Genomic DNA, 55,345 nt, shown 5'->3' on the forward strand with positions numbered 1-55,345 from the left:
GTGTCGGACACCGCTGACGCGGTGTCCTTGTCCTCTTCGACTCGACAGCAGCAGCTCAGCAGTATCAACAATCTCCTACAGAAGAGCGTATTTATAAAACGTCGGCGAGCGCGTCCATCGTCTCGTCGACGCGCTCGACCCGCGCGTTGTGGCCCATGTGACCGATCCGGAGGACGTCGCCCGCGTCTTCGCCCAGTCCCGTCGCGAGGATCACGTCGTGCTCCTCGCGCAGCCGCTCCTGAAGCGCCTCGGCCCGACCGGGGACCTCGAAGGCGGTCACCGTCGGCGAACTGCGCTCCGGGTCGGGAACCGGCTCCAGTCCCAGCTCCGCGCCGCGCTCGCGGCACCGGGCCGCGGCCGTCTCGTGTCGCTCCCGTACCGCGTCGAGGCCCTCGTCCAGCAGCAGCCCGAGCGCCGCGTCGAGCGCGACGACCTCGGTCGTCAGGTGCGTGTACGGGAACCCGTCGCTCACGTCGCGGAACGGGAGGAAGTTCGCGTACAGCGAGTGCGGGTCGCGCGCCTCCATCGCGGCCCACGCGCGGTCGCTCACCGCGGCCGTCGCGAGCCCCGGCGGCGCGCTGAAACACTTCTGGGAGGCGCCGAGGCAGACGTCGATCCGGTCGGTCGGGACCTCCACGCCGCCGAGCGAGGAGACGGCGTCGACGACCGTCAGGAGCTCCCGGTCCGCATCCTCGATCCGGTCGAGCGCGCTCCCAACGTCGTTGAGCGTCCCCGTGGGCGTCTCGCAGTGGACCATCGTGACGAGGTCGAAGTCAGCGTCGGCGGCCGCCAACCTCGCTTCGAGGGCGTCGAGCGGCAGCGGCTCGTCGTGCTCGGCCGCGACGAGCGTCGCCTCGCCGCCGTACGACTCCACGAAGTCGGCGAACCCCTCGCCGTAGAGCCCGTTCGACAGACAGAGCACCTCGGTGCCCGGCTCGACCAGCGAGGCGACCGCCGCCTCCAGCCCCAGGATCCCTTCGCCGCCGAGGGCGACGACGTCGCGGTCGGCGTCTCCGCCCGAGTCGACCCCGTAGACCGTCGCCAGTCGCTCCGTGAGCCGGTCGTAGGTCTCCCGGAACCGCGGGTCCACGTCGGGGTTGATCAGCTCGCGGGACATCGCGTCGCGCACCGATTCGGGGACCGCGGTCGGTCCCGGCGTCATGAGCATACGCCTCGGTTCGGCCGGCGGTATATAAACGAACCGCGAAAGCGGCCGTCGAGGCGCCACAGGAGGTCGCTGCGCCGGGGTCGACCGCGGTCGCGGCGCCGACACGCTCATATATTTCTGTCGCCTGCGTTCCGGTACGATGATGCTTCCGACCCACGTGCTGGCGGGGATGCTGCTCGCGGCCCCGCTGGTGCGGGCAGCGCCGGAGCTGGCGCCCGTCGGGTTCGCCGCCGGCTTCCTCGGCGGGCTCTTCCCCGACCTCGACATGTACACCGGCCACCGGCGGACGCTCCACTACCCCGTCTACTACTCCGTCCTCGCCGTCCCCGCGCTCCTCGCGGCCGTGGACGCGCCGTCGACGCTCACCGTCGGCGTCGCCTTCTTCCTCCTCGGCGCGGCGCTCCACAGCGTCGCCGACATGTACGGGGGCGGGCTGGAGCTCCGCCCGTGGGAGGGCAACTCCGACCGCGCGGTGTACGACCACCACCGCGAGAAGTGGATCGCGCCGCGGCGCGGCGTCCGGTACGACGGCGCGGTCGAGGACCTCGCGCTCTCGGTCGGGCTGGGTGTCCCCCTGCTCCTCCTGGTCGACAGCCCCCTCCGACAGATCGTGATCGGGACGCTGGCCGTCGCGGTCGCGTACACCGTTCTCCGCCGGCGACTCGCGGAGATCGCGGCGGCCGTGATCCCGCTGCTCCCCTCATCTCTCGACCCGTACCTTCCCGACCGGTACCGATGAGGCCGCGGCCGACGAGTTGCCCTCGACCGTCGGACCGACGCGCTTACTTTTCCCGCCTCGTTTGACCAGATAACAGTCCGCGCCGGCGACCGATCCCGGCGCGCGCACCCCACCATGCAACAGTACCTCGACCTCGTCGACGAGGCGCTCTCGACCGGCACCTACAAGCCGAACCGAACCGGCGTCGACACCATCGCGACGTTCAGCGGGCAGTACACCGTCGACCTCGCGGAGGGGTTCCCACTCCTGACCACGAAGAAGATGGACGGCTACCGGTGGAACTCGCTCATCCACGAGGTGCTCTGGTACCTCTCCGGCGAGGAGCACATCCGGAACCTCCGCGAGGAGACGAAGATATGGGACGCCTGGGCCGACGAGGAGGGGAAGCTCGACACCGCCTACGGTCGGTTCTGGCGCCGCTACCCGGTCCCGGAGACCGACGCCGCGCTCCCCGGCGAGACGTGGCCCGACGACGCCCACCGCTGGGTCACCGTCGAGGAGGACGCCGACGGGACGACGCGGCGCACGTTCGACCAGATTCAGTACGTCCTCGACACCCTCGAAGAGAACCCCCACTCCCGGCGGATGGTCGTGAACGCGTGGCATCCGGCGAACGCCGCCGTCTCGACGCTGCCGCCCTGCCACTACACCTTCGTGGTGAACGTCCAGGACGGCCGCCTCAACCTCCACCTCACGCAGCGCTCGGGCGACATCGCCCTCGGCGTCCCGTTCAACATCGCGGCGTACGCGCTGCTCGCGAACGCGCTCGCCCAGCGGACCGGCTTCGAGGTCGGGGAGTTCGGCCACACCGTCGTCGACGCGCACGTCTACTGCGGCCGCGGCGACCGCGGGAAGTGGTACGCCAACAACCTCCGCTACGTTCAGGAGCGCCTCGGCAACGTCGAGACCAAGGACGACTACCTCGACGTGAAGAGCTGGGTCGAGCGCACCGCCCCTGACGAGCCGAACGGCCAGGAGGGGTACGACCACGTGCCCGGCCTGCTCGAACAGCTTTCGCGGACGCCCCGCGACCGCCCCCGCATTGAGGTCGCGGACAAGCCGCTCGACGAGCTGACGTACGACGACGTCGAGGTCGTCGACTACGACTCCGCGGACGGCATCTCGTTCGCGGTCGCGGAGTGATGGCTGGCGCGGATTCCGGCGGTTCAGGGGTCGGAGACGCCGACCCGGAGATCGTCCTCGTCGCCGCCGTCGCGGAGAACGGCGTGATCGGGAACGACGACGGGATGCCGTGGCACTACCCCGCGGACTTGGCGCACTTCAAGCGACTGACGACCGGCCACCCTGTGATCGTCGGCCGGAAGACGTACGAGCGCATCGCCGACCGGATCGGCGGCCCGCTCCCCGACCGGACGAGCGTCGTGTTGACGACCCGCCCCATCGACGACGCTGACCTTCCCGAGGGCGCGGTCGTCGCGCACGACGTGGAGTCGGCGCTCTCCCGTGCGAAGGCGGACGCCGCCGCCCGCGGCGTCGACGCCGTCTACGTCATCGGGGGCGCGACGGTGTACGAGGCGTACCTGGAGCGCGCGGACCGGATGGTTCTCACCGAGATCCCGGAGCGCCCCGACGGCGACACGCGGTTCCCGGAGTGGGACTCCGAGGCGTGGGCCGAACGCGACCGCGAGGCCGACGGCGACCTCGCGTTCCTCACGTACGAGCGGCGCGACGGGGACTGAACGCGGCCGGAGCGGGACCGGACGCCGGGGCGCGCCCCTCCGCTCACACCGAGCCTGCGACTCACTCTATGAACCGCGACTCCACGTCCCCCGAGGGCATCATACACCGGTCCTTCTTCCCGAACCAGCGGTACCGGTTGTCGGCGACGAAGTCGTACACGCGGTCGCGGACCGCCTCGGGCACGTAGCGGAACGGCGAGAGCAGCCGGTAGCGGCCGCCGAGCCCCGTCGCGATCCGGATGATCGCCGACGACTTCACGTAGCTCTCGCCGCCCTCGATCAGGACGATCGAATCCAGCTCCTCGGTCGCGAGGTCGTGTTCGGCCAAGAGGGCCTGTCCCACGTCGGACTGGAGCGAGGCGAACCGGTACTTGCCCTCCGGGTCGCGGGGGAAGATGTACTGTACGAACCCGTTACAGAGGTTACAGACGCCGTCGAAGAGCACGATCGCGGCGTCCTCCGGGATGTCCTCGTCCATCACCTGTCGGACGTACGCGGCCGTCGCAGTTCAGGATTCCGGTGGAGCCGACGCTCGTCCCGCGGACGCCCGAGACCGGGGCGGCCCCGTCGCACGGAAAACTTATACCGGTCCCTCGGCGTCTCCAACAAGTTGGATCAAAAGAGCATGGCTGGAAACCCCTCCGCCTCGACCGTCCGGTCGCGGCTCACCGCCGCCGTTCGACGGCTTGCGGCCGCGGTCGCCGCGCGAGTCTCGGTCGACCTGCGGGCGCTCGCCGCGTTCCGGATCGGGCTCGGAACCCTGGTGATCGTCGACCTGCTCCTGCGCTCGCGATCGCTGACCGCCTTCTACACCGACTACGGGGTGCTGCCGCTCCGGGCGTTCCTCTCGGATTACTCGACGAGCCACTCGCTACACGCGCTCTCCGGCGAGCCGTGGGCCGTGGCCCTGTCGTTCGCGGTCGCCGGCGCCTTCGCGCTCGCGCTGGTCGTCGGGTACCGAACGCGACTCGTGACGCTCGTCTCGTGGGTGCTGCTGGTGTCGCTCCACGCCCGGAACCCGATGGTGTTGAACTCGGGCGACACCCTGCTTCGCATGCTGCTCTTCTGGAGCGTCTTCCTCCCGCTCGGCGCCCGCTGGTCGGTCGACGCGGTCAGGCGAGCGGACCGGGGAGCCGGCGCTGAGTCCGCCGCGACCGCCTCCGTGGCGAGCGTCGCCACGATGGCGGTCCTGCTGCAGATACTGGTGATGTACCTGACGAACTCCGTCCACAAGTACGCGAGCGAGGTCTGGATGAGCGGGGAGGCGGTCGCGTACGTCATGCAGGCCGACCAGTTCACCTACCTCCTCGGTAACTACCTGGCCGAGTTCACCGGACTCCTGCGGGTGTTCACGCTCCTGTGGGTCGCCCTGCTGTTCGCGTCGCCGCTGTTGCTCCTGCTCACGGGGATTCCGCGCGCCGCCCTCGCCTCGCTGTTCGTCGGCATGCACCTCGGGATGGCGGTCACGATACGGGTCGGCCTCTTCCCGATAGTCGTCGTTGTCGGGTACATCCCGTTCCTCCAGACGCCCGTCTGGGACGCCATAGAGCGCGCCGCAGACCGACTGAACTGGTCGACGGCGCTCGCGCGCTGGCGGGCCCGCTTCGAATCCCTGGCGAGGACGGCCCTCTCGGCCGGCGCGTCGCTTCCCCGACCGGCCCCGTCGGAGCGTCTCGGTGACCTCCGCGGTAGTGACCTCGCCGCGGGTCTCGCCCGCGGACGCGTCCTCTTCTCGACGGTCCTTCCCTACGTCTTCCTCGTCTTGATCCTCCTGTCGAGCGCGGCGTCGGTCGGCTACGCCGAGGTTCCGGAGCCCGCCGACGACGCCCTGGACGCCGCCGAGATGGACCAGTCGTGGCAGATGTTCGCGCCCGACCCGATCCGCACGACGCGGTGGTACGTCGCGGTCGGGACGCTCGAAGACGGGACCCAACGGGACGTGCTGCGGGACGCGGCGGTTACCTTCGACAGGCCGGCGCGCGCGGAGACCACCTATCCGACCTCGCGCTGGCGGAAGTACCTCAAGAACGTCTACGGCGCCGACAACGAGAACCACCGCTCGTACCTCGCGAACTACCTCTGCGGGAACTGGAACCGCACCCACGAGACGGCCGTCGCAAACGTGACCGTCTACCAGGCGTACGAGCGGACCAACCCCTACAACGGGAGCGTTCAGGCCGCGAACGAGTTCGAGCTGATCGAGTACGACTGCTCGGGCGCGTTCGTTCAGAACGAGTGAGCCGGGGGACGAGCGCGCGGTCCCCCTCGTCGGCCGTCACGGTCGGTCACCCCCGGTTCCGATGCCGCCGTCGGCGCCGTCGGTCTCGATGCCCCCCATCTCGCTGGTCTCTCGCTCGCCGCGGGCCGACTGAAGCTTCCCGATCGCGACCGCACAGACGTAGATCCCCACGGCGATGAGCACGATGACCCCGCCGGCGGTGACGCCGCCGTAGTAGGCGACGCCGATGCCGAGGAGGACCGCGAGCTCGGCGAGGACCACCGAGACGACGAGCGACTCGGTGAAGCTGCGAGAGACCTGCGTCGCGCCCGCCACGGGGACGACGAGCATCGCCGCGACGAGGATGACGCCCATGATCTGCATCGCGCCGACGACGACCATCGCCGTCAACATCACCATCACGCGGTTGTACCAGTTGACGGGGATCCCGGAGACGGCGGCCGCGGTCTCGTCGAAGGTCACGTACAGGAGCTGATTCCGGGTCACCGCCACGGTTCCGACGATGACGACGAACAGCACCAGCAGGATCCCGGCGCTCTGCGGCGACACCGTCGAGAGGTTGCCGAAGAGATACTGGTTCACCCCGACGGCGAGCCCGCCGGCGTTGAGGCTAATCAGCGTCGTCCCCAGCGCGAACCCCGTCGAGAGGACGATCGCCATCGAGACGTCGTTGTACGCGTCCGTCGTCTCGGAGATGAGCTCGATGAACAGCGCGGCGATCATCGCCACGACGACCGCGGTGAGGTACGGTGACACCCCCAGGTCGATGACGGCGTTGAGGAAGAGCCCGACCGCGACCCCGGCGAAGGCGGTGTGCGCCAGCGCGTCCCCGATGAGCGCGAGCTGTCGGTGGACGAGGAAGGTCCCGATGAGCGGCGCCATCACGCCGACGCAGAGACCGACGAGTAACGCCCGGTGCATGTACCGATAGCGGGGGTCCAGCATCTCCAGCCCGGTGGAGTAGTACGCCCAGTCCATCAGCCAGTACCACTGGTCTAACGCCCACAGCAGGACGCCGAAGACGACCTCTCCGACGCCGCCGAGGCCGCCCTGTAACGCGAGCGCCGGCGACTGGTCGACCGCGGCGAGGGTCAGGGACTGGTCGACCGCGGCGAGGAGCCACGCGAGGACCGCGGCGGTCAGCGGGTCGCTCATTCGCCACCCCGCGTCAGGAAGCGCGCCTCGGTTCCGAACGCTCGCGCCAAGGCGTCGCTCTCGACGAACTCGTCGGTCGGGCCGTCGAAGTACACCTCGCGGTTGAGACAGACGACGCGGTCGGCGTGCTCGGCGACCGCGCCGAGGTCGTGTTCGATGAGGACCACGGTGATGCCCGCCTCGTTGAGCGCGCCGAGCAGGTCGTAGAACGCGTCGACGGACTCGGCGTCGACGCCGACGGTCGGCTCGTCTAAGACCAGCAGGTCGGCCTCGCCGGCCAGCGCCCGGGCGATGAACACCCGCTGGCGCTGGCCGCCGGAGAGCCGCCCGATGCGCCGGTCGGCGAACGCGCTCATCCCGACGGTCGCGAGGGCGTCGTCGACGATCTCCCAGTCGTCGGCGGTGAGCCGCCCCGTGACGACGTTGGCGGTCCGCCGCGCCGTGTTGACGGGGTCGGCGGCGAACTCGTCTGCGAGCGCGCCGTCGGTCAGCCGGTCGACGCCGAGATACGGGAACCGGCCCATCTTCACCACCTCGCGGACGGTGATGGGCATGTCCTCGGCGGCGGTGGCCCGCTGGGCGACGTAGCCGACGCGCTCGCCGTCGTTGAACCCAGCGGCGTCCTCGCCGAACAGCCGGGCTGTCCCGGTGTCGGGACCGAGCAGCCCGAGCATGAGCCGCATCAGCGTCGACTTCCCGGAGCCGTTCGGGCCCACGACGGCGACGTACTCGCCGGACTCGACCGCCAGCGACACGTCCTCGACGACCGGCGTCGCCGTGTAACCAAAGGTGACGCCGGAGAGGTCGACGATCGGGCCCTCTGCCTCCGAGACGGCGGTCGCGGTCTCGCGTTCGGTGCTTCCCGTGACGGTCGCGCGGTCCGCGTCGTTCGCGCTCATACCGGTTCGAAGTTCCGCCACTCGTCGACCCAGCCGTCGGTCGGCGCCGCGGCCTCCGGCGTCTCGTTTCCGAGGACGATCTCGAAGGTCGGCATGTTGATGTTGTACGCGATCTCCTCGTAGCCCCAGTCCTCCGCGACCCACTCGTCGCGGACCCCGGCGTACGGCGTGGCGGGGAAGTAGGCCTCGACGGCGGTCTCCCGGACGAGTTGCTTGGCCGGCCGCTGCGACTCGAAGACGCCGTTGGCGATGTATCGGATGTCGTTCTCGCGGATGACTCGCGTCGCCTCCCGGATGTCCGCGGGCTTGACGTCCCCGCTCGCCGCGAGGCTGGTCACCAGCGGCCGCATCCGGACGCCGTACCGCACCCCGATGTACTGGAAGGCGTTGTGCGCGGCCAGCTGGACCACGTCGCGGTCCGAGCGGTCGAAGATCGCTTGGTAGTCCGCGTCGATGCGGTCGAGCACCTCGCTTTTGTACCGTCCCGCGTTCTCGCGGAACCGGTCCGCGTGGTCCGGAGCCACCGCCGCGAACCCCTCGGCGATGTTGTCGACAGACCGCTTCGCGCGCCGCGGGTCCAGCCAGAAGTGCGGGTCCTTCCCGCGCTCGGCGCCGACGCCCTCCTCGTCGCGGTCGAGCGACGCGGCGAGGTCCACGAGGTCGACCCCTTCCCGGGCGTTTATCAGCGCGGTGTCCGCGCCGTCGGCCTCGAGCGTCTGAATGGCGCGATCGGCCCACGGCTGGAAGTCCTCGCCGACGTGGACGAACGCGTCCGCCTCGATGATCCGCCGGGTGATGCTCGCGTTCGGCTCCCAGCCGTGGCCGTGGAGCCCCGTCGGAACGAGGTTCTCGACGGTCAGCGGGGTCTCCTCCGCGATCTGGCGGCCGAAGTCGTAGAAGCTGAAGAAGGAGGCCACGGCGACCGGTCCCCCGTCGTCGCCTTCGGCCCGGCCGGACCCCACCGGCGCGCCCGGGAGCGACGTACAGCCGGCGACGGAGGCCAGCGCCGTCGCCGCCCCGGCGCGCACCGCGTCGCGTCGCGTCACCGCTCGGTCGTCGTTGCGTTCAGTAGGCATATCAGAAGTCACATCCAATTTTTTGACTCGTCTAATCTTATGTTTTCCCGCATCATATATGGCTTCCGCCCGGCGCCGCCGCTGATCGGTACTCGGTCGCTCGCGGGCGTCTACCGCCCGGCGCCGTCGCTGGTCGCTACTCGGGTCGTCGGCTCGGCGGCCGCCCGGCGCCGCTCAGTCCGCGAGGAACGTCGCGCCGCGGCCGATCCGGGTCTGATACGCCCGGGCTTCGATACCGGCGCCGGCGAAGGCGTCGAGCATCCCGGCGGCGACGTCGCGGCGGTCGCGCTCGCGGCAGGCGGCGATCACCGCGGGGCCGGCGCCGCTGACGGTGACGCCGGTCGCGCCCGCGTCGAAGGCGCGCCCGCGGACCTCGTCGTAGCCGGTGATGAGGCGGGCGCGCTCCGGCGTGACCACGGGGTCGCTCATCCCGAGGCCGACGAGGTCGGGGTCCGAGCGGCACATCCCGATCGCGAGCGTCGCCGCGTTGCCGACCGTCTCGACCAGTTCCTCCATCGAAGCGCTCTCGGGGACGACCCGGCGCGCGTCGCGGGTCGAGACCGCCACGTCCGGAAGACAGACGACCAGCGGGATCGCGGCGTCGACCGACCGCGTTCCGTCCGCGGTCGTCACGGTGAACCCGCCGAGGATCGAGGGGGCGACGTTGTCGGCGTGCGCGACCCCGGAGACGACGGCCTCGCCCTCAGCGGCGATCGGGACCAGCTCCTCCCGGGAGCGCCCGCGGTCGTAGAGCCGGTTGAGCGCGACCGCGGCGCCCGCGGCGCTCGCGGCCGAGGAGCCGAGCCCGGAGGCCGGGCGCACGCCCTTGTCGATGTGGATCCGCGCGGGCGCGTCGAGCGCCTCGACGACGGCGCCGACGGTGTTCTTCTCGGGGTCCTCCGGGATGTACTGCGCCCCGACCCCCGTGACCTCGATCGTCGTCTCGGCCGCCTTCTCGACGGTGACGACGTCCGCCGGCCGCGAGAGCGCCGCCCCGAACACGTCGAAGCCGCTCCCGAGGTTCGCGCTCGTCGCGGGGGCCCGTACCGTTACCATGGCGGGGAGTGTCTCTCGGGGGGCAAAAAGGAGCGGGATCGAACAGATAGCGAGAGGGCGACGGAAGCCCTCGCGGTCGGCCGAAGAGAGATGGGTTCCGACGCGTCGAGGGTGGTTCGGTCGGGCGCTCCGTTCGGCGTCGATCGGCAGCCTCAGCGGGCCATCGTCCACAGCAGCGTCCCGACCAGGACGAGCGGGATGCCGAGGAGGATGAACGTCGGCGGCATCGTCGTGTACGGCGCCATCAGGAAGATGACCCCGAAGACGGCCAGAATCGACGCGATGACCTTCTGGGACTTCAGCGGCGCTGCCCCCAGAAGCGACACGAGGAGCCCGAACAGGAGGATGTGCCCGAGGTGGTAGTTGAGCAGGAACGTGTCGATGACCAGCGGCGAGAGCATTCTTGGCTGGAGGTGCGAGCGATTCGCGCATTAAAGTTCCGTTTCTCGTGGCCGCGGAGTCGCGCCCGGGGCCGCGGCGCGTGCCGATCTTATAAGAGCCGTCGGTGCGACCGGGGACCGTGCGACTCGTTCAGGTCATGATTCCGGCTGGTAAGCGGGCGGCGGTCGTCCGTGCGCTCGACGACGAGGGGGTCGACTACGTCGTCACCGACGAGACGAGCGGCCGGGAGTACACCGCGGTCGCGACGTTCCCGCTCCCGACCGCCGCCGTCGAGCCGGTGCTCGACCGGCTGCGAGAGGCGGGGATCGACGAGAGCACCTACACCGTCATCGTCGCGGCCGAGACTGTCATCTCGCGGCGGTTCGAGGCGCTCGAAGAGGAGTACGAGGAGGAGTCCGAGCGCGGTGGCGACCGCATCTCGCGCGAGGAGCTCCAGGCGAAGGCCGACGGCCTCGCCTCCGGGCTCGGGACGTACGTGCTGATGACGGTCATCTCCGCGGTGATCGCCACGGCGGGGCTCCTGCTCGACTCGCCCGCGACCGTGGTCGGATCGATGGTGATCGCGCCGCTCATCGGCCCGGCGATGTCGGCCGCGATCGGGACCGTCGTCGACGACGAGGCGCTGTTCCGGCGCGGGGTGCGGATGCAGATCTTGGGCGTCGCGGTCGCGATCCTCGCTGCGACGCTGTTCGCGTTCGCGCTGCGCTCGCTCGCCTTGGTCCCGCCCGGGCTCGACCCGCTCGAACTCGCGGAGGTGTCGGAGCGGCTCGCGCCGAACGTCCTCGTCTTGGTCGTCGCGGTCGGCGCCGGGATCGCGGGCATCGTCTCGCTGATGACGGGCGTCTCGGCGACGCTGGTCGGCGTGATGATCGCGGTGGCGCTCATTCCGCCCGCGGCCGCGGTCGGCATCGGGATCGCCTTCCGGATCCCCCAGCTCGTGATCGGCGCGGGCGTCATCGTCGCGGTGAACGTCCTCTCGATCAACCTCTCGGCGCTGGTCGTGCTGTGGTACGAGGGGTACCGGCCCCAGCGGTGGTTCCGCGAGGACGAGGCGCGCGCCGCGTTCCTCAAGCGCGTCGCCGTGCTGGCGGTCGCCATCGCGCTGCTCTCGGTGTTCCTCGGCGGCGTCACCTACGAATCGTACGTCGCCTCGACCACCGAGACGGACATCCGCGCCGCCGCGACCGACGAACTGACCGCGATCGACTCGGAGTTCGAACTGCTCGAACTGACCGTCGAACGGACCGGGACCGTCCCGCCGCTCGAAACGGACCGGGTGGTGATAACCGTGGGCGTACCGCCCGGCAGCACCGTCGAGGGGACAGCGCCCGCGCTCGACGACCGGATCGAGACGGTCGTCGACCGCGAGGTCGCCGTTGAGGTCCGCACGGTGACCGTCGAACGGGCCTGAGCGCCCCGCTGGCGGGTTCCGCCGATCGCCAGCCGTTCGGTCAGTTTTCCCCGCGTGACCCGAAGAGCAAGTGATTTTTATCGGGCCGTCGTGGGCTCCGCCAGTGACCGACTCAGAGCAACCCGACGACGATTCGATGCGGGAGGTCGTCGAGCGGTCCCGGAGCGGCGCGCCCGCGGTCGGCGAGGCCGTCCGGGACCGATTCTCCTCGGACGAGGTGTTCCAGCGGATCATCGCGGCCGCGGACGAGGAGGTGACCTCGGGGAGCCGAGAGCTCTTCTTCAGCGGGCTCGCCGCCGGGCTGGCGATCACGATCACGTTCATGCTGTACGCCTCGCTGACGGCGTCGACCGACTCCCACCCCATCCTGAGCGTGCTGCTGTACCCCCTCGGGTTCATCTACATAATCATCGGCGGCTACCAGCTGTACACCGAGAACACGCTGCCGCCGGTGGCGCTGACGCTCGAACGGCTCGCGAGCCTCCCCACGCTCCTCCGCCACTGGACGATCGTGCTCGCGGGCAACTTCGTCGGCGGCGGGATCGGCGCGCTCGTGCTGTCGTACGGCGGCGTCTTCACGGGCGACACCGTCGACGCGGCGCTGTACATCTCCGAGGGGGGGTTCAGCGTCGGCGCCGTGCCGCTGTTCTTTAAGGCCGCGATGGCGGGGCTGATCGTCGCCGGCGTCGTCTGGGTCGGCTTCGCCTCCACCGACTCCGTGAGCCGGATGCTTGTCGTCTACCTCGCGTTCCTCGCGATCCCGCTCGGCGACCTGTTCCACGTGGTCGTCTCCTTCACCGAGGTGCTCTACCTGTTCTTCGAGTATAACATCCCGCTGTACGGCGCCGAGATCAGCCTCTACTCCGGGATCGTCGGCTTCGTGATCCCGGTGTTACTCGGGAACACCATCGGGGGGGTCGTGCTGGTCACGCTCGTCAACTACTTCCAGACCAGCGAGGAGCGGCTCGAGGAGGCGCGCTTCGAGGGCGTCAGCCGTCGCCTGACGGTCCCCGAGTGGGTGTTCGGCCGCGCGGCCGGTCGCTCGTACGTCCCGATCTTAGACGCCACCGAGGCGACGCTGTTCGCGGGCGAGGGGTACCGGATCATGGTGCCGATCACGAACCCCCGGACTGACGGCCCGATCGTCGAGCTGGCTGCGCGGCTCGCGAGCAGCCACGAGGACGGCGTCGTCCACATCGTTCACGTTGTCCAGGCGCCCGAGCGCATGTCGCTCTCCTCGGGGGACGCGGGCCAGCGGATCGCGAACGTCTCCGCCCAGGGAATGGACGACCTCCGGTCGACCGCAGCGGAGTACGACGTCGAGGTGTCGACCTCGACGGTCGTCTCGCACCGCTCGTTCGAGGAGGTGTTCAACATGGCCCGCCGGACCCGTCCGGACGCGGTGCTGATGGGCTGGGGCGACGACCAGCTGTGGAGCGCCGCCCGCGCCGAGCGCCCCATCGACGAGCTCACCAACCAGCTCCCCTGCGACTTCCTCATCCTCAACGAGCACGAGCTGGACACCTCGCGGATCCTCATCCCGACCTCCGGCGGTCCGGACTCGGACCTGAGCGCGGAGGTCGCGAAGGTGCTCGCCGACACCACCGACGCCGACGTGACGCTGCTCCACGTGGTCGACGGCCCCGAGAAGCGGGGACAGGGCGAGCTGTTCCTCGCGAACTGGGCCGAGGAACACGGCCTCGAAGACGCCGAGTTCGTGGTCGACGACGGCGGCGACGTGGAGGCGGGCATCTGCGACGCGTCCGTCGACAAGACCCTCGTCATCATCGGCGCCACCGAGAAGGGGCTGCTCTCGCGGCTCGTCTCGAACTCGCTGCACCTCGACGTGATCCACGACGTCGACGCCGCCGTGCTGCTCACCGAGCGCCCCAGCAGCCGGTCCCTTCGCGAGCGGCTGTTCGGCTCCGGCCGCCGGGCGACCGACATGTCGGGCGGCGTCGAGCGCGACCCGGAGCAGTCGGAGGGCACCGACGTGCGGGCCGCCGGGACCCACGGCTCCGACCGCGGCGACGGCGCTGGCGCGAACGGGGGATCCGGCGCCGCGGACGCGATCGGTGTCGAAGGTTCGGCGGACGCCGCGGACGCGGCCGTCGACGCCGTTTTCGACGACGCGGACGAGGGTGGCGACGACGAAGCGGCGGAGAGCGACGCGGACGAGGGCCCCGCCGACGAGCAGCCGCACCTCGACGACGCGTTCATCGCGGACCACGACGAGGCGGACGAGGAGGCGGACGAGGAGGCGGCAGACGAGGCGGACGATGAGGACGCGGCCGACGGCGACGGCGCGCGATAGCGAAAGCGGCTCTTTGTGCTATCGGCGTTTTATAGGTGTCCGCGATCCATCGGACGGGTATGAACAGGCGACTGACGGCACTCATCGGCATCGCGGCGCTCGTCGCGCTGGCCGGCTGTACGGGGTTCGCGGGGACGGCGACCCCCACGGACGGCGGCGACGACGCGCAACTGGAACGGAGCATCGAAGTGACGGCCAGCGGCGAGGCGACGTCCGCGCCGGACCGCGCCACGCTCCGCGTCGCGGTCACCGCGACCGGCGACGACGCCGCGGCCGTGCGCGACGAGCTGGCCGCCGGCGAAGGGGAGCTCCGAACGGCGCTGACCGACTGGGGGCTCGACGAGGACGCCATCCGGACGGAGCGGTACGACGTCCGCGAGAGCTACGAGACCCGCGACGACCCGAACCGAACGCGGTATGAAGGGATCCACCAGTACGCGATCGAACTTGACGACGTCGACGCCGTCGGCGAGGTCATCGACGTCGCGATCGACGCGGGCGCGGACGAGGTCCAGCGGATCGAGTTCGGACTGAGCCAGGAGACCGAGCGGGAGGTCCGCGAGGAGGCGATCGCGCAGGCGATGTCGAACGCGGACGACGACGCGGCCGCGCTCGCGAACGCCAGCGGGCTCGAGGTGTCCGGCGTCTACGAGGTGTCGACGGCGCAGTCGGGGTCGCAGCCGTACGTCAGGGAGAGCTACGACGCGGCGGCCGGCGGCGACGCGGGCGCCTCCACCGCCGTCGAGACCGGCGACGTCAGCGTACGCGTCTCGGTGAACGTCGTGTACGAGGCGGTTCTGGCCTGACGACCGTACAGGGACGTATCGACCTCTGGAGGCCGTTGGAATTCCATTTTAGACAGGCTCTCGCCTGAAAAATCCGATCGACGGGGCCGCTTTTTGATCGAGTGCGGGAGTGGGTATCACAGACTCGTGGCGACGAAACGCTATTTAAATAGCCGTGAGCGACAGCGACGAGTGGTTATAAATAGAGAGTGCGGTGGCGCGCCTGCGAGCGGCCGCCACCGGCGGCCGCGAGCCAGTCCGCGAGGGAGTCGCTGGCCCCGGAGCGAAGCGGAGGGTGCCAGCGACGAGGCTGGGGAGGTGAGAGGTGCTGTGCGGGGCGGTGCGGGGCGGGATTCAAAAGGGCAGTCACCGGCGGCGAAGCCGCCGGTTGCCCGTGGCGCTACGCGCCACGCTGTCGCGAGGGCGATACGCCGCAGAAGCACCGCATCGAGGGAGCGATAGCGACCGAGCGAGGAGCACAGGAAGGCGCGCGAGCCGTCGCGGCTGAGGCTTTGAAGCCGTTCACCGTGGCAGCGTCGGTCACGTATAAATAGCCGACAGCAACACTGCTGTTCTACTTATAAACAACGACGCCATCGCACTGAGCGACCTACCACACGTACTCCCGTGACTATTCCCCGTCGCGGGTGGGGAGGTCGGGCTCGTAGCCGACCGCGTCGACAGCCATGTCGAGGACGGCCTCGACGTTCTCCTCCTCCGTGACGCTCATCGTCGCGTCGACGGACTCCGCCTTCACGGCCTCGAAGCGGTCGTGTTTGTTCGCCACGGTGAGCAGCGGCACGTCCGCGCCGAACAGCTCGCGGACCTCCTCGCGGAGCTCCAGCTGGACGTCGAGCGGGTAGCCGCAGTCGCCGGAGGGGTCGATGACGAAGACGACGGCGTCCGCGAGGTGTTCGAGGGCGCTCACCGCCTGCCGCTCGATGTCGTTTCGCTCGTCTTCCGGGCGGTCGAGCAGTCCGGGCGTGTCGACGATCTGGTACCGGACGTGGTTCCGGTCGAAGTGGCCGATCTGGACGCCCTTCGTCGTGAACGGGTACTCCGCGATCTGGTTCGACGCGCGGGTGACGCGGTTGACGAACGAGGACTTCCCGACGTTCGGGTAGCCGGCGACGACGATGGCGGGCTCGTCGGGGTTGATCTCCGGCAGCACCTTCAGCTGGTCCCGCGAGTCGCCGATGTAGCGCAGGTCGTCTTCGATCTGGTCCATCACGTCCGCCATGCGGGCGAACGCCTGCTTGCGGTGTTTCCGCGCGGTGTCGACGTCCGAGTTCCGAATCTTCGTCGTGTACTCGTCGCGGAGGTCCTCGATCTGACGGCTCGCCCACATCACCTGCGAGAGCGCCTGCCGGAGGCGGTCGACGTCGACGATGGCGTCGGCGAGCTCGTAGTAGAACGGGTCGACGTCGAAGCCGAAGTCGGGCCACGAGGTGACGACGTTCTCCAGGTTGTCCGAGAGCACGTTGCCGGCGGTCCGGAGCATCGACTCCTGCGCCTCGTGGCCGCGCTTCGCGCGCCCGGCCCGCGCAGCCCGCGAGAACGCCTTGTCGACGAGCTCCTCGGAGCGCGGAGTCGTCGGGAGGCCCTCAAATATCATTGTTACCCGAGTTTTCGCCGCCGACGCGTATAAGAGCGTCCGTTCGCGGACCGCCGCGACACGGCGGCACACGGTCGGACGCGGCGGGTGCCGCGGGGCCCGCCGGAGCCGCTCACCGTAAGCGGCAAGATCTATCTCTATCTATCACACGCATATTTCGAGCCATACTTATGCTTCAAAGGAATACAATCGGACATGGCACGCTCGTTCACCCCGACGGCGTACGACGACCTGGATCCCGACCGCCGCCCGAGTCTCGCGGCGGCGCTGATCCCGGTCCTCGCCGTCGTCGCGTTCCTCGGTATCGGCTCGGCCGTCCTCGGCTTGGACCCGCACCCGCCGCTGCTCTGGAGTATCGCCTTCGTCGGCGCCTTCGGGCTGTGGCTCGGCTACGACTGGGACGACCTGTTCGACGGGATCGCCAACGGCCTCGTGATGGGGCTCCAAGCGATCCTCATCATCTTCACCATCTACGGGCTGATCGCCACGTGGGTCAGCGCCGGCACCATCCCCAGCCTGATGTACTACGGGCTTGAGGTGCTCTCGCCGACGACGTTCCTCCCGGCGGCCGCGGTCCTCACCGCGGTCGTCGCGTTCGCGATCGGCTCCTCGTGGACCACGGTCGGGACGCTCGGCGTCGCGTTCGTCGGCATCGGCGCGGGGCTGGGCGTCCCCGCGCCGATGACGGTCGGGGCCGTCCTCTCGGGCGCGTACGCCGGCGACAAGCAGTCGCCGCTCTCCGACACCACCAACCTCGCGGCCGGCGTCACCAACACCGACCTGTACGCGCACATCCGACGGATGCGGACCGGCACCGCGATCGCCTTCGGGCTGGCGGTCCTCGGCTTCGCCGCGCTCGGCCTGCGTACGAGCGGGACCATTCCGGCGGGCCGCATCGCCGAGATCCAGGGCGGGCTCACGGAGACGTACGCGATCACGGTCGTCGCCTTCGTCCCGCTCGTCGTCACCTTCGGGCTGGCGCTGCGCGGCTACGCCGCGCTCCCGACGCTCGTCGCCGGCGTGTTCGCCGGCGCGTTCACGACGATCCTCCTCCAGGGGACCGGCTTCGTCGCCGCGTGGGAGATCTTCATGTACGGGACCGCGCCGGAGTCGGCCTCTGAGACCGTAAACGACCTCCTCGCAACCGGCGGCCTCACCGGCTCCGCGTGGACGATCACGGTCGTCGTCGCCGCGCTCTCGCTCGGCGGGATCTTGGAGCGCACGGGCGTCCTCGCGGTGATCGCCCACGCGTTCACGTCGGCCGTTCGGAGTCCGGGCGCGCTCGTCGCGGGGACTGGCGTCTCCGCGATCTTCATCAACGCGCTCACCTCCCAGCAGTACATGAGCATCGTCCTCCCGGGCGTCACGCTCCGGAACACCTACGACGAGTTCGGCCTGGACACCGACCAGCTCTCCCGCGCGGTCGAGGCCGCCGGGACCCCGACCGGCGCGCTGTTCCCGTGGCACGCGGGCGCCGTCTACATGGCTGGCGTTACCGGCGTGCCCACGCTGGAGTACGCGCCCTACTACCTGTTCGCGTTCCTCTCGCCGCTCGTGTTGTTCGCCATGGCCGCGACCGGCTACACGATCGACGCGAACCCGGTCTCGGCCGACGCGGGCGCCGAAGTGGGCGAGCCCGCGACCCCGACGCCCGGCGGCGACGACTGATTCTCGACGGGCGCGAGCGACCCCGCGTTCGACACGTTTACGCGCCCGCCGCGCCGTCCGTCTCACATGAGTTTGGAGGTCGCCGTCGCCGCCCCGTTCAAGACCCGGGCCCAGGACCGGCTCGGCGAGGGGGAGTTCGTCGTCGCGCTGTCGCTGGAGCGGGAGTGGTTCTCGCCCGACCAGGCGAAGCGCCTCGTCGACGTCGCCGTCGGTCGCGGGCTGTTGGCGTCCGAGGACGGCGACCTGGTCCCGCAGTTCGACCCGGCCGAGGTCACCGTCCCGGAGGGGTTCGCCCCGGACGAGTCGGTGCTCCGCGAGCAGTCCACCTTCGAGAGCGCGCTCGACGCCATCGTCGCCGCGGGCGTCGAGAAGCAGCGCGCGGTCGCCGCGATCAACGAGCGCCAGCGCGCGCTGGCAATCACCATCGAGGCCGCCGCGGTCCTGTACGCCCGCGAGCAGGGCGCCGCGGTCGGCCGGCTGGCGGCCGACGTTCGCGAGGAGCTCGCCGCCGAGGCGGGAGAGCGCGGTGGCGACACGGCCGAATCATGCGACGTCGACGACTCGGGGGCGGCCTGAGATGGTCACGGACCGCCTCGCCGACGGCGTCCGGATCGCCGAGCTGCTCGCCTCCGAGGTGACCGGCAACGAGAGCGACCTCCGCGGGCTGACGGTCGTCGACGCCGACCGCGACGTCGAGCCGACGGCCGACGGCGCGCTGGCGTACCGGATCGCCCGCGAGCGGGCTGAAACGGACGACGGCGCGACCGAAGCGCTTGCCGAGGTGTCCGTCCAGCCGGACCGCGCGCTGATCGAGGCGGTCGTCGCCCCGGACGCGGCCGCGGACGCGGCGAGGGAGGTCGACCTCCGCGTGCGACCGAAGGCGGTTCACCCGCCGCGCACGCTGGTGTTCGTCGAGGACGGCGCGCAGGTGAAGCGGGCGCTCGCGGTCCTCGAAGCGCTCCGAGACGCATCTCGCGGCGAGTAGCCGACGGCCGGCGTCGACCCGCCGAAAAGAGCTCCGTCGAGCGGTCGCCGACTACTCGGGCTGTCCGCCGTCGCCGACGGCGACGTTCGGCCCGGCACCGGCGGCCGGGTCCACGTCGTCGCCGGTGACGTCGAAGTCGCGGACGAGCGCGCCGAGCCGTTCCGCCTGCTCCGCGAGCGACCCGGCCTCCGTCGTCGCCTCGCTCATCGCGGTCAGCTGCTCGTCGGCGGCCTCGGCGACCGTGTCGGCCTCGTCGGCGGTCGACTGACTGATGTCCGCGACCTCCTCGGCCATCGAGACGGTCTCCTCCGTGCTGGCCGCCTGGTCGTCGGTGGCGCGGCTGATCTCGCGGATCCCCTCGCCGGCCTCCGCGGCGTTGTCCGACACCCGCGCGAACGCGTCCGCGGCGTCATCGACGGCGTCGGCGCCGACGGCGATGTTCTCCTCGGCGCTCCGGACCGCCTCGACGGTCCCCTCGGTCTGCGACTGCGTGGCGCCGATCAGCTCCTCGATCTCCGTGGCGGCGTCTTGGGTCTCCTCGGCGAGCTGTTTCACCTCGTCGGCGACGACCGCGAAGCCGTCGCTCCCGCCGCCGCTCCCGCCCGCGCGGGCCGCCTCGATATTCGCGTTCAGGGCGAGCAGGTTCGTCTGCTCGGCGATGTCGCCGATGAGGTCGACGATCTCCCCGATGTCCTCCATCCGCTCGTCGAGCTCCTGGACGGTCCCCGCCGCGGAGTCGAGCGCCTCGCGGGACTCCTCGACGCGCTCGATAGCGGCCTCGGCCGTCTCCTCGCCGTCGTCGGCGATGTCGGCGGTCTGCTCCGCGACCTCGACGACCGTCTGGGTCGAGGAGGCGACCTCCTCGATCGTCGCCGAGAGGTCGTTCATCTCGTCGGACACCTGCCGGAGCATCTCGCGCTGCTCGTCCGCCCCCTCGGCGATCTCCGTGACAGACTGGCTGACGGCCTCGCTCCGGTCGGCCGCGGTCTCGACGCCGTCGACCGTGTTCGCGCTCGCGGTCGACACCTCCTGGGCGAACGACCTGACCTCGCCCATCGCCTCGTCGAAGTCGTCCATCATGCCGTTGAACGCCTCACCGATCTGGGCCATCGCCTCGCTCTCGCTTGCCGCGTCGAGTCGGACGGTCAGGTCGCCGTCGGCCGCTCTGTCCATCGCAGCGCTGTAGTCGTCCGCCTTCGTCTCCAGGTGGCTGTTCAGCCGCTCGACCTCCTCGCGGCGCTGTTCGACCTCGGCCTTCGCCGCCTCGACGTCCTGTATCTCCGACTGCTTCTGCTCCGCCAGTTCGAGCTGCTCGCGCGCCGCCTCGCGCGACTTCTCGATCGAGTACCAGTTGACCATCAGCGCGCCGGCGAGCGCGAGGACGAAGATCGCGTGAATGCCGCCCCAGACGATCGGGTTCTCGATCGCCGCGGTGTGGTTGTAGACGAGGCTCGAATCGATGAGGCTGAACGCGCCGTGGCCGATCGCCACGTACGCGACGCCGACGGCGAACGGGAGCCAGTCCTCGTACAGCGCGAGCACCCCGATGAACACGAAGAAGCTGAAGTGCGCCTCGATGTACCCGCCCGACAGCTTCACCAGCGCCATCGAGACGGTCATGAGGCTGAACGCCGTGAGCACCGTCCGCTGGCGGCGTCCGAGCCCCGACCAGCTCGCCAACGCGGCCGTCGCGAGGATGACGGCGACGAACCCGCCGAGCATCCACAGCGGCGTCGCCGGAATCTGCGCGCCGGTGACCGACTCCGTTCCGCTGTAGAGCCCGAGCCCGATCAACAGCGGAAGCTGGATCACGGTGGCGATCAGGATGTTCCGGTGGCGCGGCGCCCACATCTCTTCCGGCATCGAGGTGCCGTCAGGGATGTACCGGATCACCTCTCGTAGGCCCCCCGTCAGCCCGTCCGACCCCCCTGAATCTACTCCGGTCGCAGTCTCTGCCATACCCGTGGGTTGTCGTATGTTTTAAAAACACATCGCCTCCAACTATTATCCCTGATACCGTCGTTTACCACGCGCAGCGCCGCTAATAAACTGCTACCGTTCGCTCACGATCCCCCGATATCGGCCCGTTTTGCTGGTATATCGGCGTAGTCCGAACCGGTTCGGTCGGTCGGCGGTCCCGGTCGGCCCCCCCGATTCAGCTCGCCGGATCGAGTCGTCGCCGGGCCGCGACGGTGCCGTCGACCGCGCGGCCGACGACTTTTATATCCGTCCGGACCGCCGTACGGTCGTGACGCTCGATCCGATCCACGTCGAGAACATCGCCCGGCTCGCGTACGGCATCGGCGGCGACGTGGACGCGACGGACCACGACGACCTCGCCGAGCGCGTGTGGCGCGAGTGGCTCCCCGAACTGCGCCGGGACGGCCGGGTCGTGATCGAGGCGCTCGGCGACCACGAGCGCCGCCGGGCCGCCATCGACGACGTGGCGCTCGCCGAGCGCCCGTTCGGGACGGTCCACGGCCTCGACTCGGGGACGATCAACCCGACGACGTTTAAAAACGGGCTCGTCGTCGACGTTGCGCACGCGGCGATGGCGAGCTCGCCGACGGACCTCGACCTCCACCGCGACCGCACGATCGTCGCCACCGTCCACGCCGGCGACTCGACCGCCGGCTTCGACAGCGAGTGGACCCGCCGCGACGAGGGCCACACCAAACAGCGCGTCCTCCACGTCCCGCGGGTGAACCGCTACGCGGAGCGGGTCGTCCACGCGCTCGCCTTATACCTCGCCGAGGGGACCCACGCGCTCGACCGCGCCGACGCGGTCGACGAGCTGCTCGTCCTCGACGGCCCGATCTATCCGAAGGAACTCTTCACCTGGGCCGACCGCGACCCCGAGCTCGGCGCGCTCGCCCGCGAGGCGAAGCCCCGCGCGGTGATCGACAAGTACGTCCGCCTCGTCGAGCGGTTCGTCGAGCGCGACGTGCCGCTGGCCGGCTTCGTCAAAAACCCCGCGAGCGGGGCCGCGGTCCGAGCCCTCTCGCGCGCCGGCGTCGAGTCGCCGTGGCCCGACGACACGGCGCTTTTCACTCGGCTGCTGGAGCGTCGGGAACAGGGTGACGGCCCCGAACCCGTCGGAACGGACGGTGACGACCTCGGCGCCGACCGCGGCGCCCGCCTCGACGACGACCTCACGTTCACCACCTGGTTCCGCAGCCGCGGCGGCGCGGACGCGCCGATGGCCGCCGACGGCGACGCGCTCGGCGTCGAGCGCGAGCTCGACCCGGAGCTGTACGAGCCCACGTTCATGGTCGTCTACGACCCCCGGTCCGACGTGACCTACAAGCTGGAGGCGCCGTACGCGTTCACCCGCGACGAGGACACCCGCGAGCGGCTCACCCGACAGGTGGTCGCCGAGGTGGCGGCGACGCGCGGGCCGCCGGAGCCGGTCGCGAAGGCGGACGAGCTGGCGCGGATCTCGGCCACCGAGAAGGCCGCGCTCCGCCGGAAGTTCGAGGAGCGCCTCGGCAGCGACCAGCAGGCGACGTACGACGACCTGCGGTGGGGGAAGGAGACGTTCTGAGACGCGGTCGATTACTCATAAATAGCCGACTGCGGATCGAAGACTAACGCTGCCAAATCCCCAGCCGCGAGTCCCACCCCACCCAGCCGCAACCGCACCTCACGCCTCCCCAGCCGCAACCGCACCTCACGCCTCCCCAGCCGCAACCGCACCTCACGCCGCCCCAGCCTCGCGGCTCCCTCCGCTTCGCTCCGGTCGCCGCGTCCCTCGCGCGTGCTCCTCGCGGCCTCCGCTTCGCTCCGGCCGCTCGCAGGCACGCGCCACCGCAGGGGTTCGAGTGAGAGTGAATAGCGATCCAAAACAGTCGCGTCCGCCTTCAGAGCGCCTGCGAGAGCAGCACCGCGTACGTGATCGCGTTGTAGATGCCGTGGACCAGCCCCGGCACGATCACGTTGTCCGTCCACTCGTAAAGCGCGCCGAGGACCGAGCCGAGGACGACGACGACGCCGACGTACGCCCACTGCTCGACCGGCGTTCCGGAGACGGAGGGCAGGTGGATCAGCCCGAACGCGAGGCTCGCGATGAGCACCGCGGGGACGGCGTCGAACGCGCGCCGGACGCCGCCCTGGACGACGCCGCGGAACAGCAGCTCCTCGACCGGTCCGACCACCGCGAGCGACACCGCGATCATCGCGAGGTAGTAGACCACGGGGTCGCCCGCGGGGACGACGGCCTGGTTCTGCCCGGTGGAGAACCCGAGCTGGCCGAGCGCGAACAGCGCGCCGTACTGGAACGCGAAGAGGACGATACCGCCGCCGACGATGATCGCGGCCTCGCGGGCGTCCGGCCGGGAGACGCGGGCGATCTCCCACTCGTCGGTGACCGCGAGGTAGCCGACGGCCGCGAGAGCGAACCCGCCGAACTGGAGCAGCGTCCGGAGCAGCTGCTGGCCGGTCGACCCCTCCGACACCAGCCCGAGGGAGGTCGCGAGGTTCGCTCCCGGCGCGGTGATCGCGCTCGCGACGAGCAGCGCGAACACGATCGCGAACAGCGCGCTCGCGACGCGGAACACTCGGTCGCCGACCGCGGCCGCGAGAGGGTCGTCGCTCATTGCCGGTGACACGGCTCGCGGGGCTTTAGACGCACCGGATGCGGATCGCTGCCGTCGACTCCGACCCGGCGGTCCGGGGTCAGTCGATCCGCAGTTCGCGCTTCTGTTCGACCGCCTCCGCTTCCGCGAAGTCGCCGCCACCGAGCAGCCCGCGGGCCGCCTTCTTCCCCCACTCGACCGCGGGCTGCGTGAACGTCGAGACGCTCGCGAGCTCGCCGTAGAGCACGCAGGCGGCCTCCATCCCGAAGAGGAGCTCGCCGAGCGCGCGCTCGTCGACGCGGTCGATCTCGACGCGCACGTTTGGGACCCCGGCGGCCGCGAGGCTCGCCTCGGTCGCCTCGAACTCGGCGTCGAGGAGCCCGCCGAGCGACGACCCGCCGAGGTACGCAAGGCCGTCGAGGTCGGTCTCCGGGATCCCCACCTCTGCGCGCTCGGTCGGCCGGATCAGCGAGACGAGCTTGTCCGGCGGGCCGGCGCGGTATAACTGGAGCTGGGAGTGCTGGTCGGTCGCGCCGAGCGCGCGCGCCGGCGTCTGCCCGAGCCCGTCCTTCCCGAGGCTCTCGGCCCACAGCTGCGCGAACCACTCCGCGAACGTCTCCAGCGACTCCGCGTACGGCATCACGGCGTTGGTGCGGGCGCCGCGCTGCGCGAGCGCGTACGTCGCCGCGCCGTAGGCGTAGGCGGGCGAGTCGTACAGCGACCCCGCGAGCGACTCCATCCCGTCGCGGCCGCCCGCGAGGACGGCCTCGACGTCGTGGCCCTGGAGCGCGGCGACCGCGAGGCCGACCGTCGACAGCGCGGAGAAGCGCCCGGGGACCCCGTCCGGGACCGGGAGCGAGGGCAGGTCGTGGCGGTCGGCCAGCCGGCGGAGGTTCCCTTCCTCGCCCGTGGTGACGAGCGTGCGCTCGGTCCAGTCGACGCCCGCGTCGGCCATCGCCTCGCGGACGACGAGGAAGTTCGCGAGCGTCTCCGCGGTCGTCCCCGACTTCGAGACGACGTTGACGACGGTGTCGCCCAGCGGGAGGTCGGCGAGCAGCGCCCGCGCGTCGTCGGGGTCGACGTTGTCGAGGACGTACGCGTCCACGTCGCTTTCGAGGGCGTTCGACAGCGTCGCCGCGCCGAGCGCGCTCCCGCCGATGCCGACCGTGAGCACGGCTTCGGGCCGGTCGAACCCGTCGACCGCGGCGTAGATCGCGTCCGGGTCCGCGGTCTCCGGGAGGGTCAGGGCGGCGTAGCCGAACTCGTCGTCGGCCATCCCGCCCGCGATCCGCTCGTGTGCGGCCGCGACGCGGTCGTCGAGTCTGTCCAGCGTTGCCGTCGTGAGCCCCGGGGTCGTCTCCAGGGCGTTTCCGAGGTCCACTCGCATACCTCACTCACCGGGCGAGAGCGACTTAAAAACCGCCGGCCGGGCCGAGCGCCGCCCGCGCGGGGACGCGGCGACCGGACCGTCAGTCGGCCGCTGCGACCGGCCCTTCGTCTTCGAGGGCCGGGCGACCGATCAGCCGGTCGACGGAGAGCGGGCCGGCGCCGAGCGCGAAGACGGCCGACGCGAGGCCGAACAGCGCCACGTGAGCGAGGACCGGGTCGTCCGGGAGGCCGAACAGCGTCGTCGTGAACAGCACGAACGAGAGCGCGGCCGCGCCGCGGGTGAAGAAGCCCGCGATGAGCGCGAGGCCCACGGCGACCTCGGTCACGCCCGCGCCGACGACCCACAGCCCCGGATCGACCGGGACCACGGCGGTGAGGTCGTACTTCTCGACGACCCGTAGCGCGCTCGCCGGGTCGGCGAGCTTCTGGATCAGCCCGAGGTAGACGAACGAGACGCCCATCCCGACCCGGAGCACGGTCGGCACGTAGCGTCGCAGCGGGCCGGTCGACTCGTCCAAGAACGACTTCAGGTGGTGGACCGGGTCGATCCGGCCGTAGTACGACCCCGGCGTGCTCGCGACCGCGAGCAGCATGTCGTCGGCGCTCGGCCGACCGCCGCCGAGGATCAGCAGCGCCAGGAACACCGGGACGTACTCCACCGCGAGGACGACGAGCGGGTCGACGGCGACGAGCACCCACGCGTACGTCAGCAGGCCGGCCGCGGCGGTGATCCGCGTCGCGAGCCCGAAGAGGGTGAAGAAGCCGAGCCCGATGAAGAGGACGCGGAGCAGCGGGCTCGTCGCCGGCTCGAACGAGAGCGTCGGCGCGAACAGGTAGCCCTGGAAGCCGGCGCCCACGAGCGGGAGTCCGACGGCCAGCCGCAGCATCCACGGGACGAGGTCGCCGTAGCCGGCGAGCTTCTCGCGGAGGACGACGACGTCGACGACGGTCGGGCGCACCCAGAGGTACGCGGCAATTCCGACGGCCGCGAGGAGCCCGGACCCCGCGAACAGCGCCGCGTTGAACGGGTCCGACAGCACCTCCGCGGTGAACGCCACCGCGTCGAGCGGATCGCCCGAGTCCTCGGTGACGTAGTCGACGTGGGCCGTGACCGGTCGCGCGACGAGCGTCGCGAACAGGGCGAACGCGGCGACGGCGACCGATCGGGTACGAACGGACATACACCCCGTACGGGCCGAACGCACCTAACGGTATTTCTTCATGAACGTTCGAATTCACCGCTGAAACGGGAGTTTCGCGGATTCGAACGTCGACGATACCGCGACGACGGCACCGAACGCCGATCGCCTACGGCGCCCGAGAGACGACGCCGAACGTCTCCGTCCGGGTGGCGGCCGAGACGACCTCGAGGCCCGCGGCCTCCAGCGCCGCGACGGCGTCTGCGGCGGCGAACCGCTCGTCGACCGGCGGCCCCTGCTCGCCGTCGCCGTCGCCGGCCCAGTCGAACGTCACGACGACGCCGCCTGACCGCACGACCCGGGCGATCTCCGCGAGCGCGGCGTCGCTCGCGAACTCGTGGTACGTCATCGTGGAGACGACGCCGTCGAGCTCGCCGTCGGCGAACGGGAGGTCGGCGACGTCGCTCGCGACGAGCTCGACGCCGTCGGGGACTCCCTTCTCGCGGTACCGGTCGTGCATCTCGGGCTGGACGTCGACGCCGTAGACGGTCTCGACGCGCGCGGCCACGTCGTCGGTGTAGAAGCCGGTGCCGCTGCCGAGGTCGGCGACGACCTCGGCGTCGGCCTCGACCAGCGGCCCGACCAGCTCCTCCGCGGACACCCAGCGATAGCGGCCGGGGCGCTCTAACCGCTCCGCCTGATCGGCGTCGAACGTGTGGAATCCCATGGGCGGTCTTGTGCGCCAAGTGCTAAAACGCGTCCGGTCGAGCGGCGCGCGGTCGCGTCCGACTCGGAGCCGAGCGACCCCGCCCGCGGCTCACCACTCCCGTTCCAGCGCGCCGAGGAGTCGGTCGACCTCGGCCTCGGTCGAGATCGCGTGGACCGACGCGCGGATCCCGTTCGGATGCGGCAGCGACCGGACGACGATGTCGTCGTCGGCCAGCCGCTCGACGGTCGCCTCCGGGTCGTCGACGTCGATCGTGACGAGCCCGGACTCGTACGCCCGCGGGCTGAGGAGTCGGTCGTCGGGAACGCCCGCCTTCAGCCGGTCGGTGAGCGACTCGATCCGCGACTCGATCACGTCGAGGCCGACGGCGTCGATCGCGTCGAGCGCCTCGACGAGGCCGACGTGGGCCGCGGCCGTCGTCGTCCCGATCTCGAAGCGCCCCGCCGCGGGCTTGAACTCGATCTCGTCACCGGTCGGGTCCTCGACGCCCCGGTAGCCGACGGCGTGGGGTTCGAGGTCGGCCGCGGCGTCGCGGTCGACGTAGAGGAAGCCGGCGCCCCACGGGCCGAGCGTCCACTTGTGGCCGGCGGCCGCGACCGCGTCGGCGCCCCACTCGTGGACGTCCATCGGGACCTGACCGGGCGACTGGACCGCGTCGACGAGGGTGAACGCGCCCGCGTCGTTCGCGACCTCGACGAGGTCGGCGACGGGGAGGCGGGTGCCGTGGGTCCACGTGATCGCGCTGAAGCAGACGAGGCGGGCGTCCGCGACCGCCTCGGCGTACTCGTCGCGGTCGACGCGGCCGTCCTCCGTCTCCAACACGCGCACCTCGACGCCCTCGCGTTCGAGGCGCTTCCACGGGAGGACGCCGGCCGGGTGTTCGAGGTCGGTCCGGACGACGATGTCGCCCGGTTCCCAGTCTATCGCGCCGGCGACGCGGTTGATCCCGTCGGTCGTGCTCTCGGTGAGCGCGATCTCCGCCGGGTCGGCGCCGACGAACTCGGCGATCCGCTCGCGCACCCGGTCGTACGTCTCGAACGCGTGTCCGTACGGGTCGGTCGTCGCGGAGCCGTACTCGTGGTCCGCGACGAACGACCCGGCCGCCTCGACGACGTACTCGGGGCTCGGTCCGTGCGCGCCGAAGTTGAAGTACGCCGCGTCGCCGAGGGCCGGGACGTCCGCGCGAAGCTCTCTGGGGGTCATACGGTCGTCGTCGAGTTGGATCGTTCTCATGGTGTCGGTTTCGGCGGCGCCGCGGCGGGTCTCGCTCGGATCAGGCGTCGGCCTGGCGGACCGCGTCCGCCAGCGCCTCCTCGGTCTGCGCGCCGACCATCCGATTGACCAGTTCGCCGTCCGCGAACACGAGCAGCGTCGGGATGCCCTGAACGCCGTACTCGCCGGCCAGCGCCTGGTGGACGTCGACGTCGACCTTCAGCACCGCGGCATCGGTGTCTTCCGCGACCGCCTCGACGGCGGGCTCCATCATCTGGCACGGACCGCACCAGTCGGCGTAGAAGTCCACGAGGACGACGCCGTCGGCGACGTGCTCGTCGAACGCGTCGGCGTCGGTCAGCTGGATCGGCTCTCCGGGTGCGGCTTCTGTCGAACTCATACCAAGCCGTACGCGCCTCGTGGTAATAATGGTTTTGGATAGTTTCCACAATACTACGATGACGCAGATGCGCGGTTCCCGTCCGGCTCCGTCGCGATGCGGACCGATGCGGTCGCTATCGGCGTTCGAAAACCGGTACGGTCGGACGAGCGGTCGCCCGACCGGGGTCGTATCGGAGTGGAGAGAAACCGCGAGAGGTCGGTCGACAGCGACGCAGTGCGGGTCGTTCGATTACTGAATGTGGCCTTCGCGGCGGAGCTGGTCGGCGTCCTCGTCCTCGTACCGCCACTCGACGTTCGCCTTCTCGTCCTGCCAGTCCCACGGTTCGGCGAGGACCACGTCGCCCTCGCTGATCCACGTTCGGTACTTCATGCGGCCGGGGATCCGGCCGAGCCGCTCCTCGCCGTCGGCGCAGCGCAGCTGAACGTGGTTGCCGCCGAGGTGTTCCGTCACCACGGCGAACACTTCGTCGTCGTTGGGCATGCGGAGGTTCTTCCGCCCGGATTCTTCGCTCATACCACCAGTAGTGCGTTCGCCCGTATAAGTGATTGGAGACGCGTGTGTACCCCCGTCATGCGATCTGCTCGCACGACAGCCGAGCCGTGGACGCCGCCGCCTACTCCGCGTCGGTGACCGGGGCCGAGCGGTCGCCGTGACCGCTCGGCTGGTCTTCGCCGGCCCCGCTCTCCCCGAACGCGGCATCGACCTGCGCGAACGTCTCCGCCTCCGTGCCGGAGTTGTCGACGACGACGTGGTCGGTCGCCACCTCGTCGAACAGCTCCTTGAAGTGGAGGTGGATATCGAAGTCGGCGTCGCTGATCCCGTCGCGGCGCTCGATCCGGCGCTCGACGACGGCCTCGTCGCAGGCGACCTCGACGAGGTCGAACTGGGCGGCGGCCGCGGCGGCGGTCTCGCGGGCGTCCGCCCGGAACCGGGCGTCCGCGAACGTCGCGTCGAGGACGACGGCGTCGCCGGCGTCGACGTCGTCGCGGGCGCGCGCGAGGAGTTCGGCGTAGACGGCTTCGGTCTCCGCGTCGGTGTACTCGGGGTCGTCGAACAGCTCCTTGCGAATCACGTCGGTCCGGCGGATCCGCCCGTCGACGTGGGCCGCGACCCGCTCGGCGACGGTCGTCTTCCCGACGCCGGGCAGGCCGCAGACGACGACCAGCCGTCCGGCTGAGGGGCCGTCGTCGTCGGCGACCGAGGTCGACCGCGTCGGAGCGAGAGAATCCGCCGCGTCACCGTTCGAAGTCGGCGATTCGTCCCGGTCCGGCGTTCGACCGCCTCGGTCACTCATCTACCGGTATCCTCCGTGGTGAGCTAAAAGAAAGTTCGCATCCGAAGGTCGCTGCGGGCGATCCTCACGCTTCACCCTTGGCCTGCCACGCGCGGCGCGCTTCGAGCGCGAGACGAGCGGTCTCGGTGAGTCGGTACTCGTTGGTGCGCCTGTCGCGTGCCTCCTTGGCGACGAGGTCGCGCTCGACGAGCCTGTCGAGGTTCTGGTAGAGGCGGCTGGTGGTTGATCGCCTCGCCGTAGTAGTCGGCGAGGTCCGCCTTCAGGGCCGTCCCCTTGCGGGCGTTCTCGTGAGAGAGCGCCCAGAGGAGTTCGCGCTGGAAGGCGGTGAGGTCCGCGAGCGCATTGCGGTCAGGCGCGCACTCCGCGCTCATGCGTCGGCCTCCGCGCAGTCGCGACAGACAGCGACGCCGCGTGCGGCGTCGAAGCCGTCAGCCGGCGCTGGGCAGCGTGCGCAGTCGGTGGGCTCGCTCGATTCGCCGGTCGTCGCGCAGGGCTTAATCCCCGCAGTTGTCATCGTTAATCTGGCAGAAGTGTTTATGATTTGATTTTAATTTCTGCTCTACCTATGATGCTATATTGAAGTCGGTCTCTACTTGGTCGCGTTTGTGATTCTCGTCGTCCTCGTTGCGGATCGCATAGCTGAACATTAGCTTCTAAGCCCACCTCAGCTAGGCTTCCTCGTCAGACGGCGGCCGCTTCGAGAGCCGATCGAACCGGTCCTGTGCCGCCGCTTTCCGGTCCTCAGTCTGCTGGGGCTTGTACGAGGCAGATTCGATACGCCCGTCACTGAGCGTCACCGAGAGAATCGCGTCGGCGTGTTGTCCGTCCGACGGGAGCCGTGAGGCGTCCAGCACCGCGTTCCCGACCTCCTCGCCGTCGCGCTCGAAGAACACGGTCGCGAGCCCGTCTTCGACGTTGTCGACGACCGCGGTGTACTCGCCGTCGGGAAGCTCGATAGCAGTCATTCGTAGCTCACCTCAAGGACGTGTTCCCCGTCAGCGTTCGAGAGTATCACTGTGTCGCCGGCGTTGTTCCAGATCGGCGACCCCGCTCCCCAGTACAGTTCGGTGTCGGTGTCCGTCCCGCTCCCCGTCCGGAGCGTCGCCGAGGCGCCCGCGTCGAGCGTGAACCCCTGCGGGAATTCGTAGCTGTGTGCCGCCTCGTCTTCGACGGTCCACCCGGACAGGTCGATCGGCTCGTCGCCCGTGTTCTCGAAGACGACGTACTCGTCGTTGAGGTTCTCCTGATCGTCGCCCTCGGCGTCCGCGTTGATCGTCGCGACCTCCAGCGCCGCGGCCGGGTCGGTCGACGCCGTCTCGTTCTCGTCGTCGGTGTCGTCGCCGCCGTCGTCAGTTCCGTCACCGGAACCGCCGTCAACTGGGTCGCCGCCGAGTCGCGTGCGTTCGACGACTTCGCCGCTCGTGCCGGGTTCGATCGGCTCGGCGTCGCGGATCGAGAGCGGGTCGGTGGGCGCGTCTCGTTGCGTCCGTATCGAGACGCCGTTCCCGTCGCTCACGAGGACGATGTTCCCGTGCGTGGCGGTCCAGTACGTCGGAATCGACCGATCCGCGAAGCGCCGGAGGACCTCCTCGGTCGGGTGCCCATACCGCGAGTCGTACGCGCTCGACACGACGACCGCCTGCGGCGCCACCGCATCGAGGAACGGCTCACTCGACGAGCTCGACGAGCCGTGGTGGCCGGCCTTCAGCACCGTCGACTGTAACTCCGCGCCGTACGTGTCGATCAGGTACTCCTCCTGGTCGTCTTCGGCGTCGCCGGAGAGCAGGAAGCTCGTCTCGCCGTGTGTGAGCTTGAGCACGATGCTGTTCTCGTTGCGCGCCTCGTTTTCGAGGTACGGCTCGGGCGGCCCGAGCACGTCGACGTCGACCGCACCGAACGAGATGGTGTCCCCCTCTCGCGTCTCGTACAGCGTCACGTCGTGTTCTTCGACGGCGTCGAGGTACTCGGCGTAGGTCTGCGTACTCGCGGCGATCCCGGGATCGTAGACGGCGCCGATCCCCTCGGCTTCCGTCTCGTAGTAGTCGATGATCGCCGCGTTGCCGCCGATGTGGTCCGCGTCGTTGTGCGAGGTTACGAGGTGGTCGATACGCGTGATATCGTGCCGCTGGAGGTACTCCAAGACGTACTCGCCGTCGTCGTTGTAATGCCCCGTGTCGACGAGCATCGTCTCGCCCTCCGGCCCGACGACGAGCGTACTGACTGATTGGCCGACGTTGATGTAGTGGACCTCGACGGTCCCGTTCGCTGCTTCGACTGTCGGTTGGTCGCCCGTGTCCGGTCCGGTCGGTACCTGCTCGCCGGGTACCGCGGCGATACAGCCCGCGAGGAAGACGACTCCCACAATCAGGAGGACCTTGAACGCATCCCCTGTTCGTTTCATACTTCCTTAACATCTCAAAGGAGCAAAGAACTATGGGTCCGTTAACAATCCTCAGGGTTAGATCAGAAGACGGGGTGGACGGCACGCACGAGAACGGGATAGCGGCTAAAACCAGTCTGCCCAACTCTCGAATCCCTCCGACCGCATTCTCCGCGCCAGCAGGCGCCGAGAAAGCGCCGCTACACTGAGACCGATAGTACGCGGCACCGTACTCTTCGAGCGGCCCGGACCGCGCTGCCGGGCTTCGAGGTCCACGTGAGTTTCGCTCCGCACTCGGGGCGGTGTCTCATGCCCGGCACACCCCCTCCTCGCGAGCCGGACAACTCTGCTCCGGTTCGTCGATGAAGAACCCGCAGAACTCGCAGATGGCGCGGGTTTCCTCGGTGGTTTCCGCGGGGGCGCTCATAAAGACCCCTTTGACGGTATAAGCGTCTCTCGCAGTCGTGCGGTTTTCGCGTATAAGGGAGTGGGTTGGGGCAGATTTGAACCTCAGTCACTCCGCTCGCTAGCGCTCGCTCCGTTCCCTGCTTCAAATCCGCGGCACCATTTTGCCGACACGGATCGCTCGCTGTCGCTCACGGTTGCGGTGTCGAGAAAAGTGGGTTGGGGCGGATTTGAACCGCCGGCCTCCTCCATGTCAAGGAGGTGTCATAACCGGACTAGACTACCAACCCGCAGGGGCTTACTGACGCATCTCGTCGTATCCGGGGGACGTAATTGAACCTTTCGTTTCGGGGATCCGGACGGGGCGAGTCACCACCCGCCGATCGGGTGACGGCGGCACCCCGAAGCGGCCGGCGCGAGCGGCTTTCGACCGTTTTTACCCGCTCGCCGACAGTCCGTTCGTATGGTCGACATCGCCGCCCGCACGGAGAGGCTCGACGCGTACCTCGACGAGCGCGGGCTCGAAGCGGTCTGGTTCGCGCGGCCGAACGGGTTCGCGTGGCTCACCGGCGGCGACAATGTCGTCGACGGAGACGCGCCGACGGGCGTCGCCGCCGCCGGCTACGACGGCGAACTCCGCGTGATAACCGACAACGTCGAGGCGGACCGGCTCGCCGACGAGGAGCTCCCGGACGCGTTCGCGGTCGAGTCGTTCCCGTGGTACGCCGGCTCGCTCGCCGAGGCCGTCGCCGAGCGCTCGCCCGCCCCCGCCGCCGCCGACTTCGACGTCCCCGGCTTCGCGGCCGTCGACGGCAGCCGGCTCAGACAGCCGCTCACCGACGACGACGTCGAGCGGTACCGCGATCTCGGCCGCGAGGTCGCGGCCGCCGTGGAGACCGTCTGCCGGAACCTCGAACCCGAAGATCCCGAGTACGAGGTCGCCGCCGGCATCGACATCTCGCTCGCCTCTCGCGACGTGGACACGCCGGTCGTCCTCGTCGGGGGAGCTGACCGGGCGCGGGCGTTCCGGCACTACACGCCGAGCGACGCCTCCCTCGGCGACTACGCGCTCGTGTCGGTCACGGGCGAGCACGCGGGGCTGTACGCCTCGATGACGCGCACCGTCGCGTTCGACGCCCCCGACTGGTTCGAGGAGCGCCACCGCGCCGCGGCGCGCGTCGAGGCGACCGCGGTCCGCGCCACCGAGGCGGCCGCGGCCGGAACCCTCTCACGAGACGGCGGTGCCGATGACGCCGCCGATCCCGGCGACGCCGGCCCCGACACCGCCGGCGACGTCTTCGAAGCCATTCGAGCGGCATACGACGCCGTCGGCTTCGCCGACGAGTGGGAGAACCACCACCAGGGCGGCGCCGCCGGATTCGCCGGCCGGGAGTGGTTCGCGACCCCGAACGGCGACGAACCGGTCCGGCGGCCGATGGGCTACGCGTGGAATCCAACGGTTCAAGCGACGAAAAGCGAGGACACGCACCTCGTGGCGTCCGACCTGACCGAGCGGCTCACGAAGACCGGTCGGTGGCCGACTCACGAGGTCGAGCCGGTCGACGTCGCGGGGATCGACACGGAGCCCGTCGAGTTGGCGGCGCCGGTGGTCCGGTAACGGGGGCGATACCGCCGGCGCCGCGCGGACTCCCGCGCGAACGCGGCGTCAGTACACGTACTCGCTCTCGTCGATGCCGACGTAGTCCTTCTTCACCCGGCGCTTGTTCCACTTGTAGCCGAGCAGTAGCTTCAGCGACTCCCAGCCGGAGCGGTACGGCTGCGAGAGCAGGCTGTCGCCGGTCTCGGCGGCGAGCATCGCGTCGGCCGCGCCGATAACCCGGTTCCAGTCGTCCGGCCCGTACTCGGCGACCATGTCGGCCATCGTCACGTTGCGGACGACCTCATCGCCGATCGCCTCCTTCCAGCGACGGTTGTAGGAAGCCAGGTCTCCCTCGGCGGCGAGTTCGCCGGCGATCGCGCCGGTGCGGACCGCGACGTGGTCGCCGCCCTCGTGGAACGCCGAGGTCGTCCCCATCGCGCCGCCCGCGACCGCGACCCCGGCGTCCACCGGCGAGTCGATCGGCCGGGTCGACGAGATCGGGTACGTCTCGGTCCCGTTCCGCTTCCCGGCGTCCTCGACGAGCGGGAAGTCCTCTTCGATGTCGTACTCGTCGCCGTACTGCCACTCCAGGAGGCGACGGATGTACTCGCCGCCCTGCGGGATCGACTCGTCGTCCGCGTCGAGCAGCGCGTACTCCGAGGCGTCGACCTCGTCGATGTCGAGGCCGATCGGCATCGTCAGTCCGACCCGGCAGACGCGGTCCGCGTTCGGGAAGATCCACGGGTACGCGGTCTCGCCGGGCATCACGCCCCACCAGAAGACGATGGCGTCGTCGACTTCTTCGAACACTTCCTCGGGGACGCGCCGGTACTCCTGGTAGGCGATGTGGTTCGCGGTCCGGGAGGCCAGCCGCTCGGAGGCCTGCGCGTCCGCGGGCAGGTACTCGTCGAGGACGCGGTTTGTCACGGTGCGCTGCGGGCCGTCGGCGAGGACGACGAAGTCGGCGCCGACGGTCCCCCCGTCGGCGAGTTCGAGCGTATGCCGCGGGTCGCCGTCGTCCGGAGTCACCGAGAGATCGGTGTCGACGCCGCGGACGGAGGTCCCGACCCGGTACTCGGCGCCCGCGTCCTCGGCGCGGTCGCGGAGCCAGTCGTCGAAGCGCGCGCGCTGGAAGGTGTACCCGAACTTGTCGTACGAGGAGTCGATGCCGGTGGCGGTGAGCGTGGCGGACTCGTCGGGCCCGCGGAACTCGGCGCGGTTCAGCTCCCGCTGGACGACCCCGTCGTCGAACTCGTCGGGGTGGATCCCCATGATGTCCACCCAGTAGTCGAGGATACCGGCCGCGTCGGTCGAGTCCGGACCGAGGCGGCCGCGGTCGGCTCGGGGGACCCCCTTCTCGATGACCAGGGCGTCGGCGCCGCCGGTCGCGGCCGCGTGCGCCGCGGACGATCCGGCCGGCCCGCCGCCCACGATCGCGACGTCTACGCGTTCCATACCCCGTGAGGTTGCCGTCCGGCTATTAAATTCACGGTCCCCGATAGGGATCGGTCTCGGCCGTCGCTCCGGGGGGACCCTCGACAATTTCGACGCGGTCCTCGGCGCCAAGGCGGCCTCGCCACAGCGGTGCCCGATTGATCACGTTCGATGATTACTGGAGCGAGCGGCGGAGAGACACGCTTTTACACGGTTGGGGATCTCTCTTCGACACCAATGGCACGCGAGACATGGGCGACGCGGATGGGGTTCATCCTCGCCGCGGTCGGCAGCGCGGTCGGCCTCGGGAACGTCTGGCGGTTCCCGTTCATCACCGGCCAGTACGGCGGATCGTCGTTTCTGATCACCTACCTGGCGTTCGTCGCGCTGATCGGGTTCCCGGCGATCCTCGTCGAGTTCGTCATCGGCCGGCGGACCGACCGGAACCCCGTCGGCGCGCTGCGGGAACTGGGGAGCGGCGTCTGGTCGCGCGCCGGGTGGCTGTTCGTCGTCACCGGCTTCATCATCCTCTCGTACTACAGCGTCGTCGCGGGCTGGTTCCTCCGCTACACGCTCATCGGGATCACGGAAGGGTACACGCTGACCGACCCGGCCGAGGCGGACGCGCTGTACAGGGCCGTCTCGACCGGTCTCGATACGCTCGTCTTCCACGCCCTGTTCATGCTGCTCGTCGTCGGCATCATCGCCGCCGGCGTCCGGCGCGGGATCGAACTGAGCGTGAAGGTGATGGTCCCCGCCATCCTCGTGATGCTCCTCGGCTTGGCCGCGTACGGCTTCACGCTCGACGGCGCGAGCGCGGCGTACGCCTACTACCTCTCGCCGGACTTCGGGACGATCGCCGCGAACTGGACGGAGATCCTCCCCGCCGCGGCCGGGCAGGCGTTCTTCACGCTCTCGCTCGGAATGGGCGTGATGATCACCTACGCCTCCTACCTCGGCGAGGACCGGAACCTCGCGGCGGACGCCGGGATCATCGCGACGCTCGACACGCTCGTCGCCGTCCTCGTCGGCTTCGTCGTCTTCCCGGTCCTCTTCTCGGTCGGCATCGAGCCCGGAGCCGGCGGTCCCGGGGCGATCTTCGTGAGCCTCACCGCCGCGTTCGCGGGGATCCCCGGCGGTCGCGTCCTCGGAATCGTCTTCTTCGGCATGGTCGGGATCGCCGCGCTCTCCTCGGCGATCAGCATCCTCGAAGTGCTCGTCTCCTACCTGATCGACGAGGTCGGCGTCGCCCGGGTGCCGGCGTCCGCTGCGCTCGGAGCTGCCGTCTTCCTGCTCGGCGTCCCGGTCACGATCGACTCGATCTTCCTCGGCCTGTACGACGGCCTCGCCGACGGCATCCTGCTCGTGCTCGGCTCGCTGCTGCTCGCCCTGTTCGTCGGCTGGGTCGTGCCGGACGTCGGCCGCGAGGAACTCAGGAAGGGGATCGGGGACGTCGGCGGCCTCGACGCCGCGTGGATCTGGGCGGTCCGGCTGCCGATACTGATTGTCGTGATCGTCTCGCTCGGCCTCGGCATCGCCGACTACGTCGGCTTCCTCACCGGCGACTTCGCCAGTTGGCTGGCCGCGCGATAGCCCCTGGCCGCCGTACTGATTCTCCGTTTCCGGCTCAGACGTGTTCCTCGCGCGGCTGGACCACGACGAAGCCGTCGGCGCCGTCGAAGCGCATCTGGTAGCGCTCGCCGGACTCCTGGCCGATCATGTCCGAGAGGCTGCGGTTGACCTCCACGTCGGGGGAGGTGCCGCCCCACGCGACCGTCGCGCTCGGGTCGGCCGCCACCGGCGGTTCGAGGACGATCGGGTCGCCGTGGGTGGTGAGGGCGACGTAGCCCGGCCCTTCGAGGTAGACGTTGCTGAAGCCGCCGGCGAGCGCGCCGGCGAGGCTGTCGATCGTGTTGATCTCGTAGGAGAGCGACTCCTCGAACGCCAGCACGTCCTCGCCGTTGACCGTGATCGACTCGCCGGCGCCGAGCTCGATCACCTGGACCTTCTTGCCGTCGTCCGCGAAGTAGACGTGCCCGTCGCCCTCGACGGCCATGATCGGCGTCCCTTCGCCGGTGGCTGCCTCCTTGAGGAAGCCGGTGATTCCGCCCTCCGCGGAGGCCTTGCCCGTGAACGAGACGTCGCCCGTGTACGCCACCATCGAGCCCGCCTTCGCCATCACGGTGCCGGCGACCTCGACGTCGAGGGTGTAGCTGTTCTCGCGCTGGAAGGGTTCCGCGCTGTCGGTCGGTGCGTTCTCGGCGGTGAACTGATCGAGATTCATGGTGCGGGGACCGAACCGTTCGGTTCGGCTGTGCGGAGATACCCCCCAATCGCTTAAGAATCTACGGGAGAGATCGGAACGTTCGACACCGTCGCTCACGGTTAGTACACGACCAGCGAGAGGTACAGCTGTCCGATCCCCGCGACGATCATCACGGCGCCCGCGATCCGCTTCAGCAGTCCCGCGTGGTTCATCACCCGGTTGGCGTTGCTGACGAGACCGACGCCCGTCGCGACGGTCGTCGCGGCCATCAGGACGGCGACGGTTCCGGCGTAGACGCCGAGGAGGAGTACCGCCGTCTCGGACGGGAGCGCGATCGCCCGGGCGACGACGCTGAGAAACACCGGGGCCACACAGCCGGCGCCGGCCAGTGCGTACCCCGCGCCGAAGACGCCGAACCCGAACACGCTCGACCGCCGCTCCGGCAGCGGCACGGATATCGACGGCGCGCGCCCGGAGACCACGAGCAGTCCGAAGGCGATCAGCAGCCCGCCGACGAGCGTCTCGAACACCGTGATGTTCGACAGCGTCGAGTAGCCGATCCGGACGGTCGCGCCCGCGAGCAGCGCGAACGTCGCTAACACGCCGACCGCGGCCGCGATCCCTCGAGCCCCCGCCCCGACGACGGACGCGGAGTCGGCGTCGACGGAGTTCACGTAGAAGCCCACGTATCCCGGCAGGAGCGGGTACGCGCACGGCGAAAAGAACGTTGTCACACCCGCGGTCACGGCCAGCGGGACGTTTGTCGCAAGCGAGACGTCGGTCATGAGTCGGGTCGGCCCGTCATCCGTCGAGCGCCCGCCGGATACCCTCGACGAACTCCTCGGTGGTGTGGGTCCCGGACGTGGCCCAGCGGACGCGCCCGGAGGCGTCGACGGCGCGCGCGCTCGGGTAGCTTCCGACGTTGAGTCGCGCCGCGAGTTCGGCGGAGACGTCGGCGGCGACGAGCCAGTCACCGTCGTTCTCCCGCCACCAGTCGGCCACCGTCTCCTCGCTGACCGCCTCACCGACGGGCTCCGTCGTCACCGACACGAACAGCACCTCGTCGCCGATCCGATCGTGCGCCTCCGCGAGGGCCGGCATCTGCTCGGCGCAGGGCGGGCACCACGTCCCGAAGAAGTCGACGAACGTCGGTCGGTCCGGGGCGGGCAGCGTCACCTCGCCATCACGGCTCCCCGGCGCGTCGACCGTGTCGAGCGTTATCGGCTCGACGAGTTCGGGCGCGTCGCTGCCACCGAGCGCGTCCGGTACCCCGCCGGTCGCGACGGCGCCCGCACCGCCGAGGACGCCGACGCTCGCGAGCCCGGCCAGCAGGTGCCGTCGCCTCACGCCGTGACCACCCGTCGGAAGTCGTCGACGATCCGTTCCACGTCGGTGGCCGGCCCGCGCGGGTACGCGCGCTCGACGATCCCTCGCTTGTTGACGAGGAGGATGAGCCCGTAGTGCGGGAACGTGTACTCCAGGCTCTCGTAGTCGTTGTCGAACGCCTTCTGGATCTTGAGCCCGAACTCCTCGTCGAACAGCTCTTTGCCGCGCTCGTACGTCTCCGGACGGAGGAAGTGCCAGTTGCCGGCGTCGAGGTCGACGCCCCGCTGGTCAGCGTACTCCCGGAGGGCCTCGGCCGTGTCGCGCTCGGGGTCGAACGTGGTGGGGAGGAAGGCCGCCTCGTCCCCGAACCCCTCCTCGGCGGCGACCTCCTGCGCGCGCCGCAGACGGAGGATGAGGGCCGGACAGACGCCGTCGGGGCAGTTGGTGTAGAACATCGTCCACAGGAACGCGCGCTCGCCCTCGAACTGCGCCGTCGATATCTCCTCGCCCGAGATCGGGTCGGGGACGGTAAAATCGGGCATCTCGTCGCCTTGGATCGGGTGAACCGGGTCTCCCCGAGTCTGCTCGGGCGGACCCAGGACCGTTCCCTCGGGACCGGACTCGCCGAGGACGCCGGCGCAGCCTGCCGTAGCGGTCGCGCCGGCGGCGGCGCCGGTGGCGGCGAGCGAGCGGAGGAAGTGGCGGCGGTCCATTGTCGTTGGTCGACTTACGTGGTCGCTCGTAAATGAACCCCGCGGCTGGTTGCGCGCGCTGAACACGACCGGGAGCGTCGGAACGTCGGCCGAAGCGCCCCGAAACGAGCCGGTATTCGGCGTTTCTCGGATAGACGAACGTCCGGTACCCCCGTGGTACCGTGCCCCTCGCAAGGGTTATCCCCGAACGGGCTGTACGTTTATTCGCAATGGCAAACGGTAAGGTTGATTTCTTCAACGACACTGGCGGCTACGGTTTCATCTCGACTGACGACGGCGACCTCGACGACGACGAAGACGTGTTCTTCCACATGGAAGACGTCGGCGGCCCGGACCTCGAGGAGGGTCAGGAAGTGGAATTCGACATCGAATCGTCCCCCAAGGGACCCCGCGCGACGAACCTCGTCCGCAACTAACCCCCACGTAGCGGACGACGCGTCCGCACGCACTACCGGATTTCGGCTGTCGCTCGACGCGATCGACGCCTATCTCCGTTTCTCTCACACTTATTACGCCCCGACGAGCGACGGCGCTCGCCCGGACGGGTACCGCGATCGACCGTTTAAATACGAGCGCGAGCGAATCGCTCGGTAGTGAGCGATCCGATCCCGACCGGCTGTCGCCCGGTCGACGAGCTGTTGGGCGGCGGCTTCGAGCGCGGCGTCGTCACGCAGGTGTACGGGCCGCCGGCGGCGGGGAAGACGAACCTCGCGCTCGCCGCCGCGGTCGAGGTCGCGGGCGGCGGCGACCGCGCCCTCTACATCGACACCGAGGGGCTCTCCATCGACCGCTTCGAACAGATGGCCGAGGGGCGGCTCGAACGGGGAGACGGCGACGACTCCCTCGAGGAGCTCGCCTCGCGGCTCGTCATCTCGGAGGCGTACGACTTCGACGACCAGCGCGAGGCGGTCCGCGACGCGGAGGAGCTCGCCGAGGAGGTCGAGCTGATCGTGTTGGACTCCGCGACGGGCTTCTACCGGCTGGAGCGCGCCGGCGACACCGAGGGCGGCGAGTCGCTCCGCAAGGTCGCCAAGCAGGTGACGCACCTCCTCTCTCTGGCGCGGCGCCACGACGTCGCCGTCGTGATCACGAACCAGGTGTTCACGGACCCCGAGGGCGATCGCGACCGCGCGCTCGGCGGGAACACGCTGAACCACTGGACGGGCGCGATCCTCCGCGTCGACCGGTTCCGCGGCGGGAACCGCCGAGCGACCCTCGAAAAGCACCGGTCGAAGCCCGCCGGCGACACCGCGACGTTCCGGATCGTCGGCGACGGGCTCGCCGAGGGGACCGACGCCTGAGCGTCGCTGGCGACGAGTCGAAGCGTACGGCGGAGAAGACGGAGACGGCGACCGAAATCCTCGCAGCGACCGATCGAGGTCCGTCGACGGTATCGGCGAGCAGGTCGACGGCGTGAGGGGCCCGCTCGCCGGTTCGGGCGCTTACCGCCTCAGAGCTCGCCGAGCTTGCGGAGGAGCTGGCCGCGGTACTCCTCGTCGGCGTTGACGCCCTTGATCTCGAGGACGTTCCGCTCCAGCTTGTCGAGCGCGACGTGGAAGGCGTGTTCGGCGCCGTACCCCTCGCCGGAGCCGCCGACCTGGCCCTCGTTGGTTCGGAGGCGGATCTGACACTGGATCAGGGGCGTGCCGCGGAGCTTCTCCTTGTGCGCGTGGAGCCGGACGTGCGCGTGGATGACGTGCATGTCCGCGTACTTGTCCGCGACCTGCTCGATGGACTCGACGATGTGTTCGCGGGAGGTCCCCTCCAGCAGGTCGACGTTCGTGATCTGGACGTCCATCGAGTCCTGCTCGGTGAACGTGAGCGCGCGCAGCACGTCGGTCTTCGTCACCATCCCGGCGACGGTGTCCGCGCCCTCGGGCGTGACGACCAGCCCGGAGACGTCGTTGTCGAACATGCGCTGGACGACCGCTTGGGCCGTCTCGTCGTGCACCGCCGTGACGACGGGGCTCGACATGATGTCGTAGACGGGGATGTCGAGCATGCGGTCGATGTCGCCGGCGCGGTCGCCGCTGCCCTGACGCTCCTGGTCGCGGACGACGAACTCCACGATGTCGTTCGTGGTGACGACGCCGACGAGGCCGCCCTCGTCGTCCAAGACCGGGAGCCGGGAGACGCCGTTCTCGCGGAGGCGGTTGATCGCGCGGCCGACGCTCTCCGTCTCGCCGATACCGATCACGTCCTCGGTCGCGATCTGGCCGACGGTGATCGCGTCGAGGCTGTCGAGGACGGCCTCGAGGATCTGGTCGACCGTGACGATGCCGAAGAGCTTCTCGCCCTCGTAGACGGGCGCGATCTTCACGTCACCTTCGACGAGGAGCCGGGCGGTCTCGCGGACGTCCTCGTGGCGGTCGACCGAGGGCGCCGGCTTCATCACCGCCGACACCTTCGTGTCGTCCTCCATGCGCGAGCGCATGAGCTGCTTCTCGCCGACGACGCCGGCGTACTCGCCGTCCTCGACGACGACGATCCCCTTCGGGTTCTCTCGCTCGAAGATAGAACGGACCTTGGCGAGCCGCTCGTCGACGTCGACCTCGACGTATTCCGGGACCGCGATATCAGAGATGTTCATAGTCCAATCTGAGGGTTCGACGGGCCGGGTATTGAAAGTGCGGGAGTCGTCGCGCCCGCCGGCGGCCGTCGTCCGACCGTCGAAATCCGCCTGAAGGTATTTGGGCGCCGCGGACGAATTCGGGACGTGAAACTCTCGACCGCGCTGGCCGCCGTCGGCGTCGCGCTGATCGTGATCCCGCTGCCGGTGCCGATCCCCTTCGTCGGCGTGATCGTCGGCACGCTCGCGCTGCTCGCCGGGCTCTTCCTCCGGCTGTTCGGCGTGTGAGGCCGCCCGCTCGCCCCCGGATCGCAGCCCTCCCGGGGCGTGAGCCGCCGCGCTCCCGACGTGTGAAACCTTTTTGGCCGTTACCCACCCACAGCGATGCGTGTACGACGCCGTCGTCCTCGACAACGACGGGGTGTTGGTCGGGCGGACGCCGTTCGACACGCTCCGCGAGGCCGCCTGGGACGCGTTCGTGAGCCTCGGCGTCGAGGACCCGGACCTCGCGCACGTCGACGACGTCGCCGTCGGCGTCGACCCAGCGACGCTGACCGACATCTGCGAGCGCTACGGGGTCGACCCGGCGGAGTTCTGGCGGGTCAGAGACGAGACGGCGGCCGCGGCGCAGATCGACGCCGCCCGGAAGGGGCGGAAGACGCCGTACGACGACATCGACGCGCTCCGGGCGCTGGACGCCTCGCTCGGCGTCGTCTCCTCGAACCAGCAGGCGACCGTCGACGCACTCCTCGACCACTTCGGGCTGGCGGGCCGCTTCGAGGTCGCGTACGGCCGCGAGCCCTCGGTGGCGAGTCTCTCGCGCAAGAAGCCTTCGCCGTACTACATCGAGCGCGCCCTCGAGGACCTCGGCGCCGAGACGGCGCTGTTCGTCGGCGACAACGAGTCGGACGTTCGCGCCGCCGACAACGCCGGCATCGACTCCGCGTTCCTCCGGCGCCCCCACCGACGGTCGACGGAGCTCTCCTGTCACCCGACCTACGAGATCGACGACCTCCACGACCTCGTGAGCATCTGCGGGCGGGCGCCGGCCGATGCGGACGGAGAGGTCTGAGGTCGGCGGCCGAATCCGCGCCACCCGCCCCGACCAAAACGGGCATGTGGCCCGTCGCCGAAACGCGACCATGCCCTCGCCCTCCGCGACCCCGGCCACCGACCCAGACGCGCCGAACGTGCGGTCCGTCGTCGGCCGCTACCGCCGCGCCGAGCGCGCCGCCAGCTGGACTCTCGCGCTGATCGCCGTCGGCGCGTTCCTCGCGGCGGTCGCGGCGCTGTCGTTCTGGCCCGGCGCGGCCGTCGGCGCCGTCCTCCTCGTCGCGCTCCGGGTGCCCCTGTTCCGACGGCGCGGCTCGACCCGCCTCCGGACGGACGCGACGCCCGAGGCCGTCGTCCGCGAGTTCGCGACGGCGACGCCGCCGATCCTCGCGTTCCAGTGGGTCGTCGCCGACGAGGTTCGGCGCGACGGCGCGACCGACCCGACCGATTCCGTCGGCGAGGACGCGTCCGGGGCGGACGCGACCTACGAGTTCTCGTACCTCTTCGGACTCAAAACGGTCGAACTCGACCTCGCCGTGGACGTCGCCGAGGGGGACCTGCTCGCCGGTGACAGCGGGACCGACGAGTCCGAGAGCGCGTCAGACCGGCCACCGGTCGCGACCGTCGACATCGAGGGGACCGCCGGCGGGGAGCCGTGGGGGTCCTACGCGGTCGCGGTGCGCGAGGCGCCGGACGGCGGGAGCGTCGTCGACGTCGAGCTGCGGCCGACGCGTCGGTTCGGCCTCCGTCGGCTCCCGCAGGGGTGGGCCGCGGAGCGGTACTACGCCGAGGCGCTGGCAGCGCAGGGGTACGAGACCGTCGAGCGGACGGTCTCCGTGACGCGGTGACTCACGCGACGAGCTCCGTCTCGGGCGCGTCGACGACCCCTCAACCGATCCGGATCTCGGCGGGGGCGACGCGGACCCGCCCGCCGACCGTCGCGAACGACCACGTGCCGGTTCGGCTCATCTGGACCCCGCCGGATCGCGATCGCCCGACGCGGGAGGACACCGGGCTGAAGGGTTCGCTGCCATGGAGGGATTTCTGTCACACTGCCGCAACCGACTTAAATCCGCTCGCCGGGCGCGTCCGTGGACGGGACGAAGCCGGAGGCTTTTGCCCGACCGCGAGACAGGGTCGATCATGGAACTCCCGCCCGTCGGCCTCGGAACGATGGGGATCGACGACCCGGACGCGGTCGCGACCGCGCTCGCCGTCGGCTACCGCCACCTCGACACCGCGCGGATCTACGACAACGAGGCGGTCGTCGGCGAGGGGCTCGCCGCGGGGCTGGCCGGGGACGCCGGGGCCGCGGCCGAGGACCTCGACCGCGAGGACGTGACCGTCGCGACCAAGCTCTGGATCGACGACCTCGCGGCCGACGCCGTCGCGCCCGCGGCCCGCGAGAGCGCGGACCGGCTCGGGGTCGACGCGCTCGACCTGCTGTACGTCCACCGGCCGCGGGGCGACTACGATCCGGAGACAACCCTGTCGGCGCTGGACCGGCTGGTCGACGACGGCCTCGTACGGAACGTCGGCGTTTCGAACTTCGAGATCGCGGACCTCGACCGGGCGATCGACGTCCTCGGCCGGCCGCCCGCGGCGCACCAGACGGAGCTCCACCCGCTCTGTTATACCCCGGAGCTGCTCGATCACGCCCGCGAACACGGGTATCCGGTGGTCGCGTACTCGCCGCTCGCCGGTGGGCGGGTCCGGGAGGTCGACACCGTCGTGGAGGTCGCGGCCGCACACGGGACGACGCCCGAGGCGGTCGCGATCGCGTGGGCGACCGCGAAGGACCCCGTGACCGCGATCCCGAAGGCGTCGAGCGAGGCGCACCTCCGCGCGAACCTCTCGGCGGCCGAGCTCGAACTGACCGACTCGGAGGTCGCCGCGATCGACGCCGTCGAGCGCGAGGAGGAACTGTTCCCGGAGTAAACGATCCTCATACGTGGATCAAATTCGGGATGAGACGAGTTCGATGACCACGATCCCGAGTCATTTTTATCGCGGGGACGACGACGGTCGCACATGACAGAGATCATCGACGGGGAGGCGGTGGCGGCCGACGTGCGGGACGCGGTCGCCGACGAGGTGGCGCGGCTGGCCGACGCCGGCGTCGAGCCGGGGCTCGCCACGGTGCTGATGAGCGACGACCCGGCCAGCGAGACGTACGTCTCGATGAAACAGCGCGACTGCGAGGAGGTCGGCATCGAGAGCTTCCACGTCGAGATCGACGCCGACGCACCGGCCGAGGAGCTGTACGAGACGATCGACGACCTCAACGATCGCGACGACGTCCACGGGATCCTGGTCCAGCTTCCCCTCCCGGACCACGTGGACCAGCGGACCGTCCTCCGGCGGATCGACCCCGAGAAGGACGTGGACGGCTTCCACCCGGAGAACGTCGGGCGCCTCGTCGCGGGCGACGCCCGATTTAAACCCTGTACGCCGCACGGCGTCCAGAAGCTCCTCGACGCCTACGACGTGGAGACGGAGGGCGCCGACGCGGTCGTCGTCGGCCGCTCCGACATCGTCGGCAAGCCGATGGCGAACCTGCTGATCCAGAAGTCGCCGACCGGCAACGCGACGACGACGGTCTGTCACTCGCGCACCGAGGACTTGGAGGCGAAGCTGGCGGGCGCGGACCTCGTCGTCGCGGCCGCGGGCATCCCGGAGTTCGTCGACGGCTCGATGCTCAAGGAGGGCGCGACCGTGATCGATGTGGGGATAAATCGGGTGGACGCGGACACCGAGAAGGGGTACGAACTCGTCGGGGACGTGGACTACGAGTCGGCGAGCGAGGTGGCGGGGGCTATCACGCCCGTTCCCGGCGGCGTCGGGCCGATGACGCGCGCGATGCTCCTTTATAATACGGTGAAGGCTGCCGGCCTCCAGCGCGACGTCGACGTGAACCTGGACTGAGACTGAGAAGCTGCGGACTCGAACGGTTCGCTCGCGGTTGGTGTTTATAAATGGTCGAACAATCGTTTATATACTGTTGCTGCTAGATCGGCGGCGAACACCGCCGAAGCCCCAGCCGCTCGTTTATAAATAATTGATGACGGATCAACGACAGAGACCTCCAAAGCCCCAGTCGCGAGGACGCCGTACGCTCGCTGCGCTCCTCACTCGGTCCTCCGCTCCCTCGTTTCGGTGCTTACGTCGCCTACGGCGTCCTCGCGACTGCCCCTTTGATTCCCGCCCCACCGGAAGACGTTCCTGCTCGCTCCCTTCGGTCGCTGTGCGGGCTGCGGCTTCCGTGCTCCCGCTCGCTTCGCTCGCGGGNTCCCGCCCCACCGGAAGACGTTCCTGCTCGCTCCCTTCGGTCGCTGTGCGGGCTGCGGCTTCCGTGCTCCCGCTCGCTTCGCTCGCGGGAACGCACAGCAACCGCACCTCACGCCTCCCCAACCTCGTCAGTCGCCGTCGCTTCGCTCCGGCGACTGACTCCCTCGCGCGTGCTCCTCGCGCCCGTCGGGCGCTCGGAGGCACGCGCCACCGCGTCTGTTTATAAGTAAGCGGTCGCCGCCGCGACGCCCGTTCAGTCGTCGTCTGCCGCGACGGCGCGGTTCCGGATCTCGATCCGGTCTTCGATTTCTGGGTCGATGCCGTGTTCGCGGGCGTACGCCGCCAGCACCTCGTACTGGATGTCGGCCTCGTCGATCCGGTGGCGCTGGGCGAGCGTCGGGTACTCGTGTTCGGAGTGGAGCAGGTACTCCGAGACGGCGACCGTGTAGCGGGCGTCGGGGTCGATCGGCTCGCCGCCGACGGTGGCTTCGAGGATGAGTTCGGCGTCGTCGTCCCAGACGACGCGCGCGTTCGAGACGTGGCCGTGCCACCAGTGGTCCTCGCCGAAGTCCACGTCGGGCGCGGCCATCTCGCGGAACACGTCGTGAAGTTCCGCGCCGGTGACGGAGGCGAGCGCCACCGGCTCCTCGAACGGGATCAGGGAGATCAGGTCGGCCTTCGTCACGTCGCCCGCCCACGGGTAGCCCTGCCGGAGCCCGCCGGCGTTCGACAGCCCCACGTCGGCGTCGTGTATCCACCGGAACGCGTCCGCGACGAAGTTGCCGACGCGGCACTCCCCGCCGTGGACCACGTCGCCCGACCGCTCGATCGGCTCCTCGACGACGTCGACGGTCTCGTCGAGGTCGGCCGCGGCCATCCGCTCCGCGAGCGCGTCCGCGAGGTCGGGGGCGGGGTCGGCGCCGTCGGGCTCGTGGAGCGTCGCCGTCGGGGGATCGGCGTCGAGGTCGATTTCGCCCACCGTCTCCCCGTTGACGCCGGGCCGGACGAGCAGCGTGTCCGCGACGACCTCGTTCCGGCGGCTGTGGACGTGGCCGCCGAGTATCGCGTCGACGTCGAGCTCGCGCGCGAGATCGTCGTCGCCCGCGCCGAGGTGCGAGAGGACGACGACGTGATCGAGCGGGTCGGCGTCGGCCGCGTCCTCCTCGCTTCCCGAACCCGACCTCCCCTCCCCGCGCTCGGCGACCGCCGTACGCATCTCCGCGAGCGCGTCGCGCACGGCCGACACGGGGTCGTCGAACGAGAGGTCGGCGGCCATCGGGTTCAGCGAGTCCGTCGCGGGGTCGGTGACGCCGACGAACCCGACCGTCGCGCCGTCGACCTCGCGGGTCGCCCACGGGACGACGCCCTCGCCGCGGCCGAACGGCTCGCCGTCCTCGTCGCGGACGTTCGCGGAGACGAACGTCGCGGGCGAGTCGGCGACGAGGCCCCGGAGCGCGTCGGGACCGTAGTCGAACTCGTGGTTTCCGAACGTGTCGAGGACGGTGTCGGTCGCCTCGTAGAAGTCGAGGACCTGCCTCCCGGTCGCGACCAGCGAGAGGACGCCCGGTGCGGTCGTGTCGCCGGTGCCGACGACCGCGGCGTCGGGGCCCGAGAGCGCCCGGACCCGGCCGGCGAGGCGGGCCGCCCGCTCCGGGGCGTCGAAGACGTTCTCGATGTCGGAGTAGTGAACGAGACGGACCATTCGATACGCGAACGGAGGGGCGAGCCGGGCTTAAAAATCGCGGAGTTCGCCCACCGCTGCGGTCCCTCGGTCGTCGCCCCGTGATCCCCGCTCGCACACGCGCGGGTCATTGAAAGCGCTTTTATGGGTGTCCGGACTACCACGGGGCACAGCCTCTGTGGGGTCGATGATGTGCCGTTCCGTTAGGGACCGACCACGGGACGGACACGCGAGCCTACACGGAGGATAGGTGAACAACATATGCCCGTTTACGTAGACTACGACACCCCGGCGGACCTCGCGGAGCGATCCCTCGAAGCGCTCGAGGTCGCCCGAGACACCGGTACAGTAAAGAAAGGAACCAACGAGACCACCAAGGCCGTCGAGCGCGGCAACGCCGACCTGGTCATCGTCGCCGAGGACGTCTCCCCCGAGGAGATCGTGATGCACCTCCCCGAACTCGCCGAGGAGAAGGGGATCCCCGTCGCCTTCGTCGACACGCAGGACGAGGTCGGCCAGGCCGCCGGCCTCGAGGTCGGCTCGGCCGCCGCCGCCGTCGTCGACGCCGGCGACGCCGCCGACGACGTCGAGGACATCGGCGAGAAGGTCGCGGAGCTCCGATAACCACCCATGAGCGCAGAAGAGGGCACCGGCGACTCGACGACCGCGGAGGTCATCGAGGTCGTCGGCAAGACCGGGATGCACGGCGAGGCCATGCAGGTCAAGTGCCGCATCCAGGAGGGATCGAACCAGGGCCGGATCATCACCCGGAACGTCCTGGGTCCCGTCCGTCTGGGCGACGTGCTCCAGCTGCGGGAGACCCAGCGCGACGCCGACTCAATCGGAGGCCGATAACCAATGGTCGAGACACGTACCTGCGATTACAGCGGTGAGGAGATCGAGCCCGGCACGGGCACGATGTTCGTCAAGAAGGACGGCACCGTCCTCCACTTCGTCGACTCGAAGGCTGAGAAGAACTACTTCCTCGGCCGCGAGGCGCGCGACGTCGAGTGGACCGAGGAGGGCCACCGAGCCGGAGGCGACGAGCAGTGAGCCACCACGACGAGCGCACCTTCGTGATGGTGAAGCCAGACGGCGTCCAGCGCGGTCTCATCGGCGAGATCGTCTCTCGCTTCGAGGACCGCGGGCTCAAGCTCGTCGCCGGGAAGTTCATGCGGATTGACGACGACCTCGCCCACGAGCACTACGGCGAACACGAGGGCAAGCCGTTCTTCGACGGCCTCGTCGACTTCATCACCTCCGGCCCCGTCTTCGCGATGGTGTGGGAGGGCGCGGACGCGACCCGACAGGTCCGCGCGATGGTCGGCGAGACCGACCCCGCCGAGTCCGCCCCGGGCACGATCCGCGGCGACTTCGGCCTCGACCTCGGCCACAACGTGATCCACGCGTCGGACCACGAGGACGAGGGCGCCAACGAGCGCGAGATCGACCTGTTCTTCGACGACGAGGAGCTCGTCGACTACGACCTCGACACCTCGGCGTGGGTGTACGAGGACGAAGACCACTGACGCCGCGGCTCTCGGAACTTTCCACTTTTCGCTGCGCCCGACGCCCGCCGAGCCCTCGCTCAGTCGACACACCCCGTTTCCGGTGAATCACGCCCGGTAACTCGTCGCGGTCTCTCGGTTTCCGTGAGAGATCTGTTTATAAATCGACTGGGAACGACCCCGCCGTCTCAGGTGTCGACCGCGATCGCGGTCCCGTCGTCCGCGACCACGATCACCTCGTCGCCGCCGTCGCCCGTCACGTCGGCGAACAGGGGGCCGCCGTAGGCGACGACGTCGCCGGCGTCGCCCCGGGCGATCACCTCGCCGCTCTGGGTCATCGCGAGCACCCCGCCGGCCCGGTTGAGTACCACCGGCGCGCGCTCGCCGTTCCCGTCGACGTCCGCCATGCGCGGCTCGTTGACCCGAGTCGACGCGCCGTACTGCTGTTTCCAGACGACCTCGCCGTCGAGGAGGTCGACGGCCCACACGCTCCCGGAGCCGCCGACGTACACCCGCCCGGGGTCCGCGTCCCCGACGGCGATCGGGCGGTCCTGGAGCTTGACCTCGTACCGGTCCGACCCGTCGCTCGCCTCTACGGTCTCGATGGTCCCGCTTGCGCCGCCGAGCGCAAGCACCGGCCCGTCGCGGCTGTCCGCCGCGTTCCAGCTCAGCGGGTTCACGCTCGGCTCGGTCGTCCAGCGCGTGCCGCCGCTCGCGTCGAGCATGTGGACCGTCGCGGGGTCGCCCGCGGTCGTCAGCACGGCGAGCCCGCCCCGCTCGCCGGCCTCGGCGTCCGGCTCGACGACGAGCGGCCGGCGGTCGATCTCCCCAGCCAGCGAGGCCTCGGCGACCGGGTCCCCCTCGCCGTCGAGGACGCGAACCTCCCCGTCCGTCGTGACCGCGGCGACCTCGCGGCTCCCGTCGCCGGTGAGGTCGCCGATGGTCGGTCGGAGGCCGGCGGGGCCGCCGAGGTCGACCGCGAACCGCTCCGTCCCGTCCGCCGCGTCGAGGACGACGAGCTCGCCCGCCGCCGTCGTGAGCGCGACCACCGGGTCGCCGCCGAGGGTGCCCGCGGTGAGGCCGCTGACGGCGAGGGGATCGCCGCCGGCCCCGTCGGAGTCGTTCCCGCCGGCGTCCCCGTCGCCGCCACCGGTGCCGTCCCCGCCGCCGCGCTCCGCGTCCGGTCCGGAGACCGGAACTGTCCACGGCGTCTCGTCCGTCCCGGCGACCGTCGCGGTGACGACCCGCGACCCGTTCTCGACCGCGGGCCGGAGGAGGAGCGGGTCACCGTCGACGGTCGCGATCACGGCGCCGCTGCCGTCGTCGCCCGCGGCCGGCTCGGACTCCCACACGACCGTGGCCTCCGTCGTGGCGTCGTCGACGCCGACGAACGCGAACAGCGCCACGCCGACGCCAGTCGCGCCGCCGGCCAGCAGTATCAGCGTCGCGAACAGGACGCGTCGGTCCATTTGAATCCCCTTCGAGCGTCGCCGTGAAACGGTTGTCGGATGCGCACCCCGGCCCCCGGCGCTCGGGATCCGCGCCGGGAGGCGGTCCTACCGCTCCAGCAGCGTCGCCACGTGGTCGGCGTGCGCCTCGCCGACGAGGTCGCAAAGCGTTGCGGGATCGCGCTCGCCGTCGGCGTTCACCAGGTAGACGGCGCCGTCGCGGTCGCCGTAGACGCCGTGGAGGTCGTAGACGAACCCGTAGACGGTCGCGTCCGCCGCCTCCTCGCTCTCTCGGGCGAACGCGACCTGCTCGTGGACGTTGTACTCGACGAGGCGGTCGCGGACCGAGGTATCGGCATCGTTGTCCGCGTTCTCGTCGCCCGCGCGGTCGCCAGCGACGTCGCCCCCCTCACCGACCACGGCCGGGTCGGTCAGCCCGGCCTCGACGATCGGTAACAGCGCCTCGACGTCGGCGCGGACGCCCGGTTCGGCCGGGAATTCACCGGTGCGAGCCGCCGTGAGCGCGGCGTCGACCGCGCCGCAGCCGGTGTGGCCGACCACGGCGAGGACCTCGGTGTGGGTGTGCCCGAGCGGGTACGCCACGCTCCCGTCGAGGACGCGCTCGCCGTCGACGAGGGCGCTCACGCTGTTGCCGATGGCCCCGGAGGTGAAGAGGAACCCCGGCTCCTCGACGGCGAACATCCCCTCCTGGGAGACGCGCGAGTCGGAACAGCAGACGGAGACCACGCCGGGTCGCTGGCCGTCGCGCTGCCGGTCGAAGGAGCCGGACGGGAGCGCGGCGACGTGGTCGTCGTTGCGGTCGAGGAGGTCGACGAGTATCCCGCGGTGCATATCGTCCCGACCCGCCGGAGAAACAAAAAACGCCGTGGCCGCTGGGTGGCTCTCCGCGAGAGCGCCCGCCTCGCCGGCGGCGGAATCGCGGGGTTCCGCCGCCGAAACGGGGGCTCGTCAGGCGACGAGTCCGACCGCCGCGACCAGGAACCCGACGACGAATATCGCGAGGAGCGCGACCGTCGCGACCACGACCGCGGGTGCGAGCGCCTCCTCGTTCTCGTCGAAGACGAAGTCTTCCATGTTCTGCATGTCCGAGGCCTCGTCGCGGCGGGGTTTGAACGCTTCGACCGAGGCCGCGCTACCCGCCGAACCGGTCCGTCACTGGTCGAGCCAGACGTTGTTGTAGTCGCTCAGGGCCCGCGGGTTGTACTGCGAGCGCGGGTGGGCGACGAAGTCCTCGACGTAGTCGCGGACGCCGATGGAGACGCGCAGGCTGTAGCTGGGCAGGTGGACCCGGTCTTCGAGCACCGTCGGAATGATCGACTCGTACAGTTCGCGCCGCTCGTCGATGTCGCTGGCGCGTCGGGCCTCGATGATGTCGGCCATGAGGTCGTCGTTCTCGTAGTAGGTCCCGTTGGTGGCGCCGATCTGGCCGTCGTGGAACAGGTTGTACACGTACGAGTCCGGGTCCGGGCCGCCGAGCCACCCCAGCGCGTACATGTTGTAGTCGTCCTCGTCGCCGGTGTCGTACGTGTCGAGGAACGTCCCCCAGTCGTACCGGCGCACCTCCGCGTCGTAGCCGGCCTCGTTCAGGCCGTTCGAGACCGATATCCCGATCTGTTCCCGGAGGTCGTCCGGCGGCACGATGATACGGAAGTTGTAGTCCTCGGGCACGCCCGCCTCCGAGAGCAACTCCGCGGCGCGGTCGACGTCGCGGTCGTGGCCGATGTCCGCCCACTCGTCGGTCGGGAAGTCCCACGAGTCGGCGACCGGGAGCGGCACCGGCGCGTAGTTGCGCTCGCCGGCCGGCTCGATGAAGTTCGAGACCGCCTGGTCCATCGAGACGGCGTAGTCGATCGCCTCGCGGACCTGCGGGTCCGCGGTTGGCCCCTCGTTACAGTTGAACGCGATGTAGTAGTAGGAGATGCCGGGCTCCGACTGGAGCGACATGTTGTCCGCGCTCTGGACCGTCTCCCACGTCTGGGGCGTGATCCCGTCCGCGACGTCCGACTGACCGGTCTCCAGCGAGACGACGCGCGTCGTGCTCTCCGCGACCGGCTCGAACCGGAGCCGGTTCAGGTGCGGCAGCGTGTCGCCCCAGTAGTCGTCCCACTTCTCCAAGTCGACGTAGTTGCCTTCCTTCCAATCGACGAACTCGAACGGTCCCGACCCGAACGGATCCTCGAGGTTGAACGCGTACTTGTCCTCCTCGCGGACCGACTTGGGAACCACGTTCCGCGTCAGCGCGAGCGTGTAGAAGGGGCCGTACCCGTACTGGAGGTCGATCTGGACGGTCCGGTCGTCGACGACCTCGATCGCGTCGATCATCTCGACGTCCGGCGCGTTGGCGGTCTCCTCCTCGACCGGCGCGAGCAGCGAGTACCTGACGTCCTCGGCGGTGACCGGGTCCCCGTTCTGGAAGCGCGGCCCGTCGCGCAGCTCCACGACGTACCGCGTCCCGTCGCGTTCGACGGTCGGCTCCTCGCTCGCGAGGTGCGGAACCGGGTCCGTCCGCTCGTCGTAGGCGTACAGCGGCTCGAACACCTGCGAACACACCTGTTGCGAGTAGATGTCGTTGACGACGATCGGGTCGAACTCGATCGGCGACACCTGCTGTGAGTACACCAACTCGCCGCCGCTGACGGGCTGCCCCTCGCCCCCGCCCCCGTCGTCGGTCCCGTTGCCGTCGGTTCCGCCGGTTCCGTCTCCGGCCGTTCCGTTCCCGTCGTCGGAGCCGCGGCCGGCGCACCCGGCGATGGCCCCCGCCGTCACTCCGGTCGCGACGCCGCGGAGCACGCGCCGCCGCGACCGGTCGAGTTCACGTGACATGGGACGGCGTTTCTCCCCTGTATATAAATCAACGCACACACGGGCAGCGTTCGATCCTACGTCGGACAACCGGAGACAATCTCCGCCACTTCGCCGTTGCCGACGTGTTTTTGTGCGTCGGGCGAGGCGGATCTGCCAAGATGCCACGCGAACAGTACCAGACGAAGCTGGAGGGACTCCGCGACGACGTCCTCTACATGAGCGAAGTGGTCGCCGAGCGCCTCCGCATGGGGCTCGACGCCCTCGAACGGCAAGACGCGGAGCTGGGCGAGGAAGTGATCGCCGGCGACGCCGAGATCAACGACCTCTACCTCGAACTGGAAGGGCAGTGCACTGATCTCATCGCGCTCCAGCAGCCGGTCGCGGGCGACCTGCGATTCATCGCGGCGTCGTTCAAGATCATCACCGACCTCGAACGGATCGCGGACCTCGCGACGAACCTCGGGGAGTACGCCAAGCGGGCGGACCGCGAGGTGTTCCCCGACGTGGACGTCCAGCGCATCGGCGACGACACGCTGGCGATGCTCCAGGAGGCGATGGACGCGTACGCGGAGTCGGACTCCGAGCGGTGTTACGCCGTCGCGGAGTCGGACGACGAGCTCGACGCCGCCTGCGAGGCCGCGAGCGAACTCGTCGTCCGCGACCTCATCGAGCGCGACGAGCTCCGCGAAGAGGAGGACGTGGAGGCGACGATGCGGAACGTCTCGCGGCTCCTGCTCACGATCCGCGACCTCGAACGCGTCGGCGACCACGCGGTCAACATCGCCGCCCGGTCGCTGTACATGATCGAGAACGACGACGAGCTGCTGTACTGAGCGAGAACCGCGGCCCGTCCGAGCGGCGAGGACTCGCCGCGCCGGCGGCCCGTCCACGACTTGTC

At 70.0% G+C, this 55,345-nt stretch carries 55 protein-coding genes, 1 tRNA gene and 1 pseudogene; 25 read left to right on the top strand and 32 right to left on the bottom strand.

The window, feature by feature from the left end; genetic code table 11:
- Nucleotides 1-91: 91 nt before the first annotated feature.
- The gene (locus tag C466_RS03590; RefSeq protein WP_004595366.1) at nt 92-1,168 is read right to left on the bottom strand and encodes a pyridoxal-phosphate-dependent aminotransferase family protein; all 1,077 of its coding nucleotides are present in this window, start codon (nt 1,166-1,168) and stop codon (nt 92-94) included.
- Between the two features lie 142 nt (nt 1,169-1,310).
- Here C466_RS03590 and C466_RS03595 point away from each other — a divergent pair, with 142 nt between their 5' ends.
- The 3 genes from C466_RS03595 to C466_RS03605 all read left to right on the top strand — a co-directional run bounded on the left by C466_RS03595 (nt 1,311) and on the right by C466_RS03605 (nt 3,607).
- Entirely contained in the window at nt 1,311-1,907 is a 597-nt protein-coding gene (locus C466_RS03595) for a metal-dependent hydrolase (protein ID WP_004599571.1), read from the top strand.
- Between the two features lie 114 nt (nt 1,908-2,021).
- Nucleotides 2,022-3,050 (top strand): thymidylate synthase, encoded by a 1,029-nt coding sequence (gene thyA, locus C466_RS03600; protein ID WP_004595364.1) that lies wholly within the window; start codon nt 2,022-2,024, stop codon nt 3,048-3,050.
- Nucleotides 3,050-3,607 (top strand): dihydrofolate reductase, encoded by a 558-nt coding sequence (locus tag C466_RS03605; protein WP_004595363.1) that lies wholly within the window; start codon nt 3,050-3,052, stop codon nt 3,605-3,607. The genes thyA and C466_RS03605 overlap by 1 nt, the downstream gene beginning before the upstream one ends.
- Before the next feature lie 61 nt (nt 3,608-3,668).
- Here the strand turns inward: C466_RS03605 and C466_RS03610 are convergent, their stop codons facing one another.
- Complete coding sequence (locus C466_RS03610) at nt 3,669-4,085, bottom strand: thiol-disulfide oxidoreductase DCC family protein (RefSeq protein WP_004595362.1); 417 nt, start codon at nt 4,083-4,085, stop codon at nt 3,669-3,671.
- 147 nt (nt 4,086-4,232) lie between these two features.
- Between C466_RS03610 and C466_RS03615 the strand changes: the two genes are divergently transcribed.
- Nucleotides 4,233-5,846, top strand: coding sequence for an HTTM domain-containing protein (locus C466_RS03615; RefSeq protein ID WP_004599572.1), 1,614 nt, complete (start codon nt 4,233-4,235; stop codon nt 5,844-5,846).
- A 36-nt stretch (nt 5,847-5,882) separates the two neighbouring features.
- On the opposite strand, the gene C466_RS03620 is transcribed toward C466_RS03615, so the two are convergent.
- From C466_RS03620 to C466_RS03640, 5 genes are all read right to left on the bottom strand, one after another.
- Nucleotides 5,883-7,001, bottom strand: coding sequence for a metal ABC transporter permease (locus tag C466_RS03620; protein WP_004595360.1), 1,119 nt, complete (start codon nt 6,999-7,001; stop codon nt 5,883-5,885).
- Nucleotides 6,998-7,900: a metal ABC transporter ATP-binding protein gene (locus C466_RS03625; RefSeq protein WP_004595359.1), complete on the bottom strand. Its 903-nt coding sequence runs from the start codon at nt 7,898-7,900 to the stop codon at nt 6,998-7,000. Before C466_RS03625 ends, C466_RS03620 begins: the two co-directional genes overlap by 4 nt.
- Nucleotides 7,897-8,946: a metal ABC transporter substrate-binding protein gene (locus C466_RS03630; protein WP_004595358.1), complete on the bottom strand. Its 1,050-nt coding sequence runs from the start codon at nt 8,944-8,946 to the stop codon at nt 7,897-7,899. Before C466_RS03630 ends, C466_RS03625 begins: the two co-directional genes overlap by 4 nt.
- A 204-nt stretch (nt 8,947-9,150) precedes the next feature.
- Nucleotides 9,151-10,032: a homoserine kinase gene (locus tag C466_RS03635; RefSeq protein WP_004595357.1), complete on the bottom strand. Its 882-nt coding sequence runs from the start codon at nt 10,030-10,032 to the stop codon at nt 9,151-9,153.
- Nucleotides 10,033-10,184: 152 nt separating this feature from the next.
- A complete protein-coding gene (locus C466_RS03640) occupies nt 10,185-10,433 on the bottom strand; it encodes a hypothetical protein (protein WP_004599573.1) in 249 nt (82 codons plus the stop codon).
- Between the two features lie 137 nt (nt 10,434-10,570).
- Between C466_RS03640 and C466_RS03645 the strand changes: the two genes are divergently transcribed.
- The 3 genes from C466_RS03645 (at nt 10,571) to C466_RS03655 (ending at nt 14,965) form a co-directional block, all read left to right on the top strand.
- On the top strand, nt 10,571-11,845 hold the full coding sequence (locus tag C466_RS03645) for a TIGR00341 family protein (protein WP_004599574.1): 1,275 nt from the start codon (nt 10,571-10,573) through the stop codon (nt 11,843-11,845).
- A gap of 103 nt (nt 11,846-11,948) precedes the next feature.
- Nucleotides 11,949-14,159: a formate/nitrite transporter family protein gene (locus C466_RS03650; protein WP_004595355.1), complete on the top strand. Its 2,211-nt coding sequence runs from the start codon at nt 11,949-11,951 to the stop codon at nt 14,157-14,159.
- 59 nt (nt 14,160-14,218) lie between these two features.
- Nucleotides 14,219-14,965 (top strand): SIMPL domain-containing protein, encoded by a 747-nt coding sequence (locus C466_RS03655; RefSeq protein WP_004595354.1) that lies wholly within the window; start codon nt 14,219-14,221, stop codon nt 14,963-14,965.
- A gap of 610 nt (nt 14,966-15,575) precedes the next feature.
- On the opposite strand, the gene C466_RS03660 is transcribed toward C466_RS03655, so the two are convergent.
- A complete protein-coding gene (locus C466_RS03660; RefSeq protein ID WP_004595353.1) occupies nt 15,576-16,559 on the bottom strand; it encodes an NOG1 family protein in 984 nt (327 codons plus the stop codon).
- 195 nt (nt 16,560-16,754) lie between these two features.
- On the opposite strand from C466_RS03660, the gene arcD reads away from it, so the two are divergent.
- The 3 genes from arcD to C466_RS03675 all read left to right on the top strand — a co-directional run bounded on the left by arcD (nt 16,755) and on the right by C466_RS03675 (nt 19,212).
- Entirely contained in the window at nt 16,755-18,227 is a 1,473-nt protein-coding gene (arcD, locus tag C466_RS03665) for an arginine/ornithine antiporter ArcD (protein WP_004595352.1), read from the top strand.
- A gap of 66 nt (nt 18,228-18,293) precedes the next feature.
- Nucleotides 18,294-18,803, top strand: coding sequence for a DUF2240 family protein (locus C466_RS03670; RefSeq protein ID WP_004599575.1), 510 nt, complete (start codon nt 18,294-18,296; stop codon nt 18,801-18,803).
- 1 nt (nt 18,804) lies between these two features.
- Nucleotides 18,805-19,212 carry a hypothetical protein gene (locus C466_RS03675; protein ID WP_004595350.1) on the top strand — a complete coding sequence of 136 codons (408 nt, stop codon included), beginning with the start codon at nt 18,805-18,807 and terminating at the stop codon, nt 19,210-19,212.
- 51 nt (nt 19,213-19,263) lie between these two features.
- On the opposite strand, the gene C466_RS03680 is transcribed toward C466_RS03675, so the two are convergent.
- Nucleotides 19,264-21,171 carry a methyl-accepting chemotaxis protein gene (locus C466_RS03680; RefSeq protein ID WP_049902356.1) on the bottom strand — a complete coding sequence of 636 codons (1,908 nt, stop codon included), beginning with the start codon at nt 21,169-21,171 and terminating at the stop codon, nt 19,264-19,266.
- Nucleotides 21,172-21,460: 289 nt separating this feature from the next.
- On the opposite strand from C466_RS03680, the gene C466_RS03685 reads away from it, so the two are divergent.
- A complete protein-coding gene (locus C466_RS03685) occupies nt 21,461-22,756 on the top strand; it encodes a DNA double-strand break repair nuclease NurA (protein ID WP_004595348.1) in 1,296 nt (431 codons plus the stop codon).
- A 316-nt stretch (nt 22,757-23,072) separates the two neighbouring features.
- Here the strand turns inward: C466_RS03685 and C466_RS03695 are convergent, their stop codons facing one another.
- The 12 genes and pseudogenes from C466_RS03695 to C466_RS03745 form a co-directional block, all read right to left on the bottom strand.
- Nucleotides 23,073-23,807: a CPBP family intramembrane glutamic endopeptidase gene (locus C466_RS03695; RefSeq protein WP_004595347.1), complete on the bottom strand. Its 735-nt coding sequence runs from the start codon at nt 23,805-23,807 to the stop codon at nt 23,073-23,075.
- A gap of 79 nt (nt 23,808-23,886) precedes the next feature.
- The gene (locus C466_RS03700) at nt 23,887-25,173 is read right to left on the bottom strand and encodes a hypothetical protein (RefSeq protein WP_004595346.1); all 1,287 of its coding nucleotides are present in this window, start codon (nt 25,171-25,173) and stop codon (nt 23,887-23,889) included.
- 82 nt (nt 25,174-25,255) lie between these two features.
- Entirely contained in the window at nt 25,256-26,356 is a 1,101-nt protein-coding gene (locus C466_RS03705) for a DoxX family protein (RefSeq protein WP_004595345.1), read from the bottom strand.
- Nucleotides 26,357-26,483: 127 nt separating this feature from the next.
- On the bottom strand, nt 26,484-27,041 hold the full coding sequence (locus tag C466_RS03710; protein WP_004595344.1) for a class I SAM-dependent methyltransferase: 558 nt from the start codon (nt 27,039-27,041) through the stop codon (nt 26,484-26,486).
- 90 nt (nt 27,042-27,131) lie between these two features.
- The gene (locus tag C466_RS03715; RefSeq protein ID WP_004595343.1) at nt 27,132-28,274 is read right to left on the bottom strand and encodes an aminotransferase class V-fold PLP-dependent enzyme; all 1,143 of its coding nucleotides are present in this window, start codon (nt 28,272-28,274) and stop codon (nt 27,132-27,134) included.
- Nucleotides 28,275-28,314: 40 nt separating this feature from the next.
- Nucleotides 28,315-28,653, bottom strand: a complete 339-nt coding sequence (gene trxA / locus C466_RS03720) for a thioredoxin (RefSeq protein WP_004595342.1) — start codon at nt 28,651-28,653, stop codon at nt 28,315-28,317.
- A gap of 231 nt (nt 28,654-28,884) precedes the next feature.
- Nucleotides 28,885-29,169 carry a translation initiation factor eIF-1A gene (locus tag C466_RS03725; RefSeq protein WP_004595341.1) on the bottom strand — a complete coding sequence of 95 codons (285 nt, stop codon included), beginning with the start codon at nt 29,167-29,169 and terminating at the stop codon, nt 28,885-28,887.
- Between the two features lie 100 nt (nt 29,170-29,269).
- The gene (locus tag C466_RS03730; protein ID WP_004595340.1) at nt 29,270-29,950 is read right to left on the bottom strand and encodes an AAA family ATPase; all 681 of its coding nucleotides are present in this window, start codon (nt 29,948-29,950) and stop codon (nt 29,270-29,272) included.
- Between the two features lie 64 nt (nt 29,951-30,014).
- A pseudogene (locus tag C466_RS15800) lies at nt 30,015-30,321 on the bottom strand (helix-turn-helix transcriptional regulator).
- Between the two features lie 297 nt (nt 30,322-30,618).
- On the bottom strand, nt 30,619-30,915 hold the full coding sequence (locus tag C466_RS03735; RefSeq protein WP_004595339.1) for a DUF3006 family protein: 297 nt from the start codon (nt 30,913-30,915) through the stop codon (nt 30,619-30,621).
- Nucleotides 30,912-32,351 (bottom strand): lamin tail domain-containing protein, encoded by a 1,440-nt coding sequence (locus C466_RS03740; RefSeq protein ID WP_239641178.1) that lies wholly within the window; start codon nt 32,349-32,351, stop codon nt 30,912-30,914. Before C466_RS03740 ends, C466_RS03735 begins: the two co-directional genes overlap by 4 nt.
- Nucleotides 32,352-32,950: 599 nt before the next feature.
- Nucleotides 32,951-33,025: transfer RNA gene (locus tag C466_RS03745), tRNA-Val, on the bottom strand.
- A 173-nt stretch (nt 33,026-33,198) separates the two neighbouring features.
- Between C466_RS03745 and C466_RS03750 the strand changes: the two genes are divergently transcribed.
- Nucleotides 33,199-34,353: a M24 family metallopeptidase gene (locus C466_RS03750; protein WP_004595337.1), complete on the top strand. Its 1,155-nt coding sequence runs from the start codon at nt 33,199-33,201 to the stop codon at nt 34,351-34,353.
- A 48-nt stretch (nt 34,354-34,401) separates the two neighbouring features.
- On the opposite strand, the gene C466_RS03755 is transcribed toward C466_RS03750, so the two are convergent.
- The gene (locus C466_RS03755) at nt 34,402-35,790 is read right to left on the bottom strand and encodes an NAD(P)/FAD-dependent oxidoreductase (RefSeq protein WP_004595336.1); all 1,389 of its coding nucleotides are present in this window, start codon (nt 35,788-35,790) and stop codon (nt 34,402-34,404) included.
- A gap of 216 nt (nt 35,791-36,006) precedes the next feature.
- Here C466_RS03755 and C466_RS03760 point away from each other — a divergent pair, with 216 nt between their 5' ends.
- Nucleotides 36,007-37,362: a sodium-dependent transporter gene (locus C466_RS03760; protein WP_049908300.1), complete on the top strand. Its 1,356-nt coding sequence runs from the start codon at nt 36,007-36,009 to the stop codon at nt 37,360-37,362.
- A gap of 34 nt (nt 37,363-37,396) precedes the next feature.
- Here the strand turns inward: C466_RS03760 and C466_RS03765 are convergent, their stop codons facing one another.
- From C466_RS03765 to C466_RS03780, 4 genes are all read right to left on the bottom strand, one after another.
- The gene (locus C466_RS03765) at nt 37,397-38,053 is read right to left on the bottom strand and encodes an AIM24 family protein (protein WP_004595334.1); all 657 of its coding nucleotides are present in this window, start codon (nt 38,051-38,053) and stop codon (nt 37,397-37,399) included.
- A 101-nt stretch (nt 38,054-38,154) separates the two neighbouring features.
- A complete protein-coding gene (locus C466_RS03770) occupies nt 38,155-38,820 on the bottom strand; it encodes a cytochrome c biogenesis protein CcdA (RefSeq protein ID WP_004595333.1) in 666 nt (221 codons plus the stop codon).
- A 16-nt stretch (nt 38,821-38,836) separates the two neighbouring features.
- The gene (locus C466_RS03775) at nt 38,837-39,382 is read right to left on the bottom strand and encodes a TlpA family protein disulfide reductase (RefSeq protein ID WP_004595332.1); all 546 of its coding nucleotides are present in this window, start codon (nt 39,380-39,382) and stop codon (nt 38,837-38,839) included.
- A complete protein-coding gene (locus tag C466_RS03780; RefSeq protein WP_004595331.1) occupies nt 39,379-40,074 on the bottom strand; it encodes an SCO family protein in 696 nt (231 codons plus the stop codon). Before C466_RS03780 ends, C466_RS03775 begins: the two co-directional genes overlap by 4 nt.
- Before the next feature lie 209 nt (nt 40,075-40,283).
- Between C466_RS03780 and C466_RS03785 the strand changes: the two genes are divergently transcribed.
- Together C466_RS03785 and radB are read left to right on the top strand one after the other, a co-directional pair.
- Complete coding sequence (locus C466_RS03785) at nt 40,284-40,490, top strand: cold-shock protein (RefSeq protein WP_004595330.1); 207 nt, start codon at nt 40,284-40,286, stop codon at nt 40,488-40,490.
- A 177-nt stretch (nt 40,491-40,667) separates the two neighbouring features.
- Nucleotides 40,668-41,375, top strand: coding sequence for a DNA repair and recombination protein RadB (radB, locus tag C466_RS03790; protein ID WP_004595329.1), 708 nt, complete (start codon nt 40,668-40,670; stop codon nt 41,373-41,375).
- 149 nt (nt 41,376-41,524) lie between these two features.
- Here the strand turns inward: radB and C466_RS03795 are convergent, their stop codons facing one another.
- Nucleotides 41,525-42,664 (bottom strand): CBS domain-containing protein, encoded by a 1,140-nt coding sequence (locus C466_RS03795; protein WP_004595328.1) that lies wholly within the window; start codon nt 42,662-42,664, stop codon nt 41,525-41,527.
- Between the two features lie 126 nt (nt 42,665-42,790).
- Between C466_RS03795 and C466_RS16885 the strand changes: the two genes are divergently transcribed.
- The 5 genes from C466_RS16885 to C466_RS03815 all read left to right on the top strand — a co-directional run bounded on the left by C466_RS16885 (nt 42,791) and on the right by C466_RS03815 (nt 46,621).
- The gene (locus C466_RS16885) at nt 42,791-42,931 is read left to right on the top strand and encodes a hypothetical protein (protein ID WP_159368571.1); all 141 of its coding nucleotides are present in this window, start codon (nt 42,791-42,793) and stop codon (nt 42,929-42,931) included.
- Nucleotides 42,932-43,031: 100 nt separating this feature from the next.
- A complete protein-coding gene (locus C466_RS03800) occupies nt 43,032-43,715 on the top strand; it encodes an HAD family hydrolase (RefSeq protein ID WP_004595327.1) in 684 nt (227 codons plus the stop codon).
- Nucleotides 43,716-43,785: 70 nt separating this feature from the next.
- Nucleotides 43,786-44,544 (top strand): hypothetical protein, encoded by a 759-nt coding sequence (locus C466_RS03805; RefSeq protein WP_004595326.1) that lies wholly within the window; start codon nt 43,786-43,788, stop codon nt 44,542-44,544.
- A 295-nt stretch (nt 44,545-44,839) separates the two neighbouring features.
- Nucleotides 44,840-45,634, top strand: a complete 795-nt coding sequence (locus tag C466_RS03810; RefSeq protein ID WP_004595325.1) for an aldo/keto reductase — start codon at nt 44,840-44,842, stop codon at nt 45,632-45,634.
- Nucleotides 45,635-45,727: 93 nt separating this feature from the next.
- Nucleotides 45,728-46,621, top strand: a complete 894-nt coding sequence (locus tag C466_RS03815; protein ID WP_004595324.1) for a bifunctional methylenetetrahydrofolate dehydrogenase/methenyltetrahydrofolate cyclohydrolase — start codon at nt 45,728-45,730, stop codon at nt 46,619-46,621.
- Between the two features lie 616 nt (nt 46,622-47,237).
- Here C466_RS03815 and C466_RS03820 read toward each other — a convergent pair.
- A complete protein-coding gene (locus C466_RS03820) occupies nt 47,238-48,686 on the bottom strand; it encodes a bifunctional metallophosphatase/5'-nucleotidase (protein WP_004595323.1) in 1,449 nt (482 codons plus the stop codon).
- Nucleotides 48,687-48,926: 240 nt separating this feature from the next.
- Here C466_RS03820 and rpl7ae point away from each other — a divergent pair, with 240 nt between their 5' ends.
- The 4 genes from rpl7ae to ndk are packed head-to-tail and all read left to right on the top strand — an operon-like array spanning nt 48,927 to nt 50,194.
- On the top strand, nt 48,927-49,289 hold the full coding sequence (rpl7ae, locus tag C466_RS03825) for a 50S ribosomal protein L7Ae (RefSeq protein WP_004595322.1): 363 nt from the start codon (nt 48,927-48,929) through the stop codon (nt 49,287-49,289).
- A gap of 6 nt (nt 49,290-49,295) precedes the next feature.
- Nucleotides 49,296-49,520: a 30S ribosomal protein S28e gene (locus tag C466_RS03830; RefSeq protein WP_004595321.1), complete on the top strand. Its 225-nt coding sequence runs from the start codon at nt 49,296-49,298 to the stop codon at nt 49,518-49,520.
- 3 nt (nt 49,521-49,523) lie between these two features.
- Nucleotides 49,524-49,718 carry a 50S ribosomal protein L24e gene (locus tag C466_RS03835; RefSeq protein ID WP_004595320.1) on the top strand — a complete coding sequence of 65 codons (195 nt, stop codon included), beginning with the start codon at nt 49,524-49,526 and terminating at the stop codon, nt 49,716-49,718.
- Nucleotides 49,715-50,194 (top strand): nucleoside-diphosphate kinase, encoded by a 480-nt coding sequence (ndk, locus tag C466_RS03840; RefSeq protein WP_004595319.1) that lies wholly within the window; start codon nt 49,715-49,717, stop codon nt 50,192-50,194. The genes C466_RS03835 and ndk overlap by 4 nt, the downstream gene beginning before the upstream one ends.
- A 167-nt stretch (nt 50,195-50,361) precedes the next feature.
- On the opposite strand, the gene C466_RS03845 is transcribed toward ndk, so the two are convergent.
- The 4 genes from C466_RS03845 to C466_RS03855 form a co-directional block, all read right to left on the bottom strand.
- Complete coding sequence (locus C466_RS03845; RefSeq protein WP_004595318.1) at nt 50,362-51,642, bottom strand: outer membrane protein assembly factor BamB family protein; 1,281 nt, start codon at nt 51,640-51,642, stop codon at nt 50,362-50,364.
- Between the two features lie 87 nt (nt 51,643-51,729).
- Complete coding sequence (locus C466_RS03850) at nt 51,730-52,473, bottom strand: carbonic anhydrase (RefSeq protein ID WP_004595317.1); 744 nt, start codon at nt 52,471-52,473, stop codon at nt 51,730-51,732.
- 117 nt (nt 52,474-52,590) lie between these two features.
- Nucleotides 52,591-52,725 carry a hypothetical protein gene (locus tag C466_RS17435; RefSeq protein ID WP_004595316.1) on the bottom strand — a complete coding sequence of 45 codons (135 nt, stop codon included), beginning with the start codon at nt 52,723-52,725 and terminating at the stop codon, nt 52,591-52,593.
- A gap of 69 nt (nt 52,726-52,794) precedes the next feature.
- Nucleotides 52,795-54,465 carry an ABC transporter substrate-binding protein gene (locus C466_RS03855; RefSeq protein WP_004599578.1) on the bottom strand — a complete coding sequence of 557 codons (1,671 nt, stop codon included), beginning with the start codon at nt 54,463-54,465 and terminating at the stop codon, nt 52,795-52,797.
- Between the two features lie 140 nt (nt 54,466-54,605).
- Here C466_RS03855 and phoU point away from each other — a divergent pair, with 140 nt between their 5' ends.
- Nucleotides 54,606-55,280, top strand: coding sequence for a phosphate signaling complex protein PhoU (gene phoU / locus C466_RS03860; RefSeq protein WP_004595314.1), 675 nt, complete (start codon nt 54,606-54,608; stop codon nt 55,278-55,280).
- Nucleotides 55,281-55,345: the final 65 nt, after the last annotated feature.

It is taken from the genome of Halorubrum distributum JCM 10118 (genome assembly GCF_000337335.1).
Taxonomy (GTDB): Archaea; Halobacteriota; Halobacteria; order Halobacteriales; family Haloferacaceae; genus Halorubrum; species Halorubrum distributum.

Excerpts from the sequence above, each read along its gene's own strand:
- arcD (WP_004595352.1), top strand. The coding sequence starts at position 16,755 with ATGGCACGCTCGTTCACCCCGACGGCGTACGACGACCTGGATCCCGAC.
- C466_RS03855 (WP_004599578.1), bottom strand. The coding sequence starts at position 54,465 with ATGTCACGTGAACTCGACCGGTCGCGGCGGCGCGTGCTCCGCGGCGTC.
- C466_RS03700 (WP_004595346.1), bottom strand. The coding sequence starts at position 25,173 with ATGCGAGTGGACCTCGGAAACGCCCTGGAGACGACCCCGGGGCTCACG.
- C466_RS03850 (WP_004595317.1), bottom strand. The coding sequence starts at position 52,473 with ATGCACCGCGGGATACTCGTCGACCTCCTCGACCGCAACGACGACCAC.
- phoU (WP_004595314.1), top strand. The coding sequence starts at position 54,606 with ATGCCACGCGAACAGTACCAGACGAAGCTGGAGGGACTCCGCGACGAC.
- C466_RS03835 (WP_004595320.1), top strand. The coding sequence starts at position 49,524 with ATGGTCGAGACACGTACCTGCGATTACAGCGGTGAGGAGATCGAGCCC.
- C466_RS03615 (WP_004599572.1), top strand. The coding sequence starts at position 4,233 with ATGGCTGGAAACCCCTCCGCCTCGACCGTCCGGTCGCGGCTCACCGCC.
- thyA (WP_004595364.1), top strand. The coding sequence starts at position 2,022 with ATGCAACAGTACCTCGACCTCGTCGACGAGGCGCTCTCGACCGGCACC.
- C466_RS03605 (WP_004595363.1), top strand. The coding sequence starts at position 3,050 with ATGGCTGGCGCGGATTCCGGCGGTTCAGGGGTCGGAGACGCCGACCCG.
- C466_RS03760 (WP_049908300.1), top strand. The coding sequence starts at position 36,007 with ATGGCACGCGAGACATGGGCGACGCGGATGGGGTTCATCCTCGCCGCG.
- C466_RS03610 (WP_004595362.1), bottom strand. The coding sequence starts at position 4,085 with ATGGACGAGGACATCCCGGAGGACGCCGCGATCGTGCTCTTCGACGGC.
- C466_RS03820 (WP_004595323.1), bottom strand. The coding sequence starts at position 48,686 with ATGGTCCGTCTCGTTCACTACTCCGACATCGAGAACGTCTTCGACGCC.
- C466_RS03595 (WP_004599571.1), top strand. The coding sequence starts at position 1,311 with ATGCTTCCGACCCACGTGCTGGCGGGGATGCTGCTCGCGGCCCCGCTG.
- C466_RS03780 (WP_004595331.1), bottom strand. The coding sequence starts at position 40,074 with ATGGACCGCCGCCACTTCCTCCGCTCGCTCGCCGCCACCGGCGCCGCC.
- C466_RS03710 (WP_004595344.1), bottom strand. The coding sequence starts at position 27,041 with ATGGGATTCCACACGTTCGACGCCGATCAGGCGGAGCGGTTAGAGCGC.
- C466_RS03815 (WP_004595324.1), top strand. The coding sequence starts at position 45,728 with ATGACAGAGATCATCGACGGGGAGGCGGTGGCGGCCGACGTGCGGGAC.
- C466_RS03590 (WP_004595366.1), bottom strand. The coding sequence starts at position 1,168 with ATGCTCATGACGCCGGGACCGACCGCGGTCCCCGAATCGGTGCGCGAC.
- C466_RS03845 (WP_004595318.1), bottom strand. The coding sequence starts at position 51,642 with ATGGACCGACGCGTCCTGTTCGCGACGCTGATACTGCTGGCCGGCGGC.
- rpl7ae (WP_004595322.1), top strand. The coding sequence starts at position 48,927 with ATGCCCGTTTACGTAGACTACGACACCCCGGCGGACCTCGCGGAGCGA.
- C466_RS03740 (WP_239641178.1), bottom strand. The coding sequence starts at position 32,351 with ATGAAACGAACAGGGGATGCGTTCAAGGTCCTCCTGATTGTGGGAGTC.
- C466_RS03735 (WP_004595339.1), bottom strand. The coding sequence starts at position 30,915 with ATGACTGCTATCGAGCTTCCCGACGGCGAGTACACCGCGGTCGTCGAC.
- C466_RS03625 (WP_004595359.1), bottom strand. The coding sequence starts at position 7,900 with ATGAGCGCGAACGACGCGGACCGCGCGACCGTCACGGGAAGCACCGAA.
- C466_RS03755 (WP_004595336.1), bottom strand. The coding sequence starts at position 35,790 with ATGGAACGCGTAGACGTCGCGATCGTGGGCGGCGGGCCGGCCGGATCG.
- C466_RS03725 (WP_004595341.1), bottom strand. The coding sequence starts at position 29,169 with ATGAGCGAAGAATCCGGGCGGAAGAACCTCCGCATGCCCAACGACGAC.
- C466_RS03795 (WP_004595328.1), bottom strand. The coding sequence starts at position 42,664 with ATGAACATCTCTGATATCGCGGTCCCGGAATACGTCGAGGTCGACGTC.
- C466_RS03670 (WP_004599575.1), top strand. The coding sequence starts at position 18,294 with ATGAGTTTGGAGGTCGCCGTCGCCGCCCCGTTCAAGACCCGGGCCCAG.
- C466_RS03750 (WP_004595337.1), top strand. The coding sequence starts at position 33,199 with ATGGTCGACATCGCCGCCCGCACGGAGAGGCTCGACGCGTACCTCGAC.
- C466_RS03645 (WP_004599574.1), top strand. The coding sequence starts at position 10,571 with ATGATTCCGGCTGGTAAGCGGGCGGCGGTCGTCCGTGCGCTCGACGAC.
- C466_RS03810 (WP_004595325.1), top strand. The coding sequence starts at position 44,840 with ATGGAACTCCCGCCCGTCGGCCTCGGAACGATGGGGATCGACGACCCG.
- C466_RS03640 (WP_004599573.1), bottom strand. The coding sequence starts at position 10,433 with ATGCTCTCGCCGCTGGTCATCGACACGTTCCTGCTCAACTACCACCTC.
- C466_RS03635 (WP_004595357.1), bottom strand. The coding sequence starts at position 10,032 with ATGGTAACGGTACGGGCCCCCGCGACGAGCGCGAACCTCGGGAGCGGC.
- C466_RS03660 (WP_004595353.1), bottom strand. The coding sequence starts at position 16,559 with ATGATATTTGAGGGCCTCCCGACGACTCCGCGCTCCGAGGAGCTCGTC.
- C466_RS03715 (WP_004595343.1), bottom strand. The coding sequence starts at position 28,274 with ATGAGAACGATCCAACTCGACGACGACCGTATGACCCCCAGAGAGCTT.
- C466_RS03705 (WP_004595345.1), bottom strand. The coding sequence starts at position 26,356 with ATGTCCGTTCGTACCCGATCGGTCGCCGTCGCCGCGTTCGCCCTGTTC.
- C466_RS03695 (WP_004595347.1), bottom strand. The coding sequence starts at position 23,807 with ATGAGCGACGACCCTCTCGCGGCCGCGGTCGGCGACCGAGTGTTCCGC.
- C466_RS03830 (WP_004595321.1), top strand. The coding sequence starts at position 49,296 with ATGAGCGCAGAAGAGGGCACCGGCGACTCGACGACCGCGGAGGTCATC.
- C466_RS03680 (WP_049902356.1), bottom strand. The coding sequence starts at position 21,171 with ATGGCAGAGACTGCGACCGGAGTAGATTCAGGGGGGTCGGACGGGCTG.
- trxA (WP_004595342.1), bottom strand. The coding sequence starts at position 28,653 with ATGAGTTCGACAGAAGCCGCACCCGGAGAGCCGATCCAGCTGACCGAC.
- C466_RS03765 (WP_004595334.1), bottom strand. The coding sequence starts at position 38,053 with ATGAATCTCGATCAGTTCACCGCCGAGAACGCACCGACCGACAGCGCG.
- C466_RS03675 (WP_004595350.1), top strand. The coding sequence starts at position 18,805 with ATGGTCACGGACCGCCTCGCCGACGGCGTCCGGATCGCCGAGCTGCTC.
- C466_RS03770 (WP_004595333.1), bottom strand. The coding sequence starts at position 38,820 with ATGACCGACGTCTCGCTTGCGACAAACGTCCCGCTGGCCGTGACCGCG.
- C466_RS03620 (WP_004595360.1), bottom strand. The coding sequence starts at position 7,001 with ATGAGCGACCCGCTGACCGCCGCGGTCCTCGCGTGGCTCCTCGCCGCG.
- C466_RS17435 (WP_004595316.1), bottom strand. The coding sequence starts at position 52,725 with ATGCAGAACATGGAAGACTTCGTCTTCGACGAGAACGAGGAGGCGCTC.
- C466_RS03730 (WP_004595340.1), bottom strand. The coding sequence starts at position 29,950 with ATGAGTGACCGAGGCGGTCGAACGCCGGACCGGGACGAATCGCCGACT.
- C466_RS03655 (WP_004595354.1), top strand. The coding sequence starts at position 14,219 with ATGAACAGGCGACTGACGGCACTCATCGGCATCGCGGCGCTCGTCGCG.
- C466_RS03785 (WP_004595330.1), top strand. The coding sequence starts at position 40,284 with ATGGCAAACGGTAAGGTTGATTTCTTCAACGACACTGGCGGCTACGGT.
- C466_RS03805 (WP_004595326.1), top strand. The coding sequence starts at position 43,786 with ATGCCCTCGCCCTCCGCGACCCCGGCCACCGACCCAGACGCGCCGAAC.